The sequence below is a fragment of the Candidatus Eisenbacteria bacterium genome (genome assembly GCA_035577985.1).
In the GTDB taxonomy this organism is placed as follows: domain Bacteria; phylum Desulfobacterota; class Binatia; order DP-6; family DP-6; genus DATJZY01.
In genome coordinates this window covers 1-44883 of the sequence record DATJZY010000131.1, presented here as the reverse complement: position 1 = coordinate 44883, position 44883 = coordinate 1, and the positions used below count along the sequence as shown (strand labels likewise).

Sequence of the window (44883 nt, the reverse complement as noted above, 5' to 3'; positions counted from 1 at the left end):
GCGAGCCGCGGCTCGCGCGCGACCTGGCCGCGCGGGCGCTGCGGCTGTGCGCGGAGCACGGCTATCCGGAGATCGCGCATCGGGTGACGATCATCCACGGCTGGGCCCGCGCGATGCTCGGGGACACCACGGATGTGGTCGACGAGCTGCTGCCGTTGCTCCAGACCTATGGGCGCCGCGCGGGCATGGTCGCCATCACGTCCGCCCATCTCACGGTCGGCGAGGCGGCGACGGTGGCCGGCCGTCTCGACGACGCGTTCGGCGTGGTGGTCGAAGCGGGCCGGCTGGTCGAGGAGACCGGCGAGCGGATGGAGGAAGCCGAAGTCCACCGCTGGCGTGGCGAGCTGCTGATCGCGCTGCGCGGCCCGGAAGGGTGGCCGGAGGCGCGGACGTGGTTCGAGCGCGCGCTGGCCGTTGCCCGCGCGCAGTCGGCGAAGTGGTTCGAGCTACGCGCGGCGATGAGCCTCGCGCGTCTCGACGCCGATCAGGGGCGCCGCGCCGACGGCCGCCGGGTGGTCGCCGACGTGCTCTCCTGGTTCACGGAGGGACACGAGCGGCTGGATCCGACCGACGCCCGCAATCTCATCGGGCGCCTCGGATGAGCGCGCGTCAGTTGCAGTGCGCCTGCGCGACCAGATCGATCCACTGCTGCAGCGTCTGATCCTGGGTGCTGCCGTCCGTGATCTGCACGCCGCCGCCGTGCGGCACGAGGTCGAGCGGCTTCTCACGGATGCGCGAGGAGGACGGGTTCGCCGAGTCGACGAGCAGCGCGATCTCGCGCGCGGTGGCGAGCGGATCGCCGGTGCTCACGTGGAAGCGGGTCATCGCGGCCTGGCCACCGGTCACGTGGCACGCGGTGCAGGTGATGAGCGCCTGGCCCAGGACCTGGTCCTCGAAGAGCGTCTGGTTCGCGGTGTACACGGCGTCACAGGCCGACCCGTCGCCGGTGGACACGTTGCGCGCCAGCGTGAGCGAGCCGGCGACCTTGACGCCGCCGCCCTTCAACTTCGTCTTCCCGGTCATCGTGTCGCCCAGGATCTTGCCGTTCCACGAGAAGCGGACGCCGTGGACCAGACCGGAGAGCTTCACGCGCTTGGTCGTCGCCTTGCCGTTCACGATGTAGGCGCCGGCGATCGACGGATCGCCGCCCACGGCGACCGTTCCCGTGACCGCCGTTCCGATCTGCGTGAGCCCGGCCGCGACCTCGATCGGCATGGGGATCTTCTTGCCGGTCATCTGGCCGTCGAACGAGCCGGTCATGTCGGCGTGGACCAGGCTCGCCCCGACGAGGCTGCTCGCGAGTACGGCGATCCTGATCATCGAGATTGGGGTTGTCACGGAAATGACCTCCTTGGCGCCGGGCGCCTCGGCCGCTTGAGCAAGCCGCGTACCTGCCCCGAAAGGCGGTTCCCCCGCGTGCGATCGACGGCGAGCGCCGAAATGCTACCGCCCACCGATCCAAATTGTGCGGGGAGACCCGACCGTCGCGGGTTGACGGGCGTGACGGCTGCGGCGTAAGGCCCCACGATCCGGAGGCGATGAGATGAGCAGGGACGTCACGGGCTTCGGCGTCGCCAGGACGGCCCTCGGCGCGATGCTCGTCGCGGCCGCCGTCGGTTCGACCCCCGTCACCGCGGCCGTGATCGCCGTGACGTCGACCGAGGACGCGGTGCTTGCGGACGGGAACTGCACCCTGCGTGAGGCCGTCCGATCGGCCAACGAGGACGTCGCCTACGACGCGTGCACGGCCGGGAGCGGTGACGACGTTGTCAGCCTCGGCGCGGGGACCTACATGCTGACGATCGTCGGTGCGAACGAGGATGCGGCGGCCAGCGGCGATCTCGACGTCACGGCGAACCTCGCGATCGCCGGCGCCGGGGCGACCTTGACGACCATCGACGGCAACGGCGCCGTCACACACGATCGAGTTCTCGAGCTCATCGGCTCGATCACCGTCGCGATCTCCGGGGTGACCGTCACGGGCGGCACGATGGTGCAGGAGGGCGGAGGGGTACGCGTCAACGGCGCGACGCTCGTCGTGAGCAACAGCGCCATCATTTCGAATACCGCGAACAGCGGCGGTGGCATCGGCGACGTCGGCACGGTCACCCTCGTCGACTCCACCCTGAGCGACAACACAGCCCTGAACGGCGGCGGGATCGCGTGCGGCGACGTCAGCATCCTGCGCTCGACGGTCAGTGGAAACCACGCGGACGCCGGAGGCGGCCTTCGGATCTTCGGAGCGGGAACGATCGACCAGAGCACGATCTCGGGTAACACGGCGATGGTGGCGGCGGGCGTTCTCTCCAACGGCACGCTCGTCATGACCAACAGCACCCTGTCCGGCAATCGTTCCGATCAGGTGGGCGGCGGCTTGGTGCACAACAACGCGACGGGGACGGCAACCCTCGTCAACGTGACGGTCACGGGCAACGTCGCCGACGACGATGCGAACGGCACGGGCGACGGCGGCGGCATCGTCAACGAGGGCGGCGACCTCAGGGTGAAGGGCACCATCGTCGCCGGCAACCTCGATCGCGGCGGCGAGGCGCCCGACTGCGTCGGCCTGCTCGACTCGCAAGGCTACAATCTCGTCCAGAGCACCGCCGGCTGCACGCTCTCGGGCGACACGGCGACCAACCTCCTGGCCGTCGATCCGCTGCTCGGCCCGCTCCAGTCGAACGGCGGGCCGACGTTCACGCATGCGCTGCTCGTCGGCAGCCCGGCGTTCGACGCCATCCCGCTCGCCACGTGCACCGACGCGGTGGGAGGGGCGCTCGGGGGCGATCAGCGCAACGTCGGCCGCCCGCAGGCCGCTGCCTGCGACATGGGCGCGTTCGAGGCCGACGGCCTTCCGACCACCACCACGACCACGTCCACGACCTCCACCTCGTCGAGCACGCCGACGACCACGAGCACCATCACGTCGACGACCAGCACGACCACGTCCACCTCGACGTCGAGCAGCACGAGCTCGTCCTCGTCGTCGAGCACGGTCGCGCCGATCACGACCAGCACGACGATGCTACCACCCGAGTGCACGGCGGGCGTGCCGAGCGCGTGCGACGACGACGATTCGTGCACCGCCGATTCCTGCGTCGCCGGGCGCTGCCGGCACGATCCCGCGACCGGAACCGAGTCGGCGCGCTGCGTCTGCGGCCGGCTCCCGTTGGCGGCGTGCGGCGCGGAAACCCTACCAACTGCTGCGAGCCGGCAGCTGACCAAGGCGTGCGAGCGGCTCGATCGGGCCGGGTCGTCGACGTCGGCGGCACGGACGAAGCACCTCGTGCGCCGGGCGATCGCGAGCGAGAAGCAGGCCGGACGGATCGTGCGACGGCTCGGGGCGCGCGGGCGCGTGTCTCAAGCCTGTGCCGGCGCGCTCGGCGTCTTCCTCGACGATGCCCTCGCGCGCGCAAAGAGCGTGCTGAAGGGCTCGTAGCGGCGATCAGCCGGCGGCCGCGATGGGGGCGCTCGCCGCCTGCGGCGCGGAGAACTCCATCACGCCGTCGTCGACGTTTCCGAGCTCGATCATCATCAGGTCGAGCGCGTAGTTCTGGTGGAGTCGCCACGGCACCTTCGTCCCCTGCCTGGGGAAGAGGTGCATCGACCGTGTGACGTAGCCCGAGGTGAGATCGAGGAAGGGCGCCTCCTCGACGGTCGCGTCGTGCAGGCGCGGCGTGCACTGCCGGGCTCCGCTCTTCGCCATGTGGTTCAGCAGCCGGCACACGTACCGGCAGATGAGCTCGGCCTTGAGGGTCCAGGACGCGTTCGTGTAGCCGACCGCGAGCGCGAGGTTCGGCACGTCGCTGAACATCATGCCCTTGTAGGCGAAGGTCTTCGTGAAATCGACGCGGCGGCCGTCGACGGTCACCTCGAGGCCGCCCAGGAAGAGGAGGTTCAAGCCGGTCGCGGTCACGACGAGGTCGGCGTCGAGCTGCTTGCCCGAGCGCAGGCGGAGGCCGTGCTCCGTGAACGTCTCGATCTGGTCGGTCACCACCGAGACCTGCCCCTGCCGCATCGACTGGAACAGATCGCCGTCCGGCACGAGACACACGCGCTGCTCCCACGGGTTGTAGCGCGGATCGAAGTTCGGCGAGATGTCGTAGCCGGGGCCGAGCTCCTTCTGGAGCCATCCCGTGATGAGCGCTCGCGCGCGCGCGGGGTTGCGCCGGCAGAAGCGGTAGAACCACAGAGTGAAGAGCACGTTCTTCCAGCGCGTGATGGCGTAGGCGAGGCGAGCAGGGAGGATGCGGCGCAGCCCGTTCGCGATGCGGTCCTCCGCCGGCATGGAGACGATGTAGGTGGGCGACCGCTGCAGCATGACGACGTGGGCGGCCGTCTTCGCCATCGCCGGCACGAGCGTCACGGCGGTGGCGCCGCTGCCGATCACGACGACGCGCTTGCCAGCCCACTCGATGTCCGGCGTCCACTTCTGCGGGTGGACGACGCGGCCCGCAAAGCGTTCGATGCCGGGGAGCTCGGGCGAGTAGCCCCTCGCGTAGTCGTAGTAGCCGCTGCACATGAAGAGGAAGTTGCACGTGAAGCGCACCGGCTCCTTGCGCTCGCCGCGCTCCGCCTCGACCGTCCACCGCGCCTCGTCCGACGACCACGCTGCCCGCCGCACGCGGTGGCCGAAGCGGATGTTCCGATCGATGCCGTTCTCCTTCGCGGCCTCGCGCAGGTACGCGATGATCGACGGCCCGTCGGCGATGGCCTTGGGATTCGTCCACGGCTTGAACGAGTATCCCAGCGTGTACATGTCCGAGTCCGAGCGGATGCCGGGATAGCGGAAGAGGTCCCAGGTCCCGCCAATGTCGTCGCGCGCTTCGAGGATCGTGTACGTGCGATCGGGGCAGCTCCTCTGGAGGTGGTACGCGGCGCAGATCCCTGAGATGCCGGCGCCGACGACGAGAACGTCGAAGGGTTGATTCGTCATCGGGCTGCCCTCCCGGGCTTCCTTATATGTGGTGGCGGGGCCAAGCCACCCGCATCCGTCACGTTCCCGCCGTGGCGCTGGCGACGTCGCGGTCGAGGAGCTCGAGCGTTCCCACGAGGTCGCGATAGAGCAGCAGCCGCGCGCGCAGGTGCTCCGCCTGCTCGGCGGTGCCGGTCGCGGCGGTCGCCCCGGCCTGCTCGGCGTGCGCCAGCAGGGTCACGAGGTCGGGTGGGTCGGGCGTGGGTTTTCCCTCGACGCGCGCGGCGGCCCACAGGAGCATGTCGGCGATGCCGGCGGCGAGCTCGCGACGGCCGGCGCGCGAGGGCCCGCTCCGATCGCCCAGGTCGACGTTCAGGCGGTGGCGGACGAGGTCGAGCAGCACGAGGAACACCGCCTGCGCGTCGCGCACGAGCCCGAGGATCGTGTCGCGGGCAGCGACCATCTCGGGGCGGCCGCCGCCGGCTTCGAACTGCGCCTCGTCGTGCAGGCGCATGGTCGTCGCCAGACCCTGGTAGACGGTCCACCGGTGGCCGCGATTCGGTGCGACTTCGACCGAGGGTGCGACGACGCCGACGCGCGCCAGCGCGGCCAGCGAGCGGAGCGTCCGCGCCATCGACTCGCGCATCTGGACGCTCGCGAGCGCGGGCCCGAGCGCGCGGTAGACGAAGCCCGCGACCAGGATGCCGATCAGCACGCCGAGCACGCGATCGCGAGCCGGCGTCAGCGTCGTGATCGGCCCGGCCGCGTCGACGACGCAGATGCCGAACGCGAGACCGGTCTGCACGCCGGCGTAGCCGATGCGCGCGCTGCCGCTCATGATCCAGCCGGCGATCGCGCTGCCGATGGCGACCACCACGAGCAGCCCCACGAGGCCTTCGAGGTTCGGCATGGCCACCACGATCGCGATCATGCCGAGCACGCCGCCGAGGATGGCGCCGACGAGGCGGAGAATCTCCTTCTGGACGATGGCGCCGAAGCTCGACTGCGCCACGACGAGGCACGTCCAGATGCTCGTCTCGATGCCGGGCCAGACGAGGGCGTTGGTGAGCACGTAGCAGATGGACGCTGCGAGCCCGCCCTTCAGCGCGAAGGCGAGGTCGGCGTGATTCAAGGGCGAGAAGGCCGGCGTGAAGAAGCTCGCGGGGCCGGGTGTGTCGAGCGGCGAGCGCGGCAGCGCCGCCGCCGCATGGTGTCCGGCCTCGCCCAGCCCGCCCGCGGCCGCGACGATGTCGTGCAGCGCCCGCTCCATCTCGCGCACAGCGGGCAGGAGATGCGTCGCGCCCGTTCCGGCCGTCGCGGCGTCGGTCCACGTGCCGGTGGCGACGGCGCCGGGTGGTGCGCGGTGAACGAGGGCGTCGCGGATCTGCTCGCACCTCGCGAGCAGCTCGCGCAGCCGCGGCGCGAGCGGAAGGGTGGACGTGCCCTCGGTGCTCGCGGCCCGTTCGAGCGCGAGCGATCCGGTCAGCAGATGCTCGACGGCCTCGATGAGCGTCAGCTGCTCGATGTGGCGGAGGCGCAGCGCCGGATGACTCGCCTCGGCGTTCGCGAGCAGGTCCAGGTGCTGCACGAGGCCGCTCTGGATGAGCGCCGTGGGCTCCGGCGCCAGGGCCTGCGGCGTGCCGTCGAGGCAACGACGGATCCCTCGGACCGCGGCGTCCACTCGCGCCGTTAGCTCGTCGAGCAGGGCCTCCTCGGGGTCGTCGGGCCACAGGACGAGCTGCGCGATGGTGCCGATCGTTACGCCGATGCAGATGAGGACGATGCGCCAGAGCCCGACTGCGACCGCGGCATTCGGATCGGAATTGCCCGCGGCCGCGACGACGATCAGGGCCGTGAAGGCGCCGAGGAGCCCGACGTACGGCGCCGTCGTGGTCCGGGAGAGGAACAGACCCGCGATCGCGATCACGCCGAGCAGCGGCGCGCGGATCCACGGCTGGTCCGCGAACACGGTCGCCACGACGATGCCCACGACACCGCCGCCGAACGTCCCGATCAGGCGTTGAACCCCCTTGGTGAGCGACGCGCCGGCATTCGGCTGGCTCACCGTGAAGATGGTGATGATGGCCCAGTGGCCGTGGGGAATGTGGAAGGCCATCACGACCGCCGTCGCGACCACGCACGCGACGACGATGCGCGACGTCGCCCGACCGCGGCCCGGTGTCGGTGCCAGCTCGGCGGCGACGAGCGCTTCGAAGTTCGACGTTGCGCTCGCCACGGCCTAGCGCGGCGCGGGCGCGCCGCTCTCGTCGACTGCGATCTCGCCGCCGCGGATCGTCACGACGGCCGTGGCGCCCATGCGATAGGGACGCTGCGGATCGCCCGGCTCGAGCCTGACGCGGACCGGAAACCGCTGCGCGAGGCGCACCCAGTCGAGCGTGGCCGACACGTCCGGCAGCACGCCCACCGTCGCGCCGTCCTTCGGATGAACGGCCCAGCCGATGCCCTGGACGACGCCGCGGAAGCGGCGCCCCGGGTAGGCGAGCAGGTAGACCTCGGCCGCCATGCCCGGACGGATCCTGCTCATGTAGGTCTCGCGGAAGTTCGCCATCACCCACCAGGCGCGGTCGTCGATGAGCGCGAACACCTGCTGCCCCTCGCGCGCGTACTCGCCGACGGCGATGTTGAGGTTGGTGATCCAGGCGTCGAACGGCGCCGTCACGCGGCAGTACTCCACGTCGAGCTCGGCGCTGCGCACGGCGGCCCGCGCGGCTTCGATCCGCGCGTTCAGGTCCCCGACCTGGGCGAGCAGGTTCTCGGCGCGCGAGCGCTCCTTGGCGGCGTTCTCGCGCGCGGCGGTGGCGGCGCGCAGCTTCGTGCGGGCGTCCTCGACGCGATCCTGGGTGACGAACCCGCGGCCGAGCAGGGGCTCGACCCGGCGCAGGTAGTCGGCCGCGTACCCCTCTTCGGCCGTGCGGCGATTGAGCTCCGCCTCGGCGGCGCCGATGGCGTCGCGTTGCGCGGCGAGGTCGGCCTCGGCGAGGGCGAGGGCGGCGCGGCTCGCTTCGAGCCGGGCCGCGTACGGGCGCGCGTCGATCGCGAAGAGGAGGTCGCCCTCGCGGACCCGCTGGTTGTCGACGACCGGCAGCTCGACGATCGGGCCGCTCACGTGCGGCGCGATGCCGACGACGTTGGCCCGCACCGCGGCGTCGTCGGTCCGCGGGTGGCGGTAGGTGAGCATCCAGACCCACAGGCTCGTGACCATCGCCCCGAGGACGATGCCGGCGCCGAGCATCCGGCCGAAGCGTGGTCGGTCGCGATCGTCCATCGTCTCAGGTCGAGAAGAATACGAGCCACGTGAGCATGGTGAACAGGACCGCCAGGCTCGGGTAGACGACGAGGAGCGGCCCCAGGTGCGGCTCGAGCCCGCCGCGCACGAAGAGCGGTCGCACGAGCGCCGCGAGCGCGATGCCCGCCATCATGCAGACGACCCAGGCGGGGAAGAACGAGCCGAAGACGTTGATGACCGGGTCGCAGCCCGCGGCGAGCACTGCCGTCGCGATCGTGACGCCGAGGCGCGCGCGCTGCATCGCGCGCACCGTACAATTCCGCGCCGGCACGGGAAAGCGGATCACGGCGCGCCACTCGCGGAGACGGTCTCGCCTGCGGCGAAGGCGAGGGCGGCCGACGACGTGAGCACGTCCGCGCGGCTCTCGATGTGCGTCATCCGCGCGCGGGCGAGGTCGCGCTCGGCCGCGAGCAGATCGAGGAACGAGCCCAGCCCGGCGCGGTAGGACTCGAGGGTGGCCGCGTACGCGTCCTCGGACGCGCGCAGCAGGGCGGTCGCGAACTCGAGCTTCCCGAGAGCGGTCTTCACGTCGGCGTACGCCTGCCACACCTGCCGCAGGAGGCTCAGCTCGAGCGCGGCGAGATCGGCGCGTGCGACCTCGGCGCCGGCCTCCGCCTCGCGCAGCGTGTTCTCGCGGGCGAGACCGTCGAAGAGCGTCCACTCAAGACCCAGGAACGCGCCGTACGTGGGCTCCTCGTCGGTGTGCGACGCGAAGGGCGGCCCGGCACGATAGTCGCGCAGCGCGCCGCCCACGGAGCCCGTGACGCCGAGCCGCGGCAGGAAGTCGGCGCGGGCCCGCCGGATCTCGGCCTCGCGCGCGCGCAGGGTCGCGAGCCGCGCCGCGAGGTCGGGTCGTCGCGCGAGCGCGCCGTCGATCACGCGCTCGACGGTCTCGGGCAACCCGGTCGGGAGCGGCTGCGAGGCGAGGTCGGCCGTGCGCAGGCGCACCGTCGGGGAGATGCCGAGGCTCTCGGCCAGGGCGGCGTGGGTGTTCTCGACCGCGCCCTTGGCGTCCTGCAGCTCGAAGGCCGCCCGGGCCTTCTCCTGCCGCGCGAGGAGCACCTCGGGCTCGGTGGCGAGGCCGCTCGCGCGACGCGCCTCGCTCGCGTCGAGGAGGGCGGCCGCGGAGGCGAGCGTCGCCTCGGCCGCCGTTACTTTGGCCCGGCTCGCGTCGAAGCGATAGAACCGCTCGGCGACCGCGAACGCCACCTCCTGGCTGCGGCGGTTGAAGCCGAAGTTCGACGCCAGCAGCTCCTGGCGGGCACGCTCGCTGTCCGCGCGGCGGCGGCCGAAGTCGACCAGGAGCCAGGCGAGGTCGACGCTCGGCAGGAGCGACGAGCCGCGGATGACCTCGGTCCCGGTCCGCGTCGCGTTCACCACCTGCGACCAGCCGCCGCGCGCCGCGAGCGCGAGGGTGGGAAGATACGCGCTCTCGGTCCGACCCAGACGCGCCGCGGCCGCGCGAGCCTGCTCCCAGGCGCGCCGCGTGTCGGGGTTGGACCGCTCGGCGAGATCGATGAGCGCGGGGAGATCGTAGACGCGCGCGGCGTCTTCGCTCGCGACGCCGAGGCCGAGCGCCTGCTGGGCCGGCGGCATGTAGCGCTCGAGCGGCTCGGGCGGCGTCCACTCGCTCGACGCGCTCGCCGGCGCCTGCGCGTCGGGATTCCACGCCGCCGACTCTTGGAGGGTCGAGCACGCCGAAGCGAGGATCAGGATGCCCGCGATCGGCGCGGCCAGCCGCGATGCGCGCTCGAACGAGCGATCCGTTGGGGAGACGCCGCCACGCACCGCGGGCGCTTCGTACTGCGCCGTCGCGTCGCGTTGCAACTACCCGGTGGGACGGAGGCGTCCGGCGGCGGGCGGGGTTGTTCTCCGCCCCGAGGGGCAGATAGACAGCAACCCGGCTCCATGAGCTTCCTCGACGTCGTCCGGCGCGTGCGTGTCCATCTCCAGGAGCAGGGACGCGTCTCGTTGCGCGCGCTGCGGCGCGAGTTCGACCTCGACGACGCCGCCTTGGGCGAGCTGGTGGACGAGCTGGTCGAGGTCCAGCGCGTGGCCGTGCGCGAGGGGACGACCGTCCTCGTCCACGTCGGCGAGCCGCCTCGTCCCGCGTCGCCTCCGCCGCATCTCGCCGACAAGATCCGGCAGGCGAAGCCCGCCGTCGAAGGCGAGCGCAAGCAGGTGACGGTGCTCTTCGCCGACGTGAAGGGTTCCATGGAGCTGGCCGAGCAGCTCGATCCCGAGGCGTGGAGCGCCATCATGCAGCGGTTTTTCGCGATCCTCGCCGAGGGGGTCGCACGCTTCGAGGGGTTCGTCGACAAGTTCACGGGCGACGGGATCATGGCGCTCTTCGGGGCGCCGATCGCGCACGAGGACCACGCTCAGCGTGCGTGCTGGGCGGCCCTGCACCTGCGGGACGAGATAGCCCGCTACGCTACGGAGGTGAAGCGCGAGCACGGGATCGGCTTCTCCACGCGCATGGGCATCAACTCGGGCGAGGTCGTGCTCGGCACCATCGGCGACGACCTGCGCATGAGCTACACCGCGCAGGGGCACACGGTCGGGCTGGCGCAGCGGATGGAGGCGCTGGCCTCGGCCGAGACCTGCTACGTGAGCGCGGCGACGGCCGCGCTGGTCGGCGGCTATCTGCAGCTCGAGGACCTCGGCGACTTCCGCGTGAAAGGTGCCAGCGAGCCGGTGCGGGTCCATCGCCTGGTCGGCGCCGGAACGGCGACCACGCGGCTCGACGTCTCGCGCGCGCGCGGCCTCACGCGCTTCGTCGGTCGCGACGCGGACATGGCGACGCTCGAAGCCGCGCTGGCGCAGGCGCAGGCCGGGCACGGGCAGGTGGTCGGCATCGTCGCGGCGGCGGGCACCGGCAAGAGCCGGCTGTGCTGGGAGTTCGCCGAGCGGTGCCGGGCGCGTGGCATCACGGTGAACGAGGGGCACGCGCTCGCGCACGGGAAGAACATTCCGTACCTCCCGATGTTGCAGCTCTTTCGCGCCTACTACGGGATCACCGACCGCGACGACGATGCGACGGTGCGCGACAAGATCGCCGGCCGCCTCCTGCTGCTCGACGAAGGATTCCGCGACGTCTTGCCGGTCGTGTTCGAGTTCTTTCGCGTGCCCGATCCGGAGCGGCCGGTGCCGCGCATGGACCCCGAGGCCAAGCAGCGCCAGCTCTTCGCCGTCATCCGCCGCGTCATCCAGGACCGGCGGGTCGGCGCCGATCGCGTCTTCGCCCTGATCGAGGACCTCCACTGGCTCGATCCCGCGAGCGAGGCGTTGCTCGCGCAATGGATCGACGCCATCGGGGGATCGTCGGGCCTCCTCCTCGTGAACTTCCGCCCCGAGTATCACGCCGAGTGGATGCAGAGATCGTACTACCGGCAGGTGCCGCTCGCGCCGCTCGGGAGCGACGCCATCCGCGCGTTGCTCGCCGATCTGCTCGGCAGCGACCCGAGCGTCCGGGGATTGGCCGACGACATCCACGCCCGCACCGGCGGGAACCCGTTCTTCATCGAGGAGGTCGTGCAGAGCCTGATCGAGTCGGAGAGCCTGCAAGGCAGCCGTGGCAGCTATCGCCTAGTGACGCCGGTCGAGCGCATCGACGTGCCGCCGTCCGTGCGAGCGCTGCTCGCGGCGCGCATCGACCGCCTGTCCGAGGCCGAGAAGCGGGTGCTCCAGACGGCGGCCGTCATCGGGAAGGAGTTCGCCGAGCCGGTCCTGCGCAAGGTGCTGGCCGCGACCGGGCGGACGGATGGAGACGTCGGCGGCGCGCTGGCTGCGCTCACGGCCCGCGAGTTCCTCTACGAGACGGCGCTCTACCCGGTGGCGGAGTACGCGTTCAAGCATCCGCTGACCCAGGAGGTGGCGCTCGGCTCCCAGCTCCAGGAACGCCGGCGGCAGATCCATGCGGCGGTCGCGGCGGCGATCGAAGCGACGCACGGCGCGAAGCTCGAGGAGCAGGCCGCACTCCTCGCGCACCACTGCGCCGAAGCGGGCGCGCCGCTGGCGGCGGCACGATGGCACGCCCGCGCCGGGCGCTTCATCGGGAGGAGCGACTTCGCGGAAGCCACGCGACACTGGCAGCGGGCCCGCGAACTACTCCGCGCGGTGGCGGACGATCCCGAGTCGCCCGCGCTCGGCGTCAACGCCTGCTTCCAGATCCTGGCGATCGGCCTCCGCCTGCAGATCCCGCCGGACGAGGCGCACCGGGTCTTCGAGGAGGGGCTCGCGTGGGCCGTCCGCACGGGCGATCCGTTTCACACGGGCCGATTCCACCAGGCGATGGCGGTCCTCGAAGCCGGCAACGCCCGGCTGGACGCCGCGATCGCCCACGCGTCGGAATGGGAGCGGGTTGCGCGCACGGTCGCCGACGACGACCGCCGCGCGATGGCGCTCTGGCCCTCGCTGGAGCCGCTCTACGTTCGGGGGGACCTCGCGGCGGCGCGCGCCAACGCCCGCGAGCAGCTCGGCTGGACGCGCGACCATCCGGACTGGGGTCTGCGCGACTGGGCCATGAGCGCCCACGCCGGCGCGCTGTGGGTGCTCGGTCGCATCGAGGCGTACGACGGCTCGTTCGATCGCGCCCGCGACTACTACGAGCGCGGGATCCAGGTCGCGCGCGGCGTGGGAGACGTCGAGATGGAGGCCGGCTGCAGCGGCGCCCTCTGCAACCTGGGCTTCCTCGCGGGGGAACCCGACCTGGGTCGAACGGCCGGGCAGCGCGCCGTCGCTCTCTGCGAGCGCATCGGGGGATTCGCGCGCGTCGGCGCGTACACGGCGCTCGGTACGCAGCTCCTCCTGGACGGGCAGGTGGAGCGCGCGGTCGAGACGCTGGAGTTCGCCTTGTCGGCCTGCGGTACGGGGAACAAGCAGCTCGACCAGAGCATCCGCTATCGCCTCGCGCAGGCGTGCCTCGGGGCCGGGGATGCTTCGCGCGCTCGCGCGCTCGCGGAGGCGGCGCTTTCGCAGAGCCTCGAGATCGGCGCGCGCGTCGACGCCGTCGAGGCCGCGCTCGTCCTGTCGGCGGCCCTGCGCGCCGAGGTCGGGCCGGGCGCGGCAGCGCGGATCGAGGAGCTTCTGGCGCGCGCCGAACGGTCGATCGCCGAGACGGGCGCCCGGAGCCTCATCGCGTTCGTACTGGCCGAGCGCGCTGCACTGGCGGAGCTGCGAGGCGACGTCGCGGAGCGGATGGAGTACCTGCGCCGTGCCCACGCGTCGTTCACGCGGATGCGAGCCACCGGCCGCGCCCGCGACGTCGCGGCCGCCCTCGAGCGCGGGACCGCGAATCCCACGACTGGAGGTGTGACATGGCCGAGCTGAGACACGTGCCCGCGACCGCGCCGGTCGAGGAGGTGGTGCGCATTCTGCGCGAGGACGGCGGTGTCATCGTCGACGACCTCATCGACGCGCCGACGGTCGCCGCCGTCAACGCCGAGATCGACGGGTGGGTCGCGCACGCCGATCCGGCGATGCGGCACCTCAACCCGGCGATCCAGATCTTCTTCGGCGATCGCACCAAGCACGTCGGCGGCATCGCCGGAAAGTCGCGGACGTTCGCGACACGCGTGATGATCCATCCGCTCTTCCTGGGCATCTGCGACGCCGTCCTCGGCCCGTCGTGCGCGACCTACCAGCTGAACCTCGCGCATCTGATCGCGCGCGGGCCCGGGGCCGATCATCAGCTCCTGCACCGCGACGAGCTGGTGTGGAACCTGGTGCCGCGGCCGCATCCGGAGCTGCAGCTCGCCTCGATCGTCGCGCTGGTCGACTTCGACGCATCGAACGGCGCGACGCGCGTGGCGCCCGGCAGCCACCGCTGGGACCACGATCGCCATCCCGAGCCGCACGAGATCGCGGACGCGACGATGCGTGCCGGCTCGGCCGTCGTCTACCTGGGGTCGACGATCCACGGCGGGGGCGCCAACTCGACCGCGGACCGGTGGCGGCGCGGGGTCCACATGAGCTACACGCTCGGGTGGCTCCGCACCGAGGAGAACAACTACCTCGCGGTGCCGCCGGCGATCGCGCGCACGCTCCCGCGGCGCTGCCAGGAGGTCCTGGGCTACGCCGTGCACGACGCGCTGGCGATGAACGGCGGCTACCTCGGCATGGTGTCGCTGCGCGATCCGCTGGAGCTGCTCGACGAGGGCCGGTTGGGCGAGGAGTCGCCCTGAGCGCCGCGCGACGAATCCGGTCGATCGCTAGGCGCTCGCGGCGAGCGTGGCCAGCTCCGTTGCGATGGCGTCGGCCTGCGCGCGCAGCCCCGTGCGAAGCGACTCGGGCAGCGTCCGCTGGGCGAGGCGCGAGCCCAACTGATGGCTCGCGCGACGAAGAAGGGCGCCGGCCTTTCGGAGCCGCGCCTTGCGCTTGCGGCCGCTCAGCGCCTCGGCCCCGTCGAGCCGCGCCGCCGCGCGGGTGAGCGTCTTGGTGACCCGGGTCTTGAGCCGCCCCTCGGGTGCGCCGTCCCCGAGCGCCGTCGACAGCACGCCGATGCGGCATCGCGCGCCGGCGATGGACGGCACGGCCTCGCAGCCGCCGGGCACGAGCGTCGTCGTGGTGGTCGTCGACTCCACGAGCAGAATGCGCGCGACCAGGCCGCTCGCCACCGACCCGGTACTGGTGCCGCCGGCGACGACCAAGGAATTGCCATCCGGCGCGATGACGCCGCTCGACAACGACACACGATCTCCCATGTCGATCCGGACGACGCCGCTGGCGCCGAAGCTCGGGTCGAGGTTGCCGTCGACGTCGAGGCGCAGCACGACGGCTTCGTTCTGGTCGACGGCGTTCGACGAGGAGCCCACGAGGATCACCTTGCCGTCCGCCTGGACGGCCACGTCGTTCGCGGCCGAGCTCGAGTATTGGTCGGTGCCGAGCGAGGTCTGGATGTGCCGCGTTCCCGCCGTGCCGAAGGTCGCGTCGACGTTGCCGGCGACGGTGATCCTCGTCACCGAGAAGGCGAACCGATCGTCGCTGTCGTCGGCACGTCCGGCGAGATAGATCTCGCCGCTCGGGCCGACCGCGACCCCGCTGCCCTGCGAGTCGCTTCCGCCGGTGTCGGCGACCTGCTTGCGGACGAAGCCGGCCCCGCCGGCGAATCCGGTATCTAGGAGCCCGCCGCTCGTGAGGCGCACGAGCAGGATCTGCTGGCGGCCCGTGGCGTCGAGCGTGGTCCCGGCCACGAGGATGCCGTTCGGTGTGACCAGGGGCTGCGACCCGTAGGATCCCGTGTCGGTCGTCTGCGAGAACGAGCCCACGAACGCGCCGGGCTGCGTCCCGAAGCTCGTGAGGGGCTGGCCTTGGGGTGTGACGGCCACCACGGCGAACATGCGGTTCGCGCCGGTGGCAGGCGTCGTCTCGATGGTGCAGGCGACGTACGACGTGCCGTCGGCGGCGAACCCGGCGCCCTCGCCGAACGTCTCGGCCGGCGCCGAGCCGGCCGGCTGCGGTCGCACGCTCCCGCCGTTGCCGAAGCCGATGTCGACGCCGCCGCCGGCGTCGAACGCGCCTGCGAAGGGCGCGCGGCGGTCGTCGGACCCGCTCGCGTACCCGCCGACGAGCCAACCCGCGCCGGCCGGCCGGGGTCCGATGCTGAAGGCCACGGAGTACGGCTGGTTCGTACCGGAGCCGAGGCCCATCTGGGCGATCCGAGATCCACCGTCGCCGAACGTCGCGTCCACCGTGCCGTCGCCGAGCAGGCGGGCGATCAGGACGGCCGTATGCGCGGTCGCGTCCGTCGTGTTCCCCGCCACCATGATGCGGCCTTGCGCGTCGAAGACGACGCTCGTGAGGCCGCTACTGCGCGGCACGGTCTTGGCGACGTCGAGCAGGACCGGGTTGCCGCCGTTGAACGAGGGATCGAACGCACCCGGCGGCGCGGCGAGCACCGCGGTCGCTGACAGGCACGCGAGGGCGAGGGGACCGAGGGCGCGCATATGCGCGCATTGCCGGATGCTCTCGCGCGACGCAACCGAAGCCGCGTCGCGCGGCGTCGTGGTATGGGTGGACTCGAAGGAGACCCCCCAATGCTGCGATCGTTCGTCATGGCGCTCACGTTCCTGTCCGCCGCCGCCGCCGTCGGCCAGGCGGCCGTCCTGTGCCAGAAGCGGTCGGGCGCGCTGTTCGCGCGCGAGTCGTGCAAGAAGCGTGAGACGGTCGTCGATCCGGCGAGCCTCGGGCTCGTCGGTCCGAAAGGCGACGCGGGACCCGCCGGCGAAGCGCGAGCCTTTGCCTGCTCGCAAACGTCGGTCGGCGGTTTGGTCGCGGAGCCGTGTGCTGGCCTTCCGAGCAAGAACGTCACGAGCATCGTCGCGAATCCCGTGCTCGTGGACGTGACCTGCTTCGTGCTCGACCCGTCGATCGACGCCAAGTCGGCCGTGATCCTGACGACGTTCCACGATCCGGGGTTCAACGACTCCGTCAACGTCATCCAGTCCGCGGTGGGAACCGACGATCAGGTCGGATGCCCGGCGAACTCGGTCGCCGTCCTGACCGGCCGCTACCGGCAGGACACGATGACGAACGGCATGGTCTTCGAGGCGGTCCGGCTGTCCGTGGCGATCGCCGTGATGTAACGGGGGCGGCCATGAGCGACGTGCGACCTTTCCGCATCGACGTCCCCGACGAGGAGCTCCTCGACTTGCAGCGCCGCCTGCGCGCGACGCGCTGGCCCGACGCCGAAACACCGGACGACTGGTCGCAGGGCATCCCGCTCGCCTACGTACAGGAGGTCTGTGCGTACTGGGCCGAGCGCTACGACTGGCGCGCGACCGAGGCGCGCCTCAATCGCCTTCCGCAGTTCGTGACGGCCATCGATGGCGTCGACATCCACGGCCTGCACGTGCGGAGCCCGCACGCGGGCGCGCTGCCGATCGTGATGACGCACGGCTGGCCGGGCTCCGTCGTCGAGTTCCTCGAGGTGATCGGTCCCCTCGCCGACCCGACGGCGCACGGCGGCCGTGCCGCGGACGCGTTCCACGTCGTCTGTCCGTCGCTTCCCGGCTACGGCTTCTCCGGCAAGCCGACGCGACCCGGATGGGGCGTCGAGAAGATCGCCGAGGCCTGGGACACGCTCATGGGGCGACTCGGCTACGCGCGCTGGGTCGCGCAGGGCGGCGACTGGGGAGCGGCCGTCACGACGGCGATCGGCATCCAGAACCGCGGCCGCTGCATCGGCATCCACCTGAACATGCCGAACGCCGGCGCGCCTGAAGGTCTCACGAATCCGACCGAGCGCGAGCGCCGCGCGCTCGACGGCTCGCGGCACTATCGCGAATGGGACGCCGGCTATTCGAAGCAGCAGTCGACACGGCCGCAGACGCTCGGCTACGGGCTCGTCGATTCACCGGCGGGCCAGGCCGCCTGGATTCTCGAGAAGTTCTGGTCGTGGACGGACTGCAACGGGCATCCCGAGAACGCCATCGCGCGCGACGCGCTCCTCGACAACGTGATGCTCTACTGGCTCACCCGCTCGGGCGCGTCCTCCGCCCGGCTCTACTGGGAGAGCTTCGGCAAGGAGTTCCAGGGCGGGCGCGATCGCACCGTCGCGCTGCCGGCCGGCTGCAGCATCTTCCCGAAGGAGATCGTGCCGGTGCCGCGGTCGTGGGCGGAGAAGCGCTACAGGAACATCGTGTACTGGAACGAGCTCGACCGCGGCGGCCACTTCGCCGCGTTCGAGCAGCCCGCGCTCTTCGTCGCGGAGCTGCGGGCCTGCTTTCGCCTCATGCGCTGAGCGCGGCGACGGCAGCGCGCCCGTGGCCACGCTGAAGGACTCCTCGACGCGCGAGATCCGTACGTCGCCGATCCGGAGCATCGCCATGGGCGGCCTATCGCACACCCCTGGCATCCGGCGCGACCATCGGGTAGGTGCGCGTGAACCGGATGAAGGCGATCCCGGAGCCGAAGGTCCGCCCGGTTCGGCATGGCGACGTGGCGCGAGCCGTCGGCGTCCAGGTGACGGCGTTCGCCGCCGATCCGATCATGCGCTGGCTCTGGCCCGAGCCGCGCGACTACCTCCGCCACTTCCCGGATCTGGTGCACGGCTTCGGCGGCGGCGCGTTCGGGAGCGGCGGGGCGCACGTGACCGACGCTTTCCTCGGCGGGACGCTGTGGCTGCCGCCCGGCGTGACGCCCGACGACGAGGCCCTGGAACGCCTCACCAACGAGACGATTGCGGAGCCGGCGCGATCCGAGGTGCTGTCGATCCTCGAGCAGATGGGCGCCGCGCATCCGAAGGGGCCGCACTGGCATCTCGCGTTCATCGGCGTCGATCCGGCGCATCAGGGGCAGGGCATCGGCGCCGCGCTCTTGCGGGCGACGCTCGCCCGCGTCGACGAGCAGCACCAGCCCGCCTATCTCGAGTCGTCGAACCCGGCGAACGTGTCGTTGTACCGGCGGCACGGGTTCGACGTGATCCGGGAGATCCGCGTGGGCGGATCGCCGCTGGTGACCCCGATGCTGCGCGCGGCGCGCTGAGCGGTCGCGGTCACGCTCTCGGGAGCGTCCGGTCGAGACTCCGGTACTGGATCGCCTCGGCGAGATGCGCGGGCGTGATCCGCTCTTCCCCCGCGAGGTCCGCGATCGTCCGCGCCACCCGGACGATTCGCGTGTAGGCGCGCGCCGAGAGCCCGAGCCGCTCGCTCGCCGCTTCGAGGAGCTGCCGCCCGCGCGCGTCGAGCGGCGCGACCCGCCGCAGCTCGCGGGGTGGAAGCTGCGCGTTGAGGCACGCGCCCCGCACCCGCTGTCGCGCTCGCCCGGCTTCGACCCGCGTGCGGATCGCCGCCGAGGGCTCGCCGCGCGCCTCGTCGTCGCCGAGCAGCCCCACCGGCACGCGCGGCACCTCGACATGCAGGTCGATCCGGTCGAGCAGCGGGCCCGACACGCGGCTGCGGTAGCGCGCGATCTGTGGTGGCGTGCAGCGACAGCGGTTCGAGGGATCGCCCAGCCATCCACAGTCACACGGGTTCATGGCGGCTACGAGCTGGAAGTCGGCGGGGAAGACGATGCTGCCGGCGCTTCGCGCGACCGTGATGCGGCGCGCCTCGAGCGGCTGCCGTAGCGGCTCCAGGGCGTTGCGACGGAACTCCGGCAGCTCGTCCATGAAGAGGACCCCGCGATGGGCGAGGGTGATCTCGCCGGGCCGGACGGGATGGCCGCCGCCGAGCAGCGCGGCGTCCGAGATGGACGAGTGGGGCGCGCGGAAGGGGCGCGCCGTCACGAGCGGCCCGTCGCCGAGGAGCCCCGCGACGCTGTGGACGGCGGTCACGTCGATCGCCTCGTCCAGGCGGAGGGGCGGCAGGATCGACGTCAGGCGGCGCGCGAGCATCGTCTTGCCCGACCCGGGCGGCCCGAGCAGCAGCACGTTGTGCGCGCCCGCCGCCGCCACCTCGAGCGCGCGCTTCGCGTGCGCCTGGCCGCGCACCTCGGCGAAATCGTCGGCGGCCACCGGTCGCTCGGCGAGGAGCGCGCCCGCGTCGACCGTCGCCGGCGCGGGCGACAGCTCGCCGCGGAAGACGGCGACGGCTTCGGCGAGCGTCGACACGCCGAGCACCGGCGGTCCTCCGGCGATCGCGGCCTCGGCTGCGTTCGCGCCCGGCACCACCATGCCGCGCAGCCCGGCCGCGCGCGCGGCGGTCGCGATCGGGAGCGCGCCACGGATGCCGTGGATGCGACCGTCCAGGCCGAGCTCGCCGAGGACGCACCAGCCGCCGAGATCGGGAAGCGGCGGCTTCCCTTCGGCGGCGAGCAGGGCGAGGGCGATCGGCAGATCGTAGGCGACGCCCTCCTTGCGCACGCCCGCGGGCGCCAGGTTCACCGTGATGCGCCGCTGGGGATAGTCGAAGCCCGAGTTCCGGAGGGCCGCCCGGATGCGATCGCGTCCCTCGCGCACCGCGCCGTCGGGGAGGCCGACGGTCGTCGTCTGCGGCAGGCCGGGCGCCACGTCCACCTCCACGTCGACCAGGATGGCGTCGATGCCGGAGAGGGCGCCGGAGCGGATGCGCGCGAGCATTCGGCCGGCCTGCCCGCGCCGCCGTCCCGCGACAATCCCTGCACCCGGACTATGCCGCCACGATCCGTCGCTCAGAACCCGAGCTCGTGCATGCGGCGCATGAAGCGCTGCGCGTCGGCGCCCTTGCCCATCGTCTGCAGCAAGGTGGCGTAGGTCGAGAGCCCGCGGGCGCGCCCGACCGGCCATTGCCACGAGTCGACGGGCGCGAGCAGCTTCTCCTCCGTGGCCTTGCGCTCGTCGGCAAACGCTTCCGACGCGCGGGCGACGAGGTCCCCGTGACCGGCTCGCACGAGCAGCACGGACGTCTCGTCGTAGTACACGAGCGACCAGCGGCCCTCGCGGACGAGATAGCGCAGGAGCGCCTGGTGGTTCGGCCACCAGTGGAAGAAGAGGACCGTCTGCACGTCGCGCCGGTCCATCTCGGCCTGCCAGGCGCTCGGATTCGCCACCTGCTGCATGTACGGGCCGAGGAAGTCGACGTCGTAGACCTCGGTGCGGCCATCGACGTACACGCCGCCGGGGATGGGCTCGGCCCAGGAGAGATAGCCGCCGTTCGTGAAGTCGTTGAAGAGCGGCCCGGGGAGCCCTTGCGCTTTCATGAACTCCGCCGCGCGGATCGGGAAGAGCACGTCGAGCACGCCGGTGCCGAACTCGTGCAGCTCGCCGTTCCATCGAAAGAAGCCGTTGGAGGCGACGAACCAGCCGGCCGCGAGCATGGCGGGCGCGACCACGACGGCGAGCGCGACTTCGAGTTGCTGCATCACCCGTGTCGCCGCCTGCGGTAGCCGCGTCGCCAGGAGGGCGAGGCAGGCGGCGACGCACGGCATGCCGCCGAGCGCGAAGAGCGCCATGTTGCGCCGCGCGAGCAGCGAGAGATAGGCGAGGCCCGCGAAGGCGGCGAGGTCGGCGAGGTCGACGTGCACGAGCGGCGCGCGCGGCTCCGGCGTCTCCTGGCGCGGGGGCGCGGACGGCATGCCCTTGCGCCGGCGCTCGGCGCGCCCCGCGCCCTTGCTGCCGCCCGCGGTCCCGCCGCCGCGCTGCAGCGCCGCCACGGCGAGCGCGGCGAGGACGACGGCGACGGAGAAGACGAACAGCACCTGGTACGCCGTGACCGAGAACGTGACGAAGTAGCCCTCCCACGGACGCCGCATCTCGCCGATGCCGCGGAACAGCGGATGGTCGCCGTTGATGCGCGACATGAGGACCAACGGGAACGTCGCTCCGGTCACGCCGAACGGTCCGAGCGCCGTCGCCGCGAACCCGGCGAGTCCCGTGACGAGCACCCTGCGGCGGACGGCGGGCGAGATCGGACGCCGCCACCCCGGCGGAAGGATCGGCAGGTCGGTCACCAGGCTCCCGACCATGTGGCAGGCGATGACGACGTCGCCGACGATGAAGAGCGAATGGCAGTTGGCCCACAGGCACATCACGGCGGGAAGGAGCCAGAGCCGCCGGCTCCCGTCGGTGCGGCCGGTGCCGTAGATCCAGAGCACGACCTGCAGGAGCGGAAACGAGACCATCTCCGGACGGATCGCGAAGCGCTCCTGCGACACCAGGATCGCCCACGCGCACAGGACGGTGGTGACGAGCGGCCCCACGTGACGCCGGACGTTCACGACGAGGAGCGCCGCGGCGAGGGTGTACGCGAGCGCCGAGACCACGACGAGGCCGCTCGGTCCGCCCACCTGGTAGAGGCCGTAGAGCACGACGTCGTAGAGCCACTGCACGTTGATCCAGGGGTGGTCGGGGACCGTCCATGAGAGCGGATCCGTCCACGGGACCGCCCGGTGCGTGACGATCCAGCGCCCGCCGGCGAGGTGCCACCAGGTGTCGGTGTTGTCGAGGCGCCGCAGGCCGAACACGAAGCCCAGGGCGATCGCGAGCCCGGGCAGGGCGAGGACCAGCCGGCGCATCACGCGCGGCACGGCGGACCGCCCGATACGGTCCCGGTGGCGCGGGCGAGGGTCGCGGGGGCCGGAAGGGCCATGGGCTCGCCGCCGCCTTCAAGCCGAGGTGGGCTGAACGGTCAAACGGGCCCCACGAACGGACGGGGCCCGGTGCGGTACGGCACGGCCACCGAAAATTCGCCTGGTGTCAGCTCCGTCCAGATGGTAGTTAGATGAAACGTGGGTCGGCTAGTAGGACAGCTTCGGGAGCCGAGGTGATCCATGTGGATCGGACTCGTGGGCATCGTCGTCTTCAGCGCGCTGCTCTGGCTCGCATCGAAGACGACTGATCGCAACGCCCGCTGAAGGAAAGCCGAGCGGTGCGGCCGACGACGCCGGGCGCACCGGGCAGCAGACGTCCTGCGCGGGTGCGTCCTGCGCACCCGCTGTGAAACGGCTCAGAACTCCTTGCAGGTGATGGACGTGTTGCCGGCCCGGCAGTCCTGGATGTGGCCGACGCGATCGATCCCGGGGCCGTAGGTGAGGGTCACCGTGATGGGGCTCTTGAACGGCGCGAGGACGGGCAGGCCCTTGAACTTGAGGACGTAGCGGACCGCGTTGGGCGTCGCCGGCACGGGCCGGAAGTCGCCGCTGAACAGCTTGTCCGCGCTCCGGCACTTCAAGCGGCCGTTGCTCGGGGTGAAAGCACAGTCGGTGACGGCCCACGTGTGCATGGCGTCGCCCTCCAGGCGGTCCTGCACGCGCGCGGTGATCGGGTTGTCGTGCGTGAAGGCGTCGGCCGTCGTGAGCGCCACGAAATGGCCCTTGGCGACGAAGCGGCCGGTGTCCTTGGTCGTGCTCGTGTCGCCGCGGAGCTTCAGGCGCGTCACCTTCAGCTCGCCGTCCTCGCTGTCGCAGATGTCCGGAATGCCGTCGCCGTCGACGTCGCTGGCGCTGGTCGCGACGCACACGCCGCCGATGCACTGGTCGCTCGTGCGGCACGGATCGCCGTCGTCGCAGACGGTGCCGTCGGGCTTGTTGGGATTCGAGCAGAGGCCGGTCTGCTGGTCACACACGCCCGCATCGTGACACTGATCGAGCGGCAGGCAGGTGATCTCGTTCGAGCCGACGCAGTGGCCCGTGGCGTCGCACGTGAACGTCTGATCGCACGCGTTGTTGCCCTGACACGACGAGCCGGGCGGCTCGATCGTGCACACCGGGGAGCAGCAGTCGCCCGGCTGGTTGTTCCCGTCGTCGCACTGCTCGCCGGGATCGAGATTGCCGTCGCCGCAGTGCTCCTCGACGACGATCGTCACCGGGCAGATCGCCTGCTGGTTGTTCGTGTCCGTCGCCGTGAAGCTGACGACGTAGCTGCCGGCGTCGGAGAGGAGCGGCGTCCACGAGAGGAGGCTCGACACCGGATTGCCGGTCGTGGGGAGGGGCGGCGTCATGGTCGCGCCGGCGGGGATGCCCACCGCGTTGAGCGTGACGATGTCGCCGGCGTCCGGATCCGAGGCCTGCACGGTGAAGCTGAACGGCACACCCGACTGGGCCGTGAGCGTCGCGTTGCACGTCGGCGTCGGCGGATGGTCGAAGACCGGTGGCTCGTTCACGTCGGGGACGAGCTGGATGAAGAAGTCGACCGCGACCTTGCCCTTGATGTTGTTCGAGGCGTCGCGCTCTTCGATCGTGACCTGCGTCGAGTAGAGCGTGTTGGTCGCGACCGGTCCGAGCGTCGCGCCGTTCGTGTTCCAGGTGTACACGCCGCTCATCGGGTCGATCGATGCGGCGTTCGTCGCCTGCGGCGGACCCGGTTGGACGAACGCGCCGGTGTCGGCTTCGGGCGCCGTCGAGAGACGGAACGTCAGGGTGTCACCGTCCGGGTCGGTCGCCGGGACGAGGAAGGTGCAGACCGCGTTCTGCGGGCAGATGACGATCGGGGGCAGCGCGGACACGGCCGAGCTGTTGCCCATGCCGACTTCGACCCGGGTCTCGACGCGGTAGTCGAGATCGGGGTTGTTGATGTGCGCGTTGGGGCCTTCGACGGGCGAGATCCGGCAGCAGTCCTCGATGCGCGCGATGTACACGCCCGGCACGCCGTACGTGTGGCGGATCGAGGTGTCGACGGCCGGCAGGCTCGCATTGTCGATCGCGAGACCGAACGCCCAGTTGTTCGTCGGGTCGACCGACGTCACGAGATAGAAGAGGCCGCCGCCGCCCGGCGAGCCGATGGTGGGCGATCCGTCACCGAAGTTGAGCCGCGTGTCGCCGATGTCCTCGCGGATGACGTCGCCGGGAAGGGGAAAGCCGTCGCCGCCGCTGCAGGCGATGACCGTGTTCGTATTCGGGTTGACGCAGGGGTTGAAGCTCGGCGAGTTGTCACGACGGAAGACGTTCTGGAGCGTGAAGTCGACCGTGTTTCCGCTCACGAGCTGCCAGGTGAGGAGGCCGTACCGGAAGTGCGTGGCGCCCGCCGGTGCGGCTACGAGCAGGGCGGCGAGGCCCGCGAACGCGATCAAGCGACGTGCGATCATGCTCCGTTCCTTCCGTTCAGAACGCTCGGCAGGCGATGCCCGTGATCTTGAGGACGCAGTCCGAGATCGTTCCCACGCGATCGATGCCCGAGTTCGTCTCCGTGACGGTGACCGTGACGGGGCCGTCGAAGGGGCCGACGAGGTTCAAGGCGCGTACCTTCACGACGACCGAAAAGGCAGACGGGATGCCGCGCAGCGGTTTCGCGACCAGGCTGATGTACTTCTTGCCGCCGCCGTAGCAGCGGGTCTTGCCGCTCACGGTCGTGCACTCGGAGGCGAGGAACGTCACCGTCACGTCGGTCGTGATCGCGTCCTGCACCCGGATCGCGACGCCGTTGGCGGCGTCGAAGACGTCGGTCGGCGGATTGGTGACGAAGAACCCCTGCATGCGCAGGACGCTGTTGTCGCCCTGGCCGCTCGAGTTCCGGCGCAGCCGGACCTTCGTCACGCTCAGCTCCTCGGCGCACACGGTGGTGGCGAGCGCCACGCCGAGCACGACCGCTGCGATGCCGCGGGTTCCCATGAGGCCTCCTAGAACTCCTTGCAGGTGAGCTTCGTGCTCTCGAGCCGGCAATCGACGACCACGCCCACCCGATCGATGTCGGCGTCCTGGGAGATCGTCGTGGTGACGGGGCCGCTGAAGGGTCCGGCCAGGCCGACGCGCTTGACGGTGGCCACGAAGCGATAGACCTGCGGCGTCGCCTTGAGCGGCTTGAACTGGGCCTTGAAACGACGGTCGGCGCTGATGCACAGCACCTTGCCGGACGGGACGGTGAGGCAGTCGCCGGCCGCCCACTGGTAGGTGGCGTCGAGGCCGAGCGCGTCCTGCACGCGGAGCCGCAGGCCGCTGGCCGCCGAGACCACGTCGGCGGGCGGGTTCACGAAGAAGTCGCCCTTGGCCTTCACGGTGCTGTTGTCGCTGGCGACGCTGGTGTCGCGCCGGAGCTGGAGGAGGATGACGTTCAACTCGGCGTCGGCGTCGTCGCACGCGTCGCCGATGGTGTCCCCGTCGATGTCCGACTGGCTCGGGTTCGAGACCGTGGGGCAGTTGTCGAGGGCGTCGCAGGTGCCGTCGCCGTCGGTGTCCTCCGGGCAGGCGAAGGCCGGCGTCACCGCCAAGGCGGCCGAGAGTGCGCACGCGACGAGAAACCTGTTCATAGGCATGACTCCTCCCGGGGCCCGCTGACCCAAAAGTCGTACAGAGGTCGCGGTCCGGGCGTCAAGGGAAATCGGCGGGGTTCCGGCCGCGCGCTGCGCGGCTGCACGGCAGGTGCGATAGCGAAGCGGATTCGCTCGACTGGCGGCGGTCCCGGCGTAGAGAATGGTCGCGTGTTGCCCACCTGCATCCGTCGGGCCCGCGTGCCCTCGGACGTCGCCGCCGTGACCATGGCGCGGCGCGAGGTCGACCCCCGCAGCGTCGGTGCTTCGGCGGACGGCGTGCAACGGGTCTGGGCGGCGGTCGAGCGGCTCTACCGCAGCGGCATCCATCCCGCCATGCAGCTATCCGTCCGGCGCCACGGCGGCGTCCTGATCGACCGCGCGATCGGCTTCGCTACCGGCAACGGCCCCGACGACGCGGTCGACACGCCGAAGATTCCGGCCACACCCGAGACGCCCTTCTGCTCGCTCTCGGCGTCGAAGGCCGTGACCGCGATGATCGTGCACCTGCTCGACGAGCGGAACCTGATCCGTCTCGACGATCCGGTGTGCGAGTACATCCCGGAATTCGCCGCGCGCCGGAAGCAATGGATCACGATCCGGCACGTGCTGGCGCATCGCGCCGGCATCCCGAACCTGCCGCCGGAGGTCATGCGGCTCGAGAACCTCGACGAGCTCGACGAGGTGATGGACATCCTCTGCGACGCCGCGCCGGTGTCGCGTGCGGGACGGCAGCTCGCGTACCACGCCGTCACGGGTGGCTTCATCCTGGGCGAGGTCGTGCATCGCGTGACCGGGCGATCGATCCGACAGGTGCTCGACGACGAGATCCGCCGTCCCCTCGGCCTGCGCTGGTTCTCGTACGGTGTCCCGCCCGCGGACGTGGCGAAGGTCGCGACGAACTACCTGACCGGCCCGCCGGTCCTGCCACCGTTCTCGTACCTCTTCGAGCGCGGCCTCGGGGTCGGCTTCCGCGAGGCGGTCGCGATGTCCAACGACCGCCGGTTCCTCACCGGGCTCGTGCCCTCGGCCAACGTCGTCGCGACCGCCGACGACTACGGGCGCTTCTACCAGCTCCTGCTCGACGGAGGCATCGAGAGTGGCGTACGGATCTTCGATCCCCGCACGGTCCGCCGGGCGACCGGGGAGCAGTCGTACCTGGAGATCGACTTCACGCTCGGGCTCCCGTTCCGCTACGGCATGGGGTTCATGCTGGGGGGCCAGTGGCTCTCGCTGTACGGGCCCGACACGTTGCGGTCGTTCGGCCACCTCGGGTTCACGAACATCGTCTGCTGGGCGGATCCCGAACGGCAGGTGGCCGCGGCCCTCATGACCAGCGGGAAGCCCTTCGTCTATCCGGAGATCTACCACCTCTTCGACATCGCGCGGCAGATCGGCCTCGCATGTCCCAAGGTCCCCGCAATGGCACTCCGGGCGCGGGCCGACCACTCGGCCGCCTGAGCCCGACAGGCCGAAAAGGGGCTGGACGCCCGCGGCGGGATCGCGGTATCCCCGGCGCAGAGGCCCGTATGGTTCCAACGGGACCGCTGCTCGCGCGCGACTTTGCGAGCACGATACTCGACATCGTGCCGGACACGCCGTGCTACGATGACAGCGTGGCGTGCGCGCTGCGCTCGCTGGTCGACTACCTCCTGCCGCTGAGCCTCGTCTTCGTGGGTGGAGTCGCGATCGGGCTGCTGCTCGCGGTTTCGGTTTCGGTGCTCTCGGCGCGGTTCGAACGCCGGCGTGGGCCGATCACGCCGCGTCGGCGGCGTCTCGTCTCGGGACCGATCCACACCGACGGCACGTGGGTTCGTCTGGTCGAGGACGAGCGGGGCCGGCGCACCGTCGAGGTGCTCGAAGGCGCCAACTGGCGGCCGAGCACCCGCGATCTGACGCACCTCCTGCTCGACGTCCCGGTGACGCGGACGCGCTGACGCGGCCCGCGCTTGCAAGTCTCGTCGCACCCGGCACTATCCTCGCCGTGGAGCGCGCGCGCCGATCCCTGGCGGCGACCTCGGATCGCCTCCCGAGCCTGAGCGCGCTCGTCCCCGTGCACGACGAGGAAGCGACGATCGCCGGCGTCGCCGGCGCGCTCTGCGACGTGCTGCCGTGGGTGGCCGACGCCTGGGAGGTGATCGTGGTCGACGACGGGAGCCGGGACCGGACCCCGCGCATCGCCGACCATCTCGCCGCGACGGTGTCCGGCGTGCGTGTCGTGCGCCACGCGGCCAACCGCGGATACGGCGCGGCGGTGCGCTCGGGTCTCGCGGCCGCGCGCTCCGAGTGGATGTTCCTCACCGACGGCGACGGCCAGTTCGATCCGGCGACGCTGCGCGACGTGTTCCCCGCGCTCGGCGACGCCGACGCGCTCATCGGCTTTCGCGAGCGGCGTGCGGATGCGCGGCATCGACGTGCGTTCACCACGGCCTGGAACACCCTCGTGCGCGCCGCGATCGGAGTGCGCGTGCGCGACGTCAATTGCGCCTTCAAGCTCGTGCGGCGTGCCCTCCTGGACGATCTCGACGCGCACGCGACGGGCGGGGCGATCTCGGCCGAGCTGCTGCGGCACCTGGCCCGCCGCGGCGCCCGCATCGTCGAGGTGCCCGTGCCGCACTTTGCGCGCCGTGCGGGGCGCGCGTCCGGCGGGAGCCCGCGCGTGGCGCTCCGGGCCTTTGCCGAGCTGGCCGCGCTGTGGTGGAGACAGGGGTGATGACGGCGCGACCGAAGGCGATCGACTGCTGGCTCAACCCGTCGTTCCGGGCGACCGACTATCGCCCCGACTTCCTCGTGCGTGTCGCCCGCGACTACTTCCATCGCGAGAAGGAGATGTTCGAGGTGACGCCGCTCGAGGAGCTCCTCCGGCAGATGGACGCCTCGGGAGTCGAGCGTGCGATCCTGACCATCGACCCCCACGATCCGGCACCCTACTACGAGGTCCGCAAGGCCTTCCCCGACCGGTTCATCCTGTCGGCCATGCTGGATCCCATGGGCGGCATGCAGACGATCCGCGTGCTCGAACGGGCGGTGACGCAGTTCGACGTGCGCCTGGCGCGCGTGACGCCGTTCCTCGTGAACCGGCCGCCGAACGACAAGGTCTACTATCCGATCTACGTGAAGTGCATCGAGCTGGGCGTGCCGATCTCGATCAACACGGGGATCCCCGGTCCGCCCATGCCGGCCGAGCCGCAGCGGCCCCTGTACCTGGACGAGGTGTGCCTCTTCTATCCCGAGCTGACGATCGTGATGGCCCACGGCGCCGACCCGTGGTGGGGGGAAGCGATCCGGCTCATGCTCAAGTATCCGAACCTCTACATGATGACGTCGGCGTACGCGCCGAAGTACCTGCCGCCCGAGCTGATCCAGTTCATGAATACGCGCGGGCAGGGGAAGATCCTGTTCGCGTCCGATCACCCGGTGCTGTCGTTCGAGCGCTGCCTCGCCGAGGCGGCCGGGCTGCCGCTGCGCGACGGCGTCCTCGAGAAGTACCTGCGCACGAACGCCCTGTCGGTCTTCCGCTTCGACTAGCGCCGCCGAACGCACCGCGCAGCGCAATCGACGGGACATTTTGTTCGTCGACGGAGCCGTGCCGGCGTGCAACGATGGCAGGCAAGTTGCAACGACCAGGTGCGTGTAGTAGCCCGCGTCGCTCCGCGATGACCGGCCCTGTCAGGACCGCCGCCCCTGCCGACGCATGGCTGGGGCTCGCCCTGGTTCCCGGCCTCCCACCGCGGCAAGCCATTGATCTGGCTGCGCTTCTGGGTGGCTCGGAGCGTGTGGTGGAGGCATCGGCGGCGGTGCTCCGGGGTGCTGGAATCGCGGCCGAGGTCGCCTCGGAGATCGGCCGGGCGGGGGCTCTCGCGAGCGCCGAGCGGGCTGCCCTCGATCGGATCGGGGCCGCCGCCATCACGTGGGACGACGACCGCTATCCCGCGCGGCTGCGCCCGATCGCCGACCCTCCGCTGGCGTTGATGGTGCGCGGATCGATCGAGGCCATCGACGATCCGGCGGTTGCGATCGTGGGTGCGCGGAGGGCGGGCGAGTACGGACGTCGGGTCGCCGACGACCTCGCGCGCGGCCTCGCGCAGGCGGGAATCACGGTCGTGAGCGGTCTTGCCACCGGCGTCGACGCGGCCGCGCACCGCGGAGCGCTCGCCGCAGGAGGCCGGACGATCGCGGTCATGGCGACCGGAATCGATCGCGTCTACCCCACCTGGAACCGGGGTCTGGGCGACCAGATCGCGGGCCGGGGAGCGCTCGTCACCGAGTTCCCATGGGGCACCCCGCCCCTGCATTTTCATTTCCCTCGGAGGAACCGTATCATCAGCGGGGTTTCGGTGGGGACGGTGGTGGTGGAGGCAGCGGAACGTAGCGGCTCGCTCATCACGGCGCACTACGCGCTGGAGCAGGGGCGCGAGGTGTTCGCGGTGCCCGGGCCGGTGGGCGTGCCCCAGCACGCTGGCTGCCACCGTCTGATCCAGCAGGGTGCCAAGCTCGTGACGTCGGTCGAGGACGTGCTCACCGAGATCGCGCCGGCGCTGGTCGGCCGGGTGAGGGCGGCTCGCGCGGCGATCGCCGCGGCATCGGTCACGGCAGCGGAGCAGCGCCTCCTCGGCGCGATCGGCGACGGCGCCGCGCACGTCGACGACGTCGTCGCGCGGGCCGGGGTCGATGCCGGCGCGGCGCTCGAGACGCTGCTCGCGCTCGAACTGCGCGGCCTCGTCGAGCAGCGCCCGGGCATGCGGTTCGTCCGGAGGCAGGTGGCCTAGTGGCGAAGCACCTCGTCATCGTCGAGTCGCCGGCCAAGGCGAAGACGCTCTCCAAGTACCTGGGCCGCGACTACCAGGTGAAGGCGTCGATCGGCCACGTGATGGACCTGCCGAAGTCGAAGCTCGGGGTCGACATCGAGAACGACTTCGCCGCCGAGTACCACGTCATCCAGGGCAAGGCACAGGTCCTCGCCGACATCAAGAAGGCGGCCAAGGACAAGGACAACGTCTACCTCGCCTCCGACCCCGATCGCGAGGGCGAGGCCATCGCGTGGCACATCGCCGAGAAGCTCGGCTACCCGAAGAAGAAGAACGTCCGCCGCGTCCTCTTCAACGAGATCACGAAGAAGGCCGTGCAGGCGGCGATCAAGGAACCGCGCGATCTCGACAAGCACCTCTTCGACGCGCAGCAGGCCCGGCGCGTGCTCGATCGGCTGGTCGGCTACAAGCTCTCGCCGCTGCTCTGGAACAAGGTGCGGCGCGGGCTCTCGGCCGGGCGCGTGCAATCGGTCGCCGTGCGCATCATCTGCGAGCGCGAGCGCGAGATCCTCGCCTTCGTTCCCGAGGAGTACTGGACGGTCGAGGCGCGGGTCGAGGGCCAGCAGCCGCCGCCGTTCACGGCGCGCCTCGCCGAGATCGACGGCCAGAAGCTCGACCACAAGCAGCTCCGCCTCGACACCAAGACCCGCGTCGACGAGGTCCTCGCGGGCCTGCCGGGCGCCACCTGGACCGTCACCAACGTCGAGAAGAAGGAGCGACGCCGCCATCCGACGCCGCCCTTCATCACCTCCAAGCTCCAGCAGGAGGCGTCGCGCAAGCTCGGGTTCCAGCCGTCGCGGACCATGCGCATCGCGCAGCGGCTGTACGAGGGCGTCGAGCTCGGCGACGAGGGCGCGGTCGGCCTCATCACCTACATGCGCACCGACTCGACCCGCATCGCGGGCGACGCCATCGCGGCGGCGCGCGAATTCATCGGCGGGCGGTTCGGGCCCGAGTACGTGCCCGAGCAGCCGAACGTCTACCGCTCCAAGAAGGAGGCGCAGGACGCCCACGAAGCGATCCGGCCGACCTTGATGGAGTGGCCGCCCGAGCGCGTGGCGCCGTTCGTCGAGCGGGAGGAGCTGCTGCTCTACACGCTCATCTGGAACCGCTTCGTCGCGAGCCAGATGGCGTCGGCGGTCTACGACGCCACCTCGATCGACCTCCAGGCCGAGCGCTGCCGCTTCCGCGCCACCGGCCAGATCCTCAAGTTCGACGGCTTCATCCGCGTCTACACCGAGGGCCGCGACGATGCCGCGGCGCCGAACGGCGACGACGACGACACCGAGGGCCAGCTCCCGCCGCTCACCGCGGGCGAGACCGTGAAGCTCCTCGAGCTCCTGCCCGAGCAGCACTTCACGCAGCCGCCACCGCGCTTCACCCAGGCGACGCTCATCAAGGAGATGGAGGAGCAGGACATCGGCCGGCCGTCCACGTACGCCAGCATCATGGGGACGATCCTCAACAAGGAGTACGTGATCGAGGACGACCAGCGGCGGCTCAAGCCGACCGAGCTCGGGTTCCTCGTGACCGATCTCCTCGTCGGCTCGTTCCCCGACGTGCTCAACGTCGAGTTCACGGCCTCGATGGAGGACGAGCTCGACGCCATCGAAGAAGGCAAGGAGCACTGGTCGCAGGCGATGCGCCGCTTCTGGGTGCCCTTCGCCAAGGACCTCGAGCGCGCGCAGGTCGAGATGCGCGACGTGAAGCGGGAGGAGCGCCCGACCGACCTCACCTGCGAGAAGTGCGGCAAGGGGATGGTCATCAAGTGGGGTCGGCGCGGCGAGTTCCTCGCCTGCAGCGGCTACCCCGAGTGCCGCAACACCATGAACTTCACGCGCGACGAGAACGGGAAGATCGTTCCCGAAGCGCCCGAGGTCGTCGACGAAGCGTGCGAGCTCTGCGGCAAGCCGATGCAGGTCCGGTTCGGCCGCTTCGGCAAGTTCGTCGGCTGCTCGGGCTATCCGGACTGCAAGAACATCCGGCCGTTCCACAAGCCGAAGCCGACCGGAGCCACGTGCCTCGTGTGCGGGCAAGGCGAGATGTACGAGCGCGTTTCGCGGCGCGGCAAGCTCTTCTACTCGTGCAATCGCTACCCCGAGTGCAAGTCCGTCGTGTGGGACAAGCCGGTGCTCGAGCCGTGTCCCAAGTGCGGTGCGAGCTTCGTGACGGAGAAGGTGACCAAGCGGTACGGGACGATCCGCCGGTGCGCCAAGGAAGGCTGCGACTGGGTCTTCCAGCCCGAGCTCGCCGAAGGCAACGTGCTGCCGCTGCCCGAGCGCCGCGAAGCGGCGTCGCGGCGTCCCGCGCGGACGGGCACGCCGCCACCCGGCAAGAAGGCCGCCGCGAGCGCACGGCCGGCCGCGGCCAAGGTCGACGCGCCGGCCGCGGCGGCTCCCGCCCGCCCGCGCAAGGCGAGCGCACCCGGGCGGAAGCCGGCCGCCGTCAAGAAGAAGAAGGGGACGACGGGCGGCGCGGAGCTCTCGTGAGCGATCGGGTGACGATCATCGGCGGCGGGCTCGCCGGCTGCGAGGCGGCCTGGCAGCTCACGCGCGCCGGGATCCCGGTCGACCTCTACGAGATGCGTCCGGTGCGCGAGACCGCCGCGCACGTGACCGATCATCTGGGCGAGCTCGTCTGCTCGAACTCGTTCCGCAACGCGACCATGGAGACGGCCGTCGGCCTCCTGAAGGAGGAGATGCGGCAGCTCGGCTCCGTCGTCATGGCCGTCGCCGATCGGCATCGGGTGCCGGCAGGAGCATGCCTCGCGGTCGACCGCGTGCGGTTCGCCGAGGGACTGACCGCTGCGATCGAGCGGGACCCGCTGATCCGTCTCGTCCGCGAAGAGGTCACCGACGTCCCGAGCGGGCTCACGATCCTCGCCACCGGCCCGTTGACGTCGCCGGCGCTCTCGACCGCACTAGCGCGCCTGCTCGGATCGCCGCACCTGTACTTCTACGACGCGATCGCGCCGACCGTGACCACCGACTCGATCGACATGCAGGTCGCCTGGAAGCAGTCGCGCTACGACAAGGGCGGCGACGACTACGTCAACTGCCCCCTCGGCCGGGACGCGTACTATGCGTTCGTCGACGCGGTGATGGCCGCCGAGAAGGTTCCGGCGCGCGACTTCGAGCGCATCATCTACTTCGAGGGCTGCATGCCGATCGAGGAGATGGCGCGCCGCGGGCGCGACACGCTCGCGTTCGGCCCGATGCGCCCGGTCGGGCTCGTGGACCCGCGCACCGGCACGCGTCCGTTCGCCGCCGTGCAGCTCCGGCAGGACGATGCCGAAGGCCGCCTCTACAACATCGTCGGCTTCCAGACGAAGATGACGTACGGGGAGCAGCGGCGCGTGCTGCGCATGATCCCCGGGCTCGAGCGCGCCGAGTTCGTGCGGCTGGGGAGCCTGCACCGCAACACGTACGTGAACGCGCCCGACCTGCTCCTGCCCTCGCTGCAGGTCGCCGCCCGCCGCTCGCTCTTTCTCGCCGGCCAGATCGTCGGCGTGGAGGGCTACGTCGAGTCGGCGGCGACCGGAATCCTCGCGGGTCTCAACGTCGTGCGTCTCCTGCGCGGCGAACCGCTCGCGATCCCGCCGCGGACGACGGCGATGGGCTCGATGCTCGCGTACGTGACCGAGCGCGGCAAGAAGAGCTTCCAGCCGATGAACGCGAACTACGGTCTGTTCCCACCGCTGCCGCGCGCGCTGCACGGGCGGGAGAAGAAGCTCGCGCTCGCCGAGCGGGGACTGACCGACCTCACGCGCTGGCGTGACGGGATCATGGCGCCGCCCGGCGGTGCCGCCTCGGTGGCGTGAGCGGCTCGGGCGCCCGGGTCGCCGCCGCGATCGACGTCGGCAGCAACTCCGTCCTGCTTCTCATGGTCGCCGTCGGCGCCGACGGCTCGGCGCGCGCGATCGACGAAGCCGCCACGACGACCCGGCTCGGCGCCGGGCTCCGCGCGGGTGGCGCGCTCGATCCGGAGCGGGCACGGGCCACCCTCGACACCGTCGTGAAGCTCGCCGGCCGGGCGCGAGCCCGCGGCGCACACGACGTCTGGGCGTTCGCGACGGGAGCGGCGCGGCGCGCTGCCGACGGTCAGGCGTTCGCGGACGATGTCGCCGCCGCGTCGGGCGTTCCAGTGGAGATCCTGAGCGGCACGCGCGAAGCGCACCTCGCCTTCGCGGCGGTCGTCCACGGCCTTGGTCTGGGTGCGGCACCCGTCGTCGCCATCGACGTCGGCGGCGCCACGACCGAGCTCGCGCTCGGCCGCGGCGAGACGATCGACGCGTGTGTGAGCCTGCCGCTCGGTGCGCTCGCGCTCACCGACGCGTGCGGCGGCGACGGGGCTCGCCTGCACCACGCGATCGACGTCGGGCTGGCGACGACGGACCTGCCCGCGCGTGCGCGCGCCGCAGGGGCGCTCGCGGCCGCCTCCGGCGGCACGGCGACCTCGCTCGCCGCGCTCGCGCTGGGCCTCGCCCGCTACGATCCTCGCGCCGTCCATGGCGCGGCGCTGGCGACGGACATGCTCGAGGCCATCGCCGCTCGCGTTCCGGCGGACGGCGAGTTGCTCGAGCCGGGGCGCGCCGCGATTCTTCCGGCGGGAGCGTGTATCCTCGGCGGCGTGGCGCGAGCCCTGGGGACGTCCCGGCTGCGCGTGAGCGATCACGGCGTCCGGCATGCCTACCTCCGCGAGCGGCTCGCCGCGGCCGGCGTGCGCGTGATGATGGGTGCGCTGTGGGGGTGACGGGCACGCAGTTGGGCGCCGCCGGCGTCCCGAACCCGGAGCGCGTGCTGCAGGCGATGGGCCCGGTCGCCGGGTGGCTCGAGGCGGCGGGCGACGACGCCACGCTCGCGGGGCTGCGCGCTGCGGCCGATCCGGCGGGGGCCCTGCACGCGCTCGAGCGGCTCCTCGACGCCGCGCCTGCGCCCGTCGAGCGCCCCGACCTGCTGCTGCGGGTGCTCGGTGGCAGTCCGGCGCTCGCCTCGACGCTCGCCGCGGAAGCAACGGGTTGGCCGGCGCTCTTTCGGCGCGTCACGGGCGAGCCGCGCCGCGACGTCGCGACGCACGTGCGCGCGCTCGCGGAGATGGGTGCGCACGGATCGGTGGCACGCGCGACGCTCCACGCGCTGCTGCGCGCCTACCGGCGCCGCGAGCTGGTGCGGATCGGTGGCCGCGACCTGGTCGCGCTCGCCACCGTCGACGACACCGTGGCCGAGCTGTCCGCCCTCGCCGAGGGCTTGATCGACGTCGCGACGGCGTGCACCCGGGCGCGCATCGCCGCGGAATGGGGCGGCGATCCGCCGGTCGCCTTCGCCGTGCTCGGGATGGGGAAGCTCGGGGGCGAGGAGCTCAACTACAGCTCCGACATCGATCTCGTCTACCTGTACGCCGACGACGGCGAGCACGCGTCCGGCCGGACGTTGCGCGAGTTCTTCGTCCGCATCGCCGAGGAAGTGACGAAGGCGCTCGCCGAGGTGACGGCGGACGGGTTGTGCTTCCGAGTGGACCTCCGGCTGCGGCCCGGTGGCGGCGAGGGGCCGCTCGCGGCGTCGGTCGCCGCGACGGTGTCGTACTACGAGGCGTGGGGCCAGACGTGGGAGCGGGCCGTGTGGCTGAAGGCGCGGCCGGTCGGCGGCGAGCGACGCCTCGGCGACACGCTGCTCGGCGAGCTCGCACCATTCGTCTATCGCCGCTACCTCGACTTCTCGACCCTCGAGGACCTGAACGCGATGAAGCGGCGAGTGGATCAATCGCTGCGTCACCCCGGGCAGTACCAACGCGACGTGAAGCTCGGCCGTGGCGGCATCCGGGAGATCGAGTTCTGGGTGCAGGCGCAGCAGCTGGTGCACGGCGGGAAGGACGCGCGGCTCCAGGCCCGCGGGACCGTCGCGACGCTCCGGGAACTCACGCGCGGCGGGTACGCCGACGCGACGCTCGCCGAACGGCTCGCCGCAGCGTACCGGTTCCTGCGCGACGTCGAGCACAAGATCCAGATCGCGCACGAGCGGCAGACGCAGCGCATCCCGGACGATCCGGAGGAGTATGCGGTGCTCTTGCGCCGCCTCGGCTTCGTCGGCGCCGACGGCGATGCGCGCTTCCGCGCTCAGCACGCGCACCATACCGAGGTCGTCCATGGCGCGTTCGAGGCCCTGTTCCACGGTGCGGAGGAGGAGCGTCGGCGCGAGGAGCGGCCCGAGGTGGCCGCGATCTTCGACGAGCTCGACGACGAGGCGGGGACGCGCGCGCGGCTCGCCGCGCTCGGGTTCACGGATACGGCGACCGCGTATGCCGACCTGAAGCTCCTCCGCGACGGTCCGAGCCATGCGCCCGCGTCGCCGCGGCGGCAGCGGGCGATGGCGGCGCTCGCGCCGGCCATGCTGGGTGAGATCGCGCGCACCGCCGATCCCGATCGTGCCCTCAGCCACCTCGCGAGCTTCATCGGCTCGATCGGGGCGCGCACGAGCTTCCTGCACCTGCTGCTCGAGAACACGGGCGTGATGCGGCTCCTCCTCCGCCTCTTCGGTACGAGCGAGTTCCTCTCACGCTACTTCCTGCGCCATCCCGAGCTGCTCGACAGCCTGGTGCGGGCCGATCTGATCCGCCTCGACGTGACGCGCGCCGAGCTCGACGCCGAGCTCGCCGCGCGGCTCGCTGCCGCGCGCGACCTCGAGCGCCAGCTCGACACCATCCGTCGCTTCCGCCACGAGGAGTTCCTGCGCATCGGGGTCCACGACATCGAGGGCGAGCTGCCGGGCGAGGTGGTGCGCAGCCAGCTCACGATGCTGGCCGAGACCTGTCTCGCCGCCGCCGCCGACATCGCGCAGGCGGCCGTCGGCGACCGGCTCGGGCTGCCGGCGACGCCGCCGACCGACGGCCTCGTCATCGTCGGCATGGGCAAGCTCGGAGGCGGCGAGCTCAACTACCACTCCGACCTCGACATCGTGTTCCTGTACGACGCCGGCCCCGAAGGATGGTGGGCCGAGCGTGGGCTCGCGCCGCACGAGTACTTCAGCCGCGTCGCGCAGCGTACGATCAGCGCGCTGCAGACGCCGACGCAGGAGGGCATCGCCTACAAGATCGACACCCGCCTGCGGCCTTCGGGCAATCAAGGGACGCTCGTGTCGTCGATCGCCGCCTTCGAGAGCTACCACGCGACCAGCGCCGCGGTGTGGGAGCGCCAGGCGCTCGCGAAGGCGCGTCCGCTGACGGGACCGCGCGCCCTCCGGGATCGTGTCGCCCACGTGATCGACCGCTTCGTGTACGGCCACGGGCTCGCGCCCGAGAAGGTGCAGGAGATGGCGGCGATGCGCGCGCGCATCGCGGACGAGCGGGGAGCCCAGAGCGGCGACGCGGTCAACATCAAGACCGATTGGGGCGGGCTGGTGGACGTCGAGTTCGCGGTCCAGATGCTGCAGCTCCGCCACGGGCCCGCCGAGCCGCGGCTGCGCGTGCGCTCGACGCGCGAGGCGCTCGACGCGCTCATCGAGACGGGGCTCCTCCGACGGGACGACGGCGAGCGGCTGCGCGCGGGCTACGGGTTCCTGCGCGACCTCGAGGGGCGGCTGCGCATCGAGCGCGACCAGGCCGTCGAGGCGTTCGACGCCGACGCCGAGGCCGTGCTCGCCCTCGCGCGCCGCCTCGGCTACGCCGGCGACGACGCGACCGTGGTCGCGTCGTTTCGCGCCGACCTCGCACGCCATCGCGCGGCGATCCGCGAGATCTCCGCGCGCATCTTCGAGAGCGCGTCGCGGTTGCCAGTCCCGACCGCTTCGGGCTAGCGTCCCCGCTTCCATGGAGAAGACCGATCGCATCTGGATGGACGGCAGCCTGGTCGCGTGGGACGAGGCGAACGTCCATGTGCTCACGCATACGCTGCACTACGGCCTCGGCGTCTTCGAGGGCATCCGCTGCTACGAAGGACACGACGGGCGCTCGGCGATCTTCCGGCTGACCGAGCACGTCGCACGCCTGTTCGGATCGGCGCACGTGCTCGACATGCCGATCCCGTTCACGCCCGCCGAGATCGCGACCGCCTGCATCGACACGGTGCGCGCGAATCGCATGAAGGCGTGCTACATCCGTCCGCTCGCCTTCATGGGCGACGGCGAGATGGGCCTCGCCGCCCGGCCGAAGACCCGCGTCGCGATCGCCGTGTGGCCGTGGGGCGCCTATCTCGGCGAGGACGGGCTCACCAAGGGCGTGCGCCTCAAGACCAGCTCCTTCGCACGCTTCCATCCCAACACGATGCTGACCAAGGCGAAGGCGGTCGGACACTACGTCAACTCGATCCTCGCCGCGCGCGAGGCGCGCGGGCTCGGGTACGACGAGTCGCTCATGCTCGACGTCGACGGCTACGTGTCGGAGGCGAGCGGCGAGAACATCTTCGTCGTTTCGAAGGGCGTCGTGCGGACGACGTCCCTCCCGACCGTGCTCGCCGGCATCACGCGCGACTCGGTGCTGACGCTGCTCGCCGACCTCGGCATTCCCGTGCGCGAGGAGCGCTTCACGCGCGACGAGATCTACCTCGCCGATGAGGCATTCTTCACCGGTACGGCCGTCGAGGTGACGCCGATCCGGGAGCTCGACGAGCGGCGGATCGGCGACGGGACGCCCGGTCCGATCACGCGCCGCCTGCAGGAGCTGTTCTTCCGCGTGGTCCAGGGGCGCGAAGATCGCTATCGGAGCTGGCTCGCCCCGGTCTGAGGCAAGCCCCGTGCGGGATGCGTTCCGGCGCCCGCGCGCGCGGCGCCGAACGCCGGCGAGGCTTGCGATCCCGGAGGGCCTCAGGTAGCTACGACCGCCGAAACCGGCGCGGGCGCCGGGAACCCCGAGGAGGTCCGATGCGAGTGTACGTCTGGTCCGCGTGTGTGCTGGCGCTGCCGCTCGTGATGGGCGGGTGTGGCGGCTCCGAGACGCCACCTGCGGGCACGCCGGCGAAGCCGACGACGGCGGCACCAGCGACGCCTCCGACCACCGCCAAGGCCGGCACGACCGCCGAGGACGAGGAGTACGAGCTCGACGTGATCGCCGAGGCCGAGCCCGACGAGGGCGCGCCGCCGTTGAAGGTGCAGTTCACCGGCTCGGTCGAGGAAGAGGAAGGCGGGCCGTGGAAGTTCGAGTGGGACTTCGGCGACGGCCAGAAGAGCACCGAGCAGAACCCGTCGCACACCTACGAGAAGGTGGGCGAGTACACCGCGACGCTCTCCGTGACCGATCAGAAGAGCAACAAGGGCACGGACGAGATCGACATCTTCGTCGAGACCGACGACGACGAGTAGGAACCGACCCAAGACTGCGTCTTGGGTCGGGAGAGGACGCGAGGGTGTGGCGTCGGTGGCACGCGCCGCCGGCATGCCGCGGCCAGCGAAGCTGGCGCGGCAATGCAGGTACGCCCACCTCGGTCACGCTGCCGCGATCGTTGCCAATAGCGGGCTCCCTCCCATGCTCCGGGCGCGGTCGGGTCGTCAGAGAGCGCAGCGCGCGCGCACGGTGTGCGTCGCGCGTACCTGCCTTGCCGCGCCGGCTTCGCCGGCCGCGGCATGCCGGTCGCGCGTGCCACCAGCGCCCCACACTCGGTTCTCCCCGAGCCAAGACGCAGTCTTGGCTCGGCGCACTTAGTCGCAGCGGTCCTCGACTTGCTGCTCGGCCCATTCGAGATCGGTGAGCGCCGGTGCGAGCGCCGCGGCCGCGTCGCGGCAGCGGTAGCTCTCCGCGTCGAGACAGCGCGCGAGCGTCGCCGACGCTTCGCGCACTCGCGCGGCGGCGTCGCGCCAGCGCGTGCGCGCGCGCTCGCAGAGCTGCTCGGCGATGCGCTCGGTGAGGAGCGGCTTCGCGGCGGGCTGCTCCGGTAGCGTCGTCGAGGTCGGCGGCACGGGCGCAGGCGGCACGGGCGCCGGCGCCGGAGCGACCGCAGGCGCAGGGGGTGTCGCCGCGGCGGGCGCTGGAGGCGGCACGGCGGCGGGTGGTGCCGCCGGTGCGGGGGCCGGAGTCGGCGTCGGCGCCCCGGCAGGGGCGGGCGCGGGCGGAGGCGCCGGCGGCGCCGCGGGCGCGATCTGGGGCGGCGTCACGACGGCCGGCGCAGCGGGAGCTGCCTCGGGCGCGCGTGCAGGCGAGGGCAGCGTCGTGCTGGTCGGGGGTGGAGGGGTGGCGGCGGGTCCCGCGACGTCGACGACCTGAATCTGGCTCGCGCTCTCGACGATCATCTCCGGACGCCCGTGGAAGCGCTGGATGATGCCGCTCGCCTGGACGCGCCTGTCGACGTAGAGCCGCTCGGGATGGCGCGGCACGTCGGAGAAGAGGCCGATCACGAGCACGACGCGGAAGCCCTTCTCCTCCGGCGGCGCGAGTTCGAGCACCAGGTTGTCGCCTTCCATGTGGGCTTCGGTGACGACGCCTTCGACCGTCTGGGCCTGGCCCACGTGGTCGCCCGCCTCGGAAGCCGGGATCACGTCGGCGCTCGTCGGCCGTGCCAGGAGCAGGGTGGCGGCGAGGACGGCGATCAGGCGACGCGACGCGGGCATGAGCGGAGACCTTTGCCTCCGATGCCGGCGCGGGCGCAAGCGCCGGGGGGTCAGCGCGGCTCGCGGGCGCGCGCTTCGCTCACGGTGAGCGGACGACCGCCGAAGCTGGTGCCGTTGAGCGTCTCGACCGCGGCGGCGGCCTGAGCGTCGGTCTCCATCTCGACGAACGCGAAGCCGCGAGGACGACCCGTCTCGCGGTCCATGACGATCTTGACCTCCGCGACCTGCCGCCCATCCTGCTCGAACAGGGTGCGCAGTTGGGCTTCGGACGTCTGGAAGGGGATGTTCCCGACGTAGAGTCGCTTACCCATGCTCGCTCCTCGCATGATCCGGACCACGAGCCGCCGCCAACCCCGCGACCATTCCGGTACCGTTCGAGGCGTCCCCTAGCATGGGAGTCGCACCGCGGTCTAGGCCAGTTGTTATCACATCGGGCTGGGTCTCATGACGCGTCCCGCCGCCGCTCCGCACGCGTGCGCGGCGCGGAGCGCCGGCGGCGCCAGAGGACGGCGAGCGCGGCGCCCGCTGCGAGGATCGCCGCGAGCCCGAGCGCGCCGATCCCGGGCCCGTCACGATCCGCCGCGTCGACCACGGCGACGTTGGCGCTCGCGACGGCCGTCTCGTGGCGGTCGTCGCGGGCGATCGTCACCCACGCGTAGATCGGCACCGTCCCGCCGGGCGGCGCATCCGGGTTGTCGAAGCGCAGCGGCACGTCGAGCTGGCCGTGCGCGGGGACGACCACCGGGCGACTCGAGGGATCGACGCCGACGCCGGCGCCCGCGACCACCGCCAGCCTGGCGTCGAGCGCGACGTTCTCCGGGTTGTCGAGCGTCACGCGGCCGCGGCCGGTGGTCGTGATCGCGTCGGCCTCGACGGCGATGCGTATCTGCGGCGGCGCCATGCCGGGGGTGCGCACGACGTGGACGACCGGGGCCGACAGGCGGTGCCCGAACGCGTCGGCGTAGTGCAGGTCCACGACGAGCGGGAACGTGCCGGGTCCGGGTGGATGCGGCAGCGCGAGCTCCCAGCCCTCGGTGAAGCGCGGCGGCAGCGCCTCGACGGGCTTGCCGTGGGCGGTCGTCCCGACGAACGTGACGTCGGGTGTCAGATGATGCGCGGGCTCGTCGCCCACGTTGTTCACCGTCACGCGTACCGACGTGTCGCCGCGCACCTCGGCGTCGACGGCGACCTGCAGCGTCAGGAGCGCGCGCGCGTCGCGAGCCACCAGCAGGCACAGCGCCGCGCCGACGAGCCCCCGCACCATGGCTCGCACGTACCAACCGGCATGTCGGGCGGCAAACGCGCGCGAGCGGTTGACCGCCGACCACCTCGCCCCTAGCCTCGCGGCGTGCTGCGGCTGCTGGTCCTCGCGCTCGGGCTCGGCGCCGCGGCATCCGCCGCGGATCCGCCCGGCACGCCGGCGTCGCATCGCGCGATGGCGCGGTGCGAAGCCGCCAGGCGTCGTCCCGCCGCCGAGCGCAGCTCCGTGCTCCAGGACAGCCTGGCGCTCGCCGAGGCTGCGATCGCGACCAGCGACACCGACGCGCTCGCGCACTTCGCAGCGTTCTGTGCGCTGGGCGGCCTGTTGCAGGAGCAGGGGCTCAGCCTCGCCGCGCCGAGCCGGCTGCGCCGCCTGCGGGTCGAGGTCGACCGGACGCTCGAGCTGGCGCCCGATTTCGCGGACGCCCTCACGGGCAAGGGCTCGCTGCTCCTCGGGCTGCCGCGCCTGCTCGGCGGCGACGCCGCGGAAGGCGAGCGCCTGCTGCGGCGCGCGCTCGAGATCGACCCGGACTATCTCCGGCCGCGCCTGACCCTCGTGCGGGCGTTGCGCGCGCGCCGTGCGGACGACGAGGCACGCGCCGAGGCGACGCGCGCGCTCGCGATCGCCGAGCGCAAGGGGAGCGCAACCGACGCGGCTGCCGCGCGCGAGGAGCTGCGCGTACTCGGCGCCGTCCCTTGAGCGTGCGAATCGCCCGGGCTAAGGGTAGCGGACCCGGAAGGAGGATCATCACCGTGGAAGAGATTCGCTTCGACGACATCGAGCGCTTGAAGTCCAAGATCAGCGACCAGTTCGACGGCTGGAGCGAGCCCATCGAGGTCACGCAGGACATGATCAACAAGTTCGCCGACCTCACCGGCGACCATCAGTGGATCCACGTCGATGTCGAGCGCGCGAAGCGCGAGAGCCCGTTCAAGGGACCGATCGCCCACGGATTCCTCACCCTCTCGCTGCTGCCCGCGATGAAGCGCGAGCCGGCGTGGCGCATCACCGGGTACGGGAACGCGACGAACTACGGCGCCAACAAGCTGCGCTTCGTGTCCCCGGTTCCGGCCGGCGCCAAGATCCACTCGCGCGGCAGGCTGGTCGGTGCCGAGGCCCACCCGAAGGGCACGCAGGTGACGCAGGAGATCAACGTCCACGTGGTGGGCAGCGAACGTCCGGCCCTCATCTACGAGATGGTGGTCCTCTACCACCCCGCCGTGAAGCGCTGACGCGAGGCTGAGTGGTCCTTCCCATCGGTGACGCGCCGAACCCCCGCGGGGTTCCCGTCGTCACCTACGCGATCATCGCGATCAACGTCGCGATCTACGCGTTCGTCACCCTGCCGCTCTCGGACCAGCGGCCGCTGCCGGGCGATCCGGCGCTGGCGGAATACCTGCGCGTCATGAGCCGCGTGCTCGGCCGCCAGGTTCCGATGGCGACGCTCGCGCAGCAGGTCTCCGCATACGATCTCTACGTGTTTACGCACGGCTTCCGGCCCGCGGCGCCCACCGCGAGCGGCTTCGTGCTGTCGATGTTCCTGCACGGCGGCTTCCTGCACCTGTTCGGGAACATGCTCTTCCTGTGGATCTACGGCGACAACGTCGAGCGCCGCATGGGCGGGTTTCGCTACGCGCTCGCGTACCTCGGCACGGGATCCGCGGCGACGCTCTTCCATTGGGCCGGCGCACCGGCCTCGCAGGTGCCGGTCGTGGGCGCGTCGGGCGCGATCTCCGGCGTGCTCGGACTCTACTTCGTCTGGTTCCCGCGCAACGTCGTTCGCATGCTGTGGCTGCTGCCGCCGTTTCTCGGCAACATCTTCGAGGTCCCGGCGCGGGTCGTGCTCGGGTTCTACCTCGTCTTCGACAATCTGCTCCCGTATCTCTTCGCCGGCGACGACGTCGGCGTTGCGCACAGCGCGCACATCGGCGGGTTCATCGCCGGCGTGGCGATCGCGTGGGTCGCCGATCGCTACGGCATCGTGCACCGGCCGTCCGAGTACGCCGACGCCGTGCCGGAGTCGCCGGAGGCGGTCGGCGCGCTCGTCGACGAGGGCCGCTTCGCGGCCGCCGCCGCGACGTACTTCCGCCAGTCCGCCCGCGCGACGCGCGGGACGCTCTCGCCGGACCAGGGCTTCGAGCTCGCCCGCTGGCTGCGCGCCAACGGACACCTGGATGCGGCGCTGGTGCTCCTGCGACGCATGGTGCGCGACCTCCCGCCGGGCCCGGACCGCGCCGCCGCACACCTCGAGCTCGGCAGCATCCTGCTCGACGATGCCGGGCAGCCGGCGCCGGCGTACCAGCACTTTCTCGCCGTGCTCGACGAGGACGCCGACCCCGCCACGCAGGCCCGTGCCCGGGTGGCGCTGCAGCAGATCGCAGGCCTGCAGAAGCGCGGGCGGCGCGACGTGCGACCGCTCGGCTGAGCGCTCAGCGCTTCGCCGCCGCTGGCTGGGCCTTGGTGATC

The 44883-nt window shown here is 71.6% G+C and carries 35 protein-coding genes and 1 pseudogene; 21 read left to right on the top strand and 15 right to left on the bottom strand.

The genetic code is table 11. From position 1 onward, the window contains the following. Nucleotides 1-602: hypothetical protein (locus tag VMS22_19080; GenBank protein ID HXJ36141.1), on the top strand; the 602-nt coding region annotated here is incomplete at its 5' end. Nucleotides 603-609: 7 nt separating this feature from the next. Here the strand turns inward: VMS22_19080 and VMS22_19075 are convergent. Beyond that, nucleotides 610-1338 carry a hypothetical protein gene (locus VMS22_19075; protein HXJ36140.1) on the bottom strand — a complete coding sequence of 243 codons (729 nt, stop codon included), beginning with the start codon at nt 1336-1338 and terminating at the stop codon, nt 610-612. Nucleotides 1339-1543: 205 nt separating this feature from the next. On the opposite strand from VMS22_19075, the gene VMS22_19070 reads away from it, so the two are divergent. Next, complete coding sequence (locus VMS22_19070) at nt 1544-3439, top strand: right-handed parallel beta-helix repeat-containing protein (GenBank protein ID HXJ36139.1); 1896 nt, start codon at nt 1544-1546, stop codon at nt 3437-3439. Between the two features lie 6 nt (nt 3440-3445). Here the strand turns inward: VMS22_19070 and VMS22_19065 are convergent, their stop codons facing one another. From VMS22_19065 to VMS22_19045, 5 genes are read right to left on the bottom strand one after another with little or no spacing between them, the layout of a single operon-like run. Further along, on the bottom strand, nt 3446-4936 hold the full coding sequence (locus VMS22_19065; protein ID HXJ36138.1) for an NAD(P)/FAD-dependent oxidoreductase: 1491 nt from the start codon (nt 4934-4936) through the stop codon (nt 3446-3448). A 58-nt stretch (nt 4937-4994) separates the two neighbouring features. Continuing rightward, nucleotides 4995-7151, bottom strand: a complete 2157-nt coding sequence (locus VMS22_19060; protein ID HXJ36137.1) for an FUSC family protein — start codon at nt 7149-7151, stop codon at nt 4995-4997. Between the two features lie 3 nt (nt 7152-7154). Further along, nucleotides 7155-8201, bottom strand: coding sequence for an HlyD family efflux transporter periplasmic adaptor subunit (locus tag VMS22_19055; GenBank protein ID HXJ36136.1), 1047 nt, complete (start codon nt 8199-8201; stop codon nt 7155-7157). Nucleotides 8202-8205: 4 nt separating this feature from the next. Next, nucleotides 8206-8463: a YtcA family lipoprotein gene (locus VMS22_19050; GenBank protein ID HXJ36135.1), complete on the bottom strand. Its 258-nt coding sequence runs from the start codon at nt 8461-8463 to the stop codon at nt 8206-8208. Nucleotides 8464-8504: 41 nt separating this feature from the next. Beyond that, the gene (locus VMS22_19045) at nt 8505-10010 is read right to left on the bottom strand and encodes a TolC family protein (protein HXJ36134.1); all 1506 of its coding nucleotides are present in this window, start codon (nt 10008-10010) and stop codon (nt 8505-8507) included. Nucleotides 10011-10130: 120 nt separating this feature from the next. On the opposite strand from VMS22_19045, the gene VMS22_19040 reads away from it, so the two are divergent. Both VMS22_19040 and VMS22_19035 read left to right on the top strand, forming a co-directional pair. Next, nucleotides 10131-13553: an adenylate/guanylate cyclase domain-containing protein gene (locus VMS22_19040; protein ID HXJ36133.1), complete on the top strand. Its 3423-nt coding sequence runs from the start codon at nt 10131-10133 to the stop codon at nt 13551-13553. Continuing rightward, complete coding sequence (locus VMS22_19035; GenBank protein HXJ36132.1) at nt 13541-14407, top strand: phytanoyl-CoA dioxygenase family protein; 867 nt, start codon at nt 13541-13543, stop codon at nt 14405-14407. The genes VMS22_19040 and VMS22_19035 overlap by 13 nt, the downstream gene beginning before the upstream one ends. Nucleotides 14408-14434: 27 nt before the next feature. On the opposite strand, the gene VMS22_19030 is transcribed toward VMS22_19035, so the two are convergent. Further along, nucleotides 14435-16168 carry a hypothetical protein gene (locus VMS22_19030; GenBank protein ID HXJ36131.1) on the bottom strand — a complete coding sequence of 578 codons (1734 nt, stop codon included), beginning with the start codon at nt 16166-16168 and terminating at the stop codon, nt 14435-14437. Nucleotides 16169-16258: 90 nt separating this feature from the next. Between VMS22_19030 and VMS22_19025 the strand changes: the two genes are divergently transcribed. From VMS22_19025 to VMS22_19015, 3 genes are all read left to right on the top strand, one after another. Then, nucleotides 16259-16807, top strand: a complete 549-nt coding sequence (locus VMS22_19025) for a hypothetical protein (GenBank protein HXJ36130.1) — start codon at nt 16259-16261, stop codon at nt 16805-16807. 11 nt (nt 16808-16818) lie between these two features. Beyond that, nucleotides 16819-17964 carry an alpha/beta fold hydrolase gene (locus VMS22_19020; protein HXJ36129.1) on the top strand — a complete coding sequence of 382 codons (1146 nt, stop codon included), beginning with the start codon at nt 16819-16821 and terminating at the stop codon, nt 17962-17964. A gap of 149 nt (nt 17965-18113) precedes the next feature. Continuing rightward, a complete protein-coding gene (locus VMS22_19015; GenBank protein HXJ36128.1) occupies nt 18114-18707 on the top strand; it encodes an N-acetyltransferase in 594 nt (197 codons plus the stop codon). Nucleotides 18708-18717: 10 nt separating this feature from the next. Here the strand turns inward: VMS22_19015 and VMS22_19010 are convergent, their stop codons facing one another. From VMS22_19010 to VMS22_18990, 5 genes and pseudogenes are all read right to left on the bottom strand, one after another. Then, complete coding sequence (locus VMS22_19010) at nt 18718-20241, bottom strand: YifB family Mg chelatase-like AAA ATPase (protein HXJ36127.1); 1524 nt, start codon at nt 20239-20241, stop codon at nt 18718-18720. A 71-nt stretch (nt 20242-20312) separates the two neighbouring features. After that, the gene (locus VMS22_19005; GenBank protein ID HXJ36126.1) at nt 20313-22166 is read right to left on the bottom strand and encodes a hypothetical protein; all 1854 of its coding nucleotides are present in this window, start codon (nt 22164-22166) and stop codon (nt 20313-20315) included. A gap of 419 nt (nt 22167-22585) precedes the next feature. After that, nucleotides 22586-24661 (bottom strand): putative Ig domain-containing protein, encoded by a 2076-nt coding sequence (locus tag VMS22_19000; protein HXJ36125.1) that lies wholly within the window; start codon nt 24659-24661, stop codon nt 22586-22588. A 16-nt stretch (nt 24662-24677) separates the two neighbouring features. Then, complete coding sequence (locus tag VMS22_18995; GenBank protein ID HXJ36124.1) at nt 24678-25184, bottom strand: hypothetical protein; 507 nt, start codon at nt 25182-25184, stop codon at nt 24678-24680. A 458-nt stretch (nt 25185-25642) separates the two neighbouring features. Beyond that, nucleotides 25643-25750, bottom strand: a pseudogene (locus VMS22_18990) (thrombospondin type 3 repeat-containing protein). Between the two features lie 240 nt (nt 25751-25990). Between VMS22_18990 and VMS22_18985 the strand changes: the two are divergent. The 11 genes from VMS22_18985 (at nt 25991) to VMS22_18935 (ending at nt 39914) form a co-directional block, all read left to right on the top strand. Beyond that, nucleotides 25991-27280 (top strand): serine hydrolase domain-containing protein, encoded by a 1290-nt coding sequence (locus VMS22_18985; GenBank protein ID HXJ36123.1) that lies wholly within the window; start codon nt 25991-25993, stop codon nt 27278-27280. Nucleotides 27281-27348: 68 nt separating this feature from the next. Further along, nucleotides 27349-27756: a hypothetical protein gene (locus VMS22_18980; GenBank protein ID HXJ36122.1), complete on the top strand. Its 408-nt coding sequence runs from the start codon at nt 27349-27351 to the stop codon at nt 27754-27756. Nucleotides 27757-27803: 47 nt separating this feature from the next. Then, on the top strand, nt 27804-28532 hold the full coding sequence (locus VMS22_18975; protein HXJ36121.1) for a glycosyltransferase family 2 protein: 729 nt from the start codon (nt 27804-27806) through the stop codon (nt 28530-28532). Continuing rightward, the gene (locus VMS22_18970) at nt 28532-29347 is read left to right on the top strand and encodes an amidohydrolase family protein (protein HXJ36120.1); all 816 of its coding nucleotides are present in this window, start codon (nt 28532-28534) and stop codon (nt 29345-29347) included. The genes VMS22_18975 and VMS22_18970 overlap by 1 nt, the downstream gene beginning before the upstream one ends. A gap of 248 nt (nt 29348-29595) precedes the next feature. Next, a complete protein-coding gene (dprA, locus tag VMS22_18965) occupies nt 29596-30588 on the top strand; it encodes a DNA-processing protein DprA (protein ID HXJ36119.1) in 993 nt (330 codons plus the stop codon). Beyond that, entirely contained in the window at nt 30588-33116 is a 2529-nt protein-coding gene (gene topA / locus VMS22_18960; protein ID HXJ36118.1) for a type I DNA topoisomerase, read from the top strand. The genes dprA and topA overlap by 1 nt, the downstream gene beginning before the upstream one ends. After that, on the top strand, nt 33113-34447 hold the full coding sequence (trmFO, locus tag VMS22_18955; protein HXJ36117.1) for a methylenetetrahydrofolate--tRNA-(uracil(54)-C(5))-methyltransferase (FADH(2)-oxidizing) TrmFO: 1335 nt from the start codon (nt 33113-33115) through the stop codon (nt 34445-34447). Before topA ends, trmFO begins: the two co-directional genes overlap by 4 nt. After that, nucleotides 34444-35379 (top strand): Ppx/GppA family phosphatase, encoded by a 936-nt coding sequence (locus tag VMS22_18950; protein HXJ36116.1) that lies wholly within the window; start codon nt 34444-34446, stop codon nt 35377-35379. The genes trmFO and VMS22_18950 overlap by 4 nt, the downstream gene beginning before the upstream one ends. Beyond that, nucleotides 35376-38414, top strand: coding sequence for a bifunctional [glutamate--ammonia ligase]-adenylyl-L-tyrosine phosphorylase/[glutamate--ammonia-ligase] adenylyltransferase (glnE, locus tag VMS22_18945; GenBank protein HXJ36115.1), 3039 nt, complete (start codon nt 35376-35378; stop codon nt 38412-38414). The genes VMS22_18950 and glnE overlap by 4 nt, the downstream gene beginning before the upstream one ends. Nucleotides 38415-38427: 13 nt before the next feature. Continuing rightward, nucleotides 38428-39339, top strand: coding sequence for a branched-chain amino acid transaminase (locus VMS22_18940; protein HXJ36114.1), 912 nt, complete (start codon nt 38428-38430; stop codon nt 39337-39339). A 137-nt stretch (nt 39340-39476) separates the two neighbouring features. Continuing rightward, a complete protein-coding gene (locus VMS22_18935) occupies nt 39477-39914 on the top strand; it encodes a PKD domain-containing protein (protein HXJ36113.1) in 438 nt (145 codons plus the stop codon). Nucleotides 39915-40250: 336 nt separating this feature from the next. On the opposite strand, the gene VMS22_18930 is transcribed toward VMS22_18935, so the two are convergent. From VMS22_18930 to VMS22_18920, 3 genes are all read right to left on the bottom strand, one after another. Continuing rightward, nucleotides 40251-41156, bottom strand: coding sequence for a hypothetical protein (locus tag VMS22_18930; protein ID HXJ36112.1), 906 nt, complete (start codon nt 41154-41156; stop codon nt 40251-40253). A gap of 50 nt (nt 41157-41206) precedes the next feature. Next, on the bottom strand, nt 41207-41467 hold the full coding sequence (locus VMS22_18925) for an RNA-binding protein (protein HXJ36111.1): 261 nt from the start codon (nt 41465-41467) through the stop codon (nt 41207-41209). Nucleotides 41468-41598: 131 nt separating this feature from the next. After that, a complete protein-coding gene (locus VMS22_18920) occupies nt 41599-42420 on the bottom strand; it encodes a hypothetical protein (protein ID HXJ36110.1) in 822 nt (273 codons plus the stop codon). 84 nt (nt 42421-42504) lie between these two features. On the opposite strand from VMS22_18920, the gene VMS22_18915 reads away from it, so the two are divergent. The 3 genes from VMS22_18915 to VMS22_18905 are packed head-to-tail and all read left to right on the top strand — an operon-like array spanning nt 42505 to nt 44842. Continuing rightward, nucleotides 42505-43116 (top strand): hypothetical protein, encoded by a 612-nt coding sequence (locus VMS22_18915; protein ID HXJ36109.1) that lies wholly within the window; start codon nt 42505-42507, stop codon nt 43114-43116. Nucleotides 43117-43169: 53 nt separating this feature from the next. Next, the gene (locus tag VMS22_18910) at nt 43170-43649 is read left to right on the top strand and encodes a MaoC family dehydratase (protein HXJ36108.1); all 480 of its coding nucleotides are present in this window, start codon (nt 43170-43172) and stop codon (nt 43647-43649) included. 11 nt (nt 43650-43660) lie between these two features. After that, a complete protein-coding gene (locus tag VMS22_18905) occupies nt 43661-44842 on the top strand; it encodes a rhomboid family intramembrane serine protease (protein HXJ36107.1) in 1182 nt (393 codons plus the stop codon). Nucleotides 44843-44883 lie beyond the last annotated feature (41 nt).

Bases quoted from the DNA above. Each gene is read 5' to 3' on its own strand.
- VMS22_19070 (HXJ36139.1), top strand. From the start codon at position 1,544: ATGAGCAGGGACGTCACGGGCTTCGGCGTCGCCAGGACGGCCCTCGGC.
- VMS22_19065 (HXJ36138.1), bottom strand. From the start codon at position 4,936: ATGACGAATCAACCCTTCGACGTTCTCGTCGTCGGCGCCGGCATCTCA.
- VMS22_19055 (HXJ36136.1), bottom strand. From the start codon at position 8,201: ATGGACGATCGCGACCGACCACGCTTCGGCCGGATGCTCGGCGCCGGC.
- VMS22_19050 (HXJ36135.1), bottom strand. From the start codon at position 8,463: ATGCAGCGCGCGCGCCTCGGCGTCACGATCGCGACGGCAGTGCTCGCC.
- VMS22_19040 (HXJ36133.1), top strand. From the start codon at position 10,131: ATGAGCTTCCTCGACGTCGTCCGGCGCGTGCGTGTCCATCTCCAGGAG.
- VMS22_19035 (HXJ36132.1), top strand. From the start codon at position 13,541: ATGGCCGAGCTGAGACACGTGCCCGCGACCGCGCCGGTCGAGGAGGTG.
- VMS22_19030 (HXJ36131.1), bottom strand. From the start codon at position 16,168: ATGCGCGCCCTCGGTCCCCTCGCCCTCGCGTGCCTGTCAGCGACCGCG.
- VMS22_19025 (HXJ36130.1), top strand. From the start codon at position 16,259: ATGCTGCGATCGTTCGTCATGGCGCTCACGTTCCTGTCCGCCGCCGCC.
- VMS22_19020 (HXJ36129.1), top strand. From the start codon at position 16,819: ATGAGCGACGTGCGACCTTTCCGCATCGACGTCCCCGACGAGGAGCTC.
- VMS22_19015 (HXJ36128.1), top strand. From the start codon at position 18,114: ATGAAGGCGATCCCGGAGCCGAAGGTCCGCCCGGTTCGGCATGGCGAC.
- VMS22_19010 (HXJ36127.1), bottom strand. From the start codon at position 20,241: ATGCTCGCGCGCATCCGCTCCGGCGCCCTCTCCGGCATCGACGCCATC.
- VMS22_19000 (HXJ36125.1), bottom strand. From the start codon at position 24,661: ATGATCGCACGTCGCTTGATCGCGTTCGCGGGCCTCGCCGCCCTGCTC.
- VMS22_18995 (HXJ36124.1), bottom strand. From the start codon at position 25,184: ATGGGAACCCGCGGCATCGCAGCGGTCGTGCTCGGCGTGGCGCTCGCC.
- VMS22_18980 (HXJ36122.1), top strand. From the start codon at position 27,349: ATGGTTCCAACGGGACCGCTGCTCGCGCGCGACTTTGCGAGCACGATA.
- VMS22_18970 (HXJ36120.1), top strand. From the start codon at position 28,532: ATGACGGCGCGACCGAAGGCGATCGACTGCTGGCTCAACCCGTCGTTC.
- VMS22_18940 (HXJ36114.1), top strand. From the start codon at position 38,428: ATGGAGAAGACCGATCGCATCTGGATGGACGGCAGCCTGGTCGCGTGG.
- VMS22_18935 (HXJ36113.1), top strand. From the start codon at position 39,477: ATGCGAGTGTACGTCTGGTCCGCGTGTGTGCTGGCGCTGCCGCTCGTG.
- VMS22_18930 (HXJ36112.1), bottom strand. From the start codon at position 41,156: ATGCCCGCGTCGCGTCGCCTGATCGCCGTCCTCGCCGCCACCCTGCTC.
- VMS22_18925 (HXJ36111.1), bottom strand. From the start codon at position 41,467: ATGGGTAAGCGACTCTACGTCGGGAACATCCCCTTCCAGACGTCCGAA.
- VMS22_18920 (HXJ36110.1), bottom strand. From the start codon at position 42,420: ATGGTGCGGGGGCTCGTCGGCGCGGCGCTGTGCCTGCTGGTGGCTCGC.